The organism is Mesorhizobium sp. M1A.T.Ca.IN.004.03.1.1, from assembly GCF_003997555.1.
Classification (GTDB): Bacteria; Pseudomonadota; Alphaproteobacteria; order Rhizobiales; family Rhizobiaceae; genus Mesorhizobium.
In genome coordinates, this window is the sequence record NZ_RZTV01000004.1 from 205,746 (window position 1) to 261,413 (window position 55,668).

Here is a 55,668-nt window from a genome sequence, read left to right on the forward strand (position 1 = left end):
CCCGGCCCCTTTCGCTTGCCGCTTCGGGGCCCTTCGAGTGTCGCTCACGCGGCTCTCTTGAATTTCACAGAGGGCAGATTCAGAAGCGAACTTCTCGGCCGCCAGCGGCGCGCCGCCCTCGTTGGTGAGGCGTATATAGTCGGGGGTTACTCGAACCGTCAACACCGATTTCGAACTTTTTTGAATTTTTTGCGACAAATTTTTCGACGGCTATGTTTCGCCAGCCAACCGCCCCTGCGGCACGTCCGCAGCCGTCCGCACCAAGCCCTATTGCCGCCGCATTGCGGTCGGACACCGGACATACAAGCAAGGCGCCCGCGTACGCGTGAGAGCCTCGACCGCAGACGACAAGAGCCGCGTTTCTAAGAGACGTGTGATTGGGGATATCGGCCCCGGCTTGCCGCTTCGTTTGACTTCACTGGCTGCGACAGGCAAATGTCATGGCCGCAACGAACAACGACAAGCCGTTTCGCCCGGGGAAGAAGCAGCCTTTCTGGATGCCAGACACGGAAGATGTCATAGCCGAACTCGGCAACGAGCCGCCGCTGATCGCCGACGGCCGCAGCGGTCCGCCTGACCGCCGCGAGGTTTCGGCACGTTGGCTTTCGGGCACGTTCCTGACCGGGGTGACCTCGAGCGTGCTGATGGGCGTGGCCTTGTTCGCGGCCCTTGATGGTCGCCAGCAGTTGGCGACACCGCCTGAAATCGCCGAGCTCATCAACCTCGCCAGCGGCGGCGACGATTCCGGCGAGCAGGCCAAGACGACCAGGCTGGTCGCGCTGCGCCAGATCGCCAGGGCCAAGGACCGCCGGCGCATGGAAGTGTCGATGGTCACCAAGGTCGGTGACCGCGACGTCATCCACACCATGCCGTTCGTGCAGATCAAGATGGCGCTCGCGGCCGGCCACACCACCAGCCGTCCTTACCCGCCATTCGACCCGATGCAGGTCTTCGGCGACGACGGCGACGACAACGCTCAGCCGGCTTCCGCCACGGCGGTCGCCGGCCAGATCTATGGCGCCAAGGTCGAAAGCGAGATGAGCCTGAAGACGGTCGACTTCCCTATCGAGACGGCATCTTTTGACGAAAAGAGCGACCTCTCCGCCGACGAGGTGGAAAAGGTAGTGCGCGAAGCCGGCAACGGCCTGAGCGACGGCGCCGTCCAGGTTGCGGCGCTTCATTATGTCGACCCGCAGCGCTTCGGCGACGCCTTCGCCGAGAGCATGGCGGGTTCCTACGACGTCAAGATCACGCCGGAGAACGTCTCGGTGGCGCCACGCGCCACGCCGGACGACCAGACGCCGGCCTTCGCCGAGGAAATCATCCCTTTCACCGAGGACACCGATATCACCGAGGCCTTCGCTGATTCGGGCTACACCGGCGATGACGCCACCGGCATGTCGGAAGCGATCGGCAAGCTCTTGAACGCGACGGCGCTCAAGGCCGGAACGGTGCTGCGCGTCGGCCTGGAGGTGCGCGGCGACGTCGCCAAGGTAGTCCGCACCAGCGTTTACGACCGCACCACGCATATCGTGACCATCGCGCTCGACGATCGCGGACAGTTCGTGCCGGCGCAGGAGCCGGAGCCCAATCCCGAATTGCTGACGGCGTTCGATGATTCGCAGCCGGTGGTGGTGCGCGGCAACCTGCCCAACGTCTATGACGGCATCTATCGAGCCGCCTTTTCCTATGGCATGTCGAAATCGATGACCCAGAAGCTGATCAAGCTTCTTGCCTCGGACGTCGACTTCCAGTCGCGGCTTTCGCCGTCGGACCGTCTCGAGGTCCTGTTTTCGCAGCCCGACGGCGACGACCAGACCTCCGACAGTTCTGAGCTTCTCTACGTCTCAGCCACCTTCGGCGGCCAGACGCGCAATTTCTACCGCTTCCAGATGCAGGACGGCGGCACCGACTATTTCGACGAGAACGGGTCGAGCGCCGAGCAATTCCTGCTGCGCAATCCGCTGCCCGCCGGCAAGTTCCGCTCCGGTTTCGGCGCGCGCCGGCACCCGATTCTGGGATATGTGCGCATGCACACCGGCGTCGATTGGGCCGCGCCCATCGGCACGCCTATCATCGCCGCCGGCAACGGTGTTGTCGAAAAGGTCGGCTGGGCCGGCGGCTACGGCAAGCAGATCATCATCCGCCACGCCAATGGCTACGAAACTTCCTACAATCACCAGAGCGCTTTCGCCAAAGGGATCGAGCCGGGCGTGCGCGTGCGTCAGGGCCAGGTCATCGGCTATCTCGGCCAGACCGGCCTCGCCACCGGCCCGCACCTCCACTACGAGCTGATCGTCAACGGCACCAAGGTCGACCCGATGCGCGTCCGCCTGCCGGTCGGCAAGGTGCTGAAGGGCGACGATCTCGTTGCCTTCAAGCGCGAGCGCGAGCGTATCGACGACCTGCTCAAGCAGGAAGACGGAAATTCGCTGAAGGTCGCCAGCGCCAAGACCGATTCGCAGCTTCCCAACTAATCCGGCGAATCGCCCGTCTGCCGTGGCCAGGGCAGCGCCTGTCCGGGCACGGTGAGCCAGGCGAGGATCGACGATAGCAGGCAAAGCAGCGTCGTGACGGCGGCGACCGCGGCAAAGGCCGAATCGCTTGCCGCAATCCTCAACGCGTCGAGATTGGCCGCGAGCCCGGACGCCGGCGGTTCGCCGAAACCGGGCATGCCGGCAGGGCTGCCGGTCGATCGCGCATAGACGAAAGCCGCGAGCGAGCCCATCGCCGCCACCGCGATCAGGCCGCCGATGCGCGAGACGGCATTGTTGATGCCGGATGCCGCGCCCGTGTCCTTGTCCTCGACGGAGGTCATGATCGCCGTCGACAGCGGCGACACGACGAGCGCCATGCCGAGCCCCATCACCGCCATCAGCGGAAAGGTCCCGGTCCAGAAATTGTGGATCCCGGCATGGGCGAGCAGGGCCATGCCGGCAAAGGCGATGGCGACGACCAAGCTGCCGGCGGCGATCGGCAGGCGCGGGCCGATCTTGTCGGACCACTGGCCGACCGGCCCCGACAGCAGCGCGATCAATGCCGACAGCGGCAGGAAGATGAAGCCGACCTCGGCCGAACTCAGGCCCCAGCCCGCGATCAGAACCATGGGCAGGTAGAACAGGTTCGCCGACAGCGCGAAATAGAGGAAGAAGGTCGCGAGATTGGCGCCGGCGAAGGCCCCGATGCGAAACAGGCCGAGATCGATCATCGGCTCGCGCTGCCAGCGCTCGTAGAGAATGAAAATGAAAAGCAGGACGACGCCGGCGACGATCGCCGGCCCGGCCATTATCCCGCCGCCCTCGGCGTTCATCGCCGTCAGCCCATAGGCCAGCGCCCCGAAGGCGAGCGTGGCGAGCGCGGCGCCCCCGAGGTCGAGGCTGCGCTTTTCGGTCGGCTGGTCCGCCGGTATCTTGGCGAGCAGCAGATAGATCGAAACCAGTCCGAGCGGCAGGTTGACGGCAAAGATCGCGCGCCAGACGCCGTTGCCGAAAGTCGACAACGCGAACCCGCCGAGCACCGGCCCGAGCGCCGTCGTCAGCGCCGAGGCCGCGGCCCAGATGCCGATCGCCCGGCCACGCTCCTTTTTCGGATAGGCCTTGGCGATGATGGCGAGGCTGCCCGGCACCATGATGGCGGCGCCAATGCCCTGGATGGCGCGGAACGCGATCAGAATTGCCGGATTGGGCGCCAGCGCGCAGGCGAGCGATGCTGAGATGAAGAGCGCGATGCCGGTCACGAATGCGCGCCTGAGGCCGAATCGGTCGCCGGCGGCACCACCGGCCAGAATCAGCGCCGAAAGCGTCAGCGCATAGGCGTTGGAGATCCATTGCGCTTGCGCCAGGCTGGCGCCGAGATCGACGCGCAAGGCCGGCGTGGCGATCGCCAGGATCGAACCGTCGATGAAGCCGAGCGCCGAGGCGAGGATTGCCGCGACCAGCACGAACTTGCGCTGTGTCTGCGGGCAAAAGGTGCCGTTCGCGCGCGTCGCGGTCGAAAGCGAATCGGCTGTGGCTTCACTCGAGGAAGGCATGAAAACCTGCTTAGCTCTCCGGCGTATCGGTAACAACGAGCCAGAAGATTGCAGTTCTGAAACCAGTTTGGTCTGACGGCATGGCCAGGGAGGTAGCCATCGTAAATGCAAACGAGCCGTCGCGTGCTAGGTTCCGGCGGGTCATTCCAGAAGGGGGAGAGCCAGCCTATGCCTCATCACCCGCTGCTCAGCGCGGGTTCATCCTGGCGATGCAGCTGATCTATGCAACCGCCATGCGCGGCTCATTGCTGCGCAAAATCATCGACTGAAGACCCGCCGACGAACTCGACGGTCACGCCCGGCGACACCAGCTTGGCGAGCTCTCGCGCATCCCAGTTGGTCAGGCGCACGCAACCGTGGCTTTCGGTCTTGCCGATCTTGGAAGGATCGGGCGTGCCGTGGATGCCGTAGGTCGGCTTGTCCAGCGCGATCCAGACCGAGCCGACCGGACCGTTCGGCCCCGGCGGGATGGTCAGGATTTTGTCGTTCTGGCCCTGCTTGAAATTGATGCTGGGATTATAGGTGTAATTGGGATCGAGCGCGATGCGCGACACGGTGTGGATGCCGGTGGGCGACGGTGTGTCGGCCGAACCGATGGTGGCCGGATAGGCCGCGACCAGCTTGCCGCCCGCGTCATAAGCGAAAACTTCCTTCTTGTCCTTATCGGCAACGATGCGGGCAACCGGCGTCGACACCACCTGGCCGAAATTGGCGACCTTGATGATGGTCCCGGGACGGTTGAAGTCGAGGCCTTTGTTGATCGACTTCAGATAGCCTTCGTCCATGTGGAAGCGCTCGGCGAGCGCCTCGGTGACCGAGGTGTAACCCATGCGGTCGAGCTTGGCCTTCTGGCTGTAATCTTCCGGGATCGAGGCGACATAGGGTCCGGCCACGTCCTCGGGCGTGATCGTGTAGGAGGCGAAGGCGTCGCCCCCCGACTGGGCGAGCGCCGCCTTAATGGCGGCCGAGTCGGTCGATTTCAGATTGCTGCCGGTGATCTGGTTGTAGGCGGCCAGGGCCTTGTCGACATTCGAGCCGAAGCGGCCGTCGATGACTCCCGGCGAGGCGCCGGCGCGGTCGAGCAGCACTTGGAGTTCGGCCACGTCCTGGCGCACGCCGAGCGAAAGCGACGGATCGACGGTCGCCTTGCCGCCCGTGTCCGGCGGCAGCGCGGCCTGGGTCTCCGGATTGACTTGCAGCACGTCCCCCTGCCCAGGGTGCGGTTCGATCGATGCTTCGTTCAGCGGCTCGCGCTTGATGGTGTCCGACCGTGGTGCCTCCGGATAGGTTGTGGCATACCCTTCGTCGTTCGGCGCCGGCGGATAGGCCTCGACGGAATTGCCGCTGTTGGAATCGTAGTCGTCGACCGGCGGCGGGATATACCGGCCGTTCTCGTCCAGCTGCCTGCGGCGGAAGCGGGCCATGTCGTCGGGATCGTCGAGATAATAACGGTCGTCGTCCTCGACGGGCGCACGCCCGAGCTCCTGCATCCGCAGCTGACGGCGCAGCGCCCGGCGATCGAGCCGGGTCTGCGGCGGCTGGATGGCGATCACCTTTCCGGTATCGGCATCGACAAGCACCCGGTTGCCCCTGGCATCGTAGTATATGTCGATATTGCCGTCCTGGGCGAGCAGGAGCGCGCCGTGTTGAGCGGACCGAACCGTCTTCTGCGCGCCTTCCAGACTGGGCGCTGCGAGCGCGCCGGAAGCCGCCAGCCCGGCCGCGAGTGCCGAAAGGGAAAAGATCGTGCGCAGCATGGGGGTCAGGCTCTCCGGTCGGCTCGGTCTTGCTGGGCGAACCCTTCGCCAGCAAACCAGTTACCAAAACTAAGGTTCCAATATGAACCGGGCATGAAGATGGCGGATTTCCGGCGTCTCACCATGGTCCCCAACCGAATGTCAGTGCAGCCCCAATTCGCTGCGCGCCAGTTTCGTCAGCTTCAGCACGACCAGGCGGTGGCTTTCGCGCAGGTAGTCCTTCAGCGCGGCATCATCCACGCTTTGGCTTGTCTGGCGCTGGATCCATTTCATGCCGCGCGACGCGAGATAGGGCGCGGGCCGGCAGCCTGGCTGTTCCTTCAGCACGTCAAACGCCATGTCGGAGCATTTGAAGGTAACGAAGACCTCGCCCTCCCGGTCATGGCCGCCGATCGCGAACACCTGGCCGCCGACCTTCCAGACGTGAGCCCCGCCCCACTGCACGACGTGGGTCGTGGCGGGCAATGTGGCGCAGAAGCCGTTATAGTCCTCGAGCTTCATTGGAATCGGCCCTCCGGGACCCGCGATCAAGCTCGGTTTTGCCGCAGGGCCCTGTCGAAAAGCAAGAGCGCGCCGCCCTGCCGGATGCGACGCGCTCCTCGTATCCTTGTTTGCGCAATTCGGACGGAAAACCGCCAAGCGCTTTTCCTGGAATGGCTCGGGTCACATGCCCCGGCTCGACTCAGGCGGCGGCTTCAGCCGCCACCACCGTCGGCTTCGCACGGAAGTTCAGGCGATCGGAACCGGCGGTGACCTTGACGGTCGAGCCGTCGAGGATTTCGCCGAGCAGGATCTTCTCCGCCAGCGGATCCTGCAGTTCCTTCTGCATCACCCGCTTCAGCGGCCTGGCGCCATAGGCCGGATCGTAGCCCTTGCCGGCCAGCCACTCGATCGCATCGTGATCGAGCGACAGCGTGATCTTGCGATCGACAAGCAGGTTCTCCAGCCGCTTGAGCTGAATCTCGACGATGCGATCCATATCCTCGCGTCGCAGCCGGTGGAACAGGATCACCTCGTCGACGCGGTTGAGGAATTCCGGACGGAACGAGGCTCTCACCACGCCCATCACCTCGTCGCGCACGGCATCGACGTCCTGGTCGTCGCGGAGATTGACCAGATATTCGGCGCCGAGATTCGACGTCATGACGATCAGCGTGTTGCGGAAGTCGACCGTGCGGCCCTGACCATCGGTCAACCGGCCGTCGTCGAGCACCTGGAGCAGCACGTTGAACACGTCCGGATGCGCCTTCTCGATCTCGTCGAACAGCACGACCTGGTAGGGCCGGCGCCGCACTGCTTCGGTGAGCGCGCCGCCCTCCTCATAGCCGACATAGCCGGGAGGCGCGCCGATCAGCCGGGCGACCGAGTGCTTCTCCATGAACTCCGACATGTCGATGCGCACCATGGCGCTCTCGTCGTCGAACAGGAAGGCGGCGAGCGCCTTGGTGAGCTCCGTCTTGCCGACGCCGGTCGGACCCAGGAACATGAACGAGCCGATCGGCCGGTTCGGATCCTGCAGACCCGCACGGGCGCGCCGCACGGCCTTGGAGACCGCCTGCACCGCCTCGCCCTGGCCGACGACGCGCTTGCCGATCTCGTCCTCCATACGCAGCAGCTTCTCGCGCTGTCCCTCAAGCATCTTGTCGACCGGAATGCCGGTCCAGCGTGACACGACATGGGCGACGTGGTCAGGCGTGACCACCTCTTCCACCATGCCGGCCTTACCGTCCTGGGCTTCGGCTTCCTTGAGCTTCTTCTCCAGCTCCGGGATCTTGCCGTAGGCAAGCTCGCCGGCGCGCTGGAACTCGCCCTTGCGCTGGGCAATCGCCAGCTCGTTGCGCATCTCGTCGAGCTGCTTCTTCAGGTCGGCGGCAAGGCCGAGCTTGTGCTTTTCGGCCTGCCACTTGGCGGTCAGCTCGGTCGACTGCTCCTCGAGGTCGGCCAGATCCTTCTCCAGCTTGGTCAGCCGGTCCTTCGAGGCGTCATCCTTCTCGACCTTCAGCGCCTCGCGTTCGATCTTGAGCTGCATGATGCGGCGGTCGATCTCATCCAGCGCCTCGGGCTTGGAATCGACCTGCATCCTCAACCGCGATGCGGCTTCGTCCACCAGGTCGATCGCCTTGTCCGGCAGGAAACGGTCGGCGATGTAGCGGTTGGAAAGCGTCGCGGCCGAAACCAGCGCCGAATCGGAGATGCGCACCTTGTGGTGCTGCTCGTATTTCTCCTTCAGGCCGCGCAGGATCGAGACAGTGTCCTCGACCGTCGGCTCGTCGACGAAGACCGGCTGGAAGCGGCGGGCGAGCGCCGCGTCCTTCTCGACGTGCTTGCGATATTCGTCGAGCGTGGTCGCGCCGACGCAGTGCAGCTCGCCGCGCGCCAGCGCAGGCTTCAAAAGGTTCGAGGCGTCCATCGCGCCATCGGCCTTGCCGGCACCGACCAGTGTGTGCATCTCATCGATGAACAGAATGATGCCGCCTGCGGCGGAAGTGACTTCCGACAGCACGGCCTTCAGCCGCTCCTCGAACTCGCCGCGATACTTGGCGCCGGCAATCAGCGCGCCCATGTCGAGCGCCATCAGCCGCTTGTCCTTCAGCGATTCCGGCACGTCGCCATTGACGATGCGCAGCGCCAGGCCTTCGGCGATCGCCGTCTTGCCGACGCCGGGCTCGCCGATCAGCACGGGATTGTTCTTGGTGCGGCGCGACAGCACCTGGATGGTGCGGCGGATCTCGTCGTCGCGGCCGATGACCGGGTCGAGCTTGCCCGCCCGCGCATCCGCGGTCAGGTCGCGGGCGTATTTCTTCAGCGCGTCGTAGCCCTGCTCGGCACTGGCCGAATCGGCGGTGCGGCCCTTGCGGACATCGTTGATAACCTGGTTCAGCGCCTGCGCGGTGACACCGGCCTTGGCCAGGATGTCGGCGGTCTTCGCCGACTTCTCCATGGCGAGCGCCTGCAGCAGCCGCTCCACGGTAACGAAGCTGTCGCCGGCCTTCTTGGCCAGTTCCTCTGCGGTCGAAAACACCTTGGCAAGCGGCTGGGCGAGATAGAGCTGGCCGTTGCCGCCTTCGACCTTGGGCATAGCCTCCAACGCCGCCTCGACGCCGAGCTTCACGTCGCGAATGCTGCCGCCGGCGCGCTCGATCAGAGACGCGGCAAGGCCCTCGTCATCATCGACGAGCACCTTGAGCATATGTTCGGGAGTGAATTGCTGGTGGTTGCGCGAGAGCGCCATGGTCTGCGCGGACTGGATGAAACCGCGCACGCGCTCGGAATACTTCTCCGTATTCATGTATGTCTCCTTCCATCACCGGCCCGCTTTGCGGCACCGGATCAGATTGCGGTGACGGACCCCCTCATTCGAGCCGAGTCCTGCTCAGCCGAGATATGGTGTATTAGCTCAGGTCTCTCAAGACGCCCTGATGCCGGTCAGCGCAGAATATTCCAGGGCCTGGTCGCCCGAAGCGCGCAGCGGTTTTGGGCGAACATTAGGCATTAAAACAAGGGCTTAAGTGCTGCGGCTGCGTGACGCGCGACATCGACGGCTTCATGATCGTCCACCGCTCGCGCCCAGGGTGACGAGAAGCTCGTCCAGTTGCCCGAACGTCTCGCTCATCGCCTCCGCCGCACCGGTCCCGGCAGCGTCGAGAGCCTCCTTCGAGGGATAGAGCTCGTGCAGGACCAGCAGCGTCTTGCCACCGTTTTCCTCGAAGGTCACCGTCGTGACGGGTCCACCCTCACCGCCTTCCTCATTGGTCCAGACGAGGCGCGACTGCGGTGTCACTTCGATGTACCTGCCGAAGAACTCGTCAAGGTTTGAGCCATCGTGGCCGAACGCCAAACGGTACCTGCCCCCGACACGGACATCCATCTCGCAGGAACGCAGCACCATTCCCATCGACTTCGGCGCCCACCACTGCTTGAACAGCTCAGGCTTGGTCCACGCCTCGAACACGATGCGCGCCGGAGCGTTGAGGGTTCGCCTGACGACGAGCTCGCGGTCCGACGTCCGTTCCACCGTCGTGCGGTTCTGCATCGGTGTGGCCTCACTCCCTTTGCTTGCGTCCATCGACCTTCTCCTTTCGTTTCAGTTCCTCGACCACCTTGTCCAACCCGTCGAAGCGTGCGTCCCAAAGCTGGCGGTACCTCTCGATCCATGCCGCCTCTTGCTCCAGCCCGCGCGGGCCGAGCTTGCAGGTCCGCACACGCCCGACCTTTTCCGTGCTGACGAGCCCCGCTTGCTCCAAGACACCGACGTGCTTCTTCATGCCCGTGAGGGTCATGTGGAACTTCTCGGCCAGTTCCGTGATCGAAGCGTCCGCACGGCCGAGCTGCTCCAGCACGCCGCGTCGAGTCGCATCCGAGAGCGCGGCGAATGAAGCATCGAGGCGGGTCTTGATATACTGAACCATATGGTTCAGTATTAGCGCACAAATTACCGCCATGCAAGGAAACGAAAGCGCGTCGCGCTGAAACGGATTCAGGCGACGTGCTTTAGGCACGCAGAACGAAAAACGGCGGAGAAACCTCTCCGCCGTTCGAATTGCCTGGAAATAGACCTGCGGTCAGCTATCTGCGTCGGCGACTGCCGGCTCGCCGGCGCCGCCTGCCGGCTCACCGGCGCCGTTCTCGCTCGGCGCTGCATTTGCCTCTTTGGCGGCAGTCGCGGCAGTCGCGCTGCCGCTGTCCGCGACGTTGCCGCCATCGGCGGCGCTGTCCGCCCGGCCGGCATTGCTTTCATCGGCATTGCCCTGCTCGGCGCTATGGCCCTGCTCGGCATTGCCGCGACCGCGACGTGGACGTCTCTGCCGACGCCCACCGCCATTGTCCGTGCCGGCTTCGTTGCGCTCGGCCTGGGCGGCAAGGCTGTCGAACAGCGGAGCCTGCTCGGCCGCAACGCCGTCTTCGGCGGAGCCCTCCGGCTTGGCCTGCGCCTCATTGCGGCGGCTCTGATCGATCTGCTGGCCGCCATGTTCGCTGCGCTCTCGCTGACCATTGTCGCCGCGCTGACCATTCTGACCGTACTGGCCATAGCCGCCATTGCGGCGGTCGCGGTGCCTGTCACGACCATTATTGTCGCGCCGGTTGTTGTCGCGGCCGTTTTCCTGGTTGTAGGCGAGTTCCGCCGGCGTGCCTTCGATCACCGGCTGCGGCCCGGAACCGTTCGCGGCGGCCTGCGACTCGCCGGCATTTGCGTTGCCGACCGTGTCGAACTCGTCGCGATCCTCATCGACGTCGTCATCGAAGTCGTCGCGGTTCTGGTGGGCGTTCTGGATGGGCATCTGCGCCTGCGCGGCCGCGATGATGCGATTGTAGTGCTCGGCGTGCTGGAGATAGTTCTCCGCCATCACCCGGTCGCCGGAGCTTTGCGCGTCACGGGCGAGTGCAGCATATTTTTCGGCGATCTGCTGAGCCGATCCGCGGATCTTCACGTCCGGACCGTTGCTCTCATAGTTGCGCGTCAGGGGATTGGGCCCCTTGCGGTTGTTGTTGCCACCGCCGCCATTGTTGTTGCGACCGCGCATGCGCCTGTTCTGCTGTTGTGGCCTCATTCGACTCTCTTCATGTGAATTTTCTAAAACTCGTCGCGAACGGTGGCGCTCATGCAGCCGACCGTTTCGTTTTTTCACCGGCGTTCGCCCGCATCGATTGCGTTGGCGCCACGTGCCATCCTGTTCCGGTTACATCACTTGCCGGACGATTCCCGCACGAAGCATGGGCGTCGTTTGCGCAAGGAGGCAGCTATTTCCAAGGAAAACCGAATCGCTAAGAGCACTGCCTGCTTCGTCTCATCCGGTTAAGCCGGAACCTAGCTGCATTCCCTAATATTGCCAAGCGTTTTTTCGCACTGCATCAGGGCTTTCAACGCTCAAACACCAGAACCCTGTCGTTTCCGCCAAGATCGCGTCGCGCCTCCGACAGCCTGTAGCCGGCTGCCGCGAAGATTGCGGTCACCTCGCTTTGCTGCGTATGGCCGATCTCGACCGCTACCTTGCCCTGCGCTTCCAGAAATCCTTCCGCCTCTCCGGCGATGATCCTATAGGGGATCAGCCCGTCCACACCGCCATCGAGGGCCTGGCGTGGATCGAAATCGCGGACCTCGTCCTGCAGATTTCCAATGTCTCGACTGGGTATATAGGGTGGATTCGCGGCAATTAAATGGTATCGGCCCGAAACTTTTTCGAACCAGTTGGAATGCAAGGCCTTGAAGCGCCCGCCGAGCCCCAGATCCGCGGCGTTTCGCGTAGCGGTCGCCAGCGCGCCGGGTGAAATATCGACGCCGGTCGCGGTCGCCGCCGGAATCGCGCTGAGCAGCGCCAGCGCGATTGCGCCGGTTCCGGTGCCGAGATCGAGGATACGGCACTGGCCAAGCCTTTCGGCCGTCGACTTGGCGAAGGGCAGGATCGCGTCGACCAGCGTCTCGGTATCGGGGCGCGGCTCCAGCGTGTCCGGCGACAGCGACAGCCGCAGCCCATAGAACTCGCGATAGCCGAGAATGCGATGCACCGGCTCACCTGCGACGCGACGCCTCAGGGCCGCCTCGATTGCCGCAAGAGCCGCAGAATCCACCGTTCGGCCCGGCTCCGCGATAGCCTGGGTGCGCGTGGTTTCGGAAAAATGCTCGACGATCAGCCTGGAATCGAGCGCCGGATCGGCAATGCCGGCGGCAGCGAGCCGCTCCCTCGCCGCGTGCAGCAGCGGTCGAAGTGCCGAGGGCAAAGGATCAGCCATCAATACCCATGTCGGCGAGCAGCTTCGACTGATGGTCGGCGATCAGCGCGTCGATCACCTCGTCGAGCTCGCCCATCATCACCCGGTCGAGCTTGTAAAGGGTGAGGTTGATGCGGTGGTCGGTGACGCGTCCCTGCGGGAAATTATAGGTGCGGATGCGCTCCGAGCGATCGCCCGAGCCGACCTGCGATTTTCGCGACGACGAGCGCTCCTCGTCCGCGCGGCTGCGTTCCAGGTCATAGAGCCGCGCCCGTAAAATCTGCATGGCCCGCGCCCGGTTCTGGTGCTGCGACTTTTCCGCCTGCACCACCATGATGCCCGTCGGCAGATGCGTGATGCGCACCGCCGAATCGGTGGTGTTGACGTGCTGCCCGCCGGAGCCGGACGCGCGCATCGTGTCGATGCGGATGTCCTCTGCTCGGATATCGATATCGACCTCCTCGGCCTCGGGCAGTACGGCGACCGTCGCCGCCGAGGTATGGATCCGCCCGCCGGCCTCGGTTTCCGGCACGCGCTGCACGCGATGCACGCCGGATTCGAATTTCAGCTGCGCGAACACGCCCTTGCCCGACACCGAGGCGATGATTTCCTTGTAGCCGCCGACTTCGCCTTCGCTCGCCGAAACGACCTCGAAACGCCAGCCGCGCGAGGCGGCGTAGCGCTCATACATGCGAAACAGATCGCCGGCGAACAGGGCCGCCTCGTCGCCGCCGGTGCCGGCGCGGATTTCGAGGATGGCGTTCCTGTCGTCGGCGGCATCCTTGGGGAGGAGCAGAATCTGGATATCCTTCTGCAGCACCTCGATGCGCTCCTTAACCTCCGGCAGGTCGGCCTCGGCCAGCGCCCGCATCTCGGCGTCGATGTTCTTGTCGGCGAGCATCGCTTCGAGGTCGGCCTGTTCCTGCTCGGCGGCGCGCAGCGCCCGGATCTTGCCCACCATCTCCTGGATATCGGCATATTCGGAAGCCATTTTGACGTAGGCATCGGCCGTCGGCCCTGCCGACATCTGCGCTTCGAGCATGTCGAAACGCTTGACGACTTGGTCCATGCGGTCGCGGGGCAAGTTGATCATGGGCTCGGGACTTCGATGGAATTCACGTCAGGACGAGTCGAAACTGGCGAATTTCGAGAACCGGAGCGGAATGTACATTTAGGTCCATGAGCACCGGAAGCGCAGAAAATCGACATTTGCAGACCGCCCTCACGTGAATCTAGAGCGGAATGGAGCGGTCGTCGGCAAAGGCTTGCAGCAGCGCCCGCATTGGCGTCCCTTGGACGGGGGCCATCAGATTGTCGTTGAAGAAGGCTTCCAGCTCCTGCAGCGGCAATTCGGTCAGCATCGCCTTGACCGGGCCGATCGAGGCCGGCGACATCGAGATCGAGCGGAAGCCGACGCCGATCAGCGCCATCGCCGAGATCGGCTTGCCCGCCAACTCGCCGCACAGCGTCACCGGCGTATGGTTGCGCGCGCCGGCGTCGGCGATCTGCTTCAGCACGCGCAGGAACGGCGCCGACAGCGTGTCGAAACGGTCGGCAAGCTGCGTGTTGCCGCGGTCCACCGCCATGACGAACTGGAAGAGGTCGTTGGAGCCGACCGAGACGAAGTCGACCGCCTTCATCAACTCGTCGAGCTGGAACAGCAGCGACGGCACCTCCAGCATCGCGCCGAGCTTGAGGCTCGTCGGCAAATGATGCGCAAAACGCGACAGGTGCCGGACTTCGCGGTCGATGATCTCGCGCGCCTGCGCGATTTCCGACAGTTCCGTCACCATTGGCAGCATCAGCTTCAGCTCACGCCCGCCACAAGCCTTGAGCAGCGCGCGGATCTGTGTCCTGAGGAGGCCGGGGCGGTCGAGAGTGAGGCGGATCGCCCGCCAGCCGAGTGCCGGGTTTTCCTCTTGCACCGCGCCCTTGAAATAGGGCAGCACCTTGTCGCCGCCGATGTCGATGGTACGGAAGGTGACCGGCTTGCCGCGAGCCGCCTCGAGTACATCGCGATAGAGCCGCTCCTGCGCCTCGGCGCGCGGAAAGGTCGAGGCCACCATGAACTGCAATTCGGTGCGGAACAGGCCGATGCCGGCCGCTCCCGATTCTGAAAGCTGCGGCAGGTCGACGGCAAGGCCGGCATTCATCAGGAGATCGACGGGGACGCCGTCCTTGGTCAGCGACGGCTTCTTGCGCAGTTCGCGATAGATTTCCTGCCGCCGAGCTCGGAAGCGGACCTTTTCGGCATAGGCGGCCTCGAGGTCGGACTGCGGCCGCAGGTGAATGGTGCCTTCCTCGCCGTCGACGATGATGGCATCGCCGTTTTCCGCCATGGAGACGGCGCCCTTGACCTGGCCTGCGACCGGAATGCCCATGGCGCGCGCGACGATGACGACATGGCTGGTGGCGGCGCCGTCCTCCAGCACCAGGCCGCGCAGCTTGTCCCTCGGATAGTCGAGCAGTTCGGCCGCACCCATCGAGCGGGCGACGATGATGGCATCCTTTGGCAGCGAGGCCGCGACATCCTCCGGACCGCGCCCCATCAGCTGGCGCAAGAGCCGGTTGGCGAGATCGTCGAAGTCGCTCATGCGCTCGCGCAGATAGGGGTCCGTCATGTGCAGCATGCGTGCGCGCATGTCGCTCTGCACCTTCTCGACGGCCGCTTCCGCAGTCAGGCCGTTGCGGATCGCCTCTTCCAGCCGGCGCACCCAGCCGCGGTCGTTGGCGAACATGCGATACGCCTCGAGCACCTCTCGATGCTCACCCTCGAAAGCGACGTCCCGGCGCTCGAGCATGTCGTCGATCGACAGCCTCAGCGAGCCGAGCGAGCGGTCGAGGCGACGCACCTCCTCCTCGCTGTCCTCGTTGAACAGATTGGTGACGACGATGCGCGGCTCGTGCAGCACGACATGGCCAAGCCCGACGCCTTCGTTGAAGGCAAGACCGGTGAAGCTTGCCGGACGGCGCAGGTCAAGTTCGAGCCCCGGCCGGGTGAGGCGGGCAAGATCGCCGGTGGCGACCATCTCGGCGATCACCATCGCCGTCGTTTCCAGCGCCTCGACCTCGTCGTCGCGATAGTGGCGCATGGTCTTGTTCTGCACCACCAGGACGCCCAGCGTGCGCCCTGCCCGCAGCACCGGCACGCCGAGGAAGGAATTGTAGATCTCTTCGCCCGTCTCCGGCAGGTAGGCGAAGGCCGGATGCTCCTGCGCGTTGGAGAGATTGAGCGGCCGCGCGCTGGCGGCGATGGTGCCGACAAGGCCTTGCCCGAGCCTCAACTGCGCCAAATGGACGGCGGTGGGGTTCAGACCTTCGGTGGCGTAGAGCTCCAGCACCGAATCGGCGCGCAGCACATAGAGCGAGCATACCTCGGCGACCATGTTGGAGGCGATGTCGCGCACGATACGGTCGAGCCGCTCCTGCGGCTCCAGCGGCTCCTGCATGAGCTCGCGGAGCCGTCTCAGCAGAACGCGCGGGCCACCGGCCATGTCACGCATCGCGGCTTCTTCTCCAATGGGCACGTTGCCCGCCGTAGCTTCCGCCACGGCCGGCGCTCACGCAATAACGGACTCAGTTCTTGCTATTGCTTATCGAGCCCGTAGACGGAATGCAAAGTACGAACTGCAAGTTCCGTATAGGGACCGTCGATCAGTATCGAGATTTTGATCTCGGAGGTGGTGATCGCCCGGATATTGATCGCTTTATCGGCCAGCGCCTTGAAGGCGGTGGCCGCGACGCCGGCATGGCTTCGCATGCCGATACCGATGACCGAGACCTTCGACATGCCGGCTTCCGACTGCACGACGTCGTAGCCAACATCGGCCTTCAGCCGCTCGAGCACTGCCAGCGCCTTGTCGATGTCGCCCGACGGTACCGTGAAGGTCATGTCGGTGAATTTGCCGTCCTCGGAGATGTTCTGGACGATCATATCGACATTGATGTTGGCCTCGGCCAGCGGGCCAAAGATGCCGGCGGCGACGCCTGGGCGGTCGCCGACGCGGCGCAGCGAGATCTGCGCTTCGTCCTTGGCATAGGCAATTCCGGTGACGACCTGCTGTTCCACGATCTCTTCCTCGTCGCAAATAAGCGTTCCGGGCGGATTGAGCAAATCCCCCATTCCGGGCGCGTCGGGATCGTCGAAGGACGACCGCACAAAGGTACGCACCCTGTGCACCATGGCAAGCTCCACCGACCGCACCTGCAGCACCTTGGCGCCGAGCGAGGCCATTTCGAGCATTTCCTCGAACGAAATCTTGGCCAACCGCCGGGCTTTCGGCTCGATGCGCGGATCAGTCGTGTAGACGCCGTCGACATCGGTGTAGATGTCGCAACGGTCGGCCTTGACCGCTGCCGCGATCGCCACGGCGCTGGTGTCGGAGCCGCCGCGGCCGAGGGTCGAGATGCGGTTGTCCGGGCCGATGCCCTGGAAACCGGCGATGACCGCCACCTGGCTCTCGCCGAAGCGCTTGATCAGGAACGCGCCGTCGATGTCGAGGATGCGCGCCGCGCCATGGGCGTTGTCGGTCTTGATCGGGATCTGCCAGCCCTGCCAGGAACGGGCATGGACACCCATGTTCTGCAGGGTTATCGCCAACAGGCCGGCCGTGACCTGCTCACCGGAGGCGACAACGGCGTCATATTCGCGCGCGTCGTGCATGGGCGAGGCCTCGCGCGTCCAGCCGACCAGCTCGTTGGTCTTGCCGGCCATGGCCGAAACCACCACGGCGACCTCATGGCCGGCATCGACCTCGCGTTTGACATGGCGCGCCACATTGCGGATGCGGGCGATGTCGGCGACCGAAGTTCCGCCGAATTTCATCACAATGCGCGCCATGGAAGCGAGATGCCTTTGACTAAAGCCGGCTTGGGGCCGGAAAACGGAAAATGCGCCCGGACCAGCCGAGCCGCGGAAATGCGCGGCCTCCTTAGCTAAAACAGCAAGGCTTCGCAAGCGAGGGCGCAGGAGAAGCGGCCTTGGCGCGATTTTGAAGTCTCCTGGCGGATTCCTGCCGCGCAATGCGATAAACTTGGAAAATCGGATGGAGGAATTCATGACCGAGACGCTGGAGATCGTGACCTTCCGCCTCAAGCCGGATGCTGCGGCTGGTTTTGTTGCCCAAAATGGCGTCGTCACCGACTGGCTGGCGCACCAGCCCGGTTTTCTCAGCCGCCATCTCGGCGAGCGCGACGACGGAAGCTGGGTCGACGTCGTGCGCTGGCAGAGCCTCGAGCAGGCCCAGGCGGCGGCACAGCGCATCATGGCCGAGATCGGCGATTGCGAGGCCATGCGGGCGATCGAGCCGGCCAGCGTCGCCATGAGTCATGCCGCGGTCGCGCTGTCGGCCTAGGCTCGACTGTCCCTCGTCCCGCTGCGGCTGGTTAGCGGCAACGGAAAAACCTGCCTTGACTTTCGCTGCCGGGGACCCGACTTCCTAGCGTTCCCCGACTTGCTGGCGTTCGAGGAGACCCGCCCCATGCCTGAGCCCCGCCGATCGACCATAGATGCCGGAGAAGTCGAACGCTTCTCCGCCCTTGCCGCCGAATGGTGGAACCCGAACGGCAAGTTCCGGCCGCTGCACAAGTTCAACCCTGTGCGCCTTGCCTATATCCGCGACCAGGTGGCGGCGCGCTTCGGCCGCGATCCGCGCGCGGCCAGGCCATTCGAGGGTCTGCGCTTCCTCGACATCGGCTGCGGCGGCGGGCTTTTATGCGAACCGATGGCGCGGCTTGGCGCGGAAGTGGTCGGTGCCGACGCCTCGGCCACCAACATCGAGGTCGCTAAGCTGCACGCGGCCGAAGCCGGCGTAAATGTCGACTATCGCGCCACCACGGCCGAGGCGCTGGCCGACGCCGGCGAGACATTCGACGTTATCCTCAACATGGAGGTGGTCGAGCATGTCGCCGATGTCGATCTCTTCGTCGCCAAATGCAGTGAGATGGTCCGGCCCGGCGGCATCATGTTCGTCGCCACCATCAACCGCACGCTGAAGGCGCTTGGCCTTGCCATCATCGGCGCCGAGTATGTGCTGCGCTGGCTGCCGCGCGGCACGCATCAGTTCGGCAAGCTAGTGCGGCCGGAGGAGTTGGCAAAGGCGCTTGGCGCGGCGGGGCTGACCATCGTCGACCGGACCGGCGTGATCTATCATCCGTTGGCCGACCGCTGGCAGAAATCCAGGGACATGGACGTCAACTACATGGTGCTGGCCGAAAAAGCCTCGGTCTAAGCGGCCAACTGAAGCGTTTACGCCGCCTGGCTTTGCAGCTTCGGGCTTGGCTGGCTCTGCGCCTTGGTGGTGATGAGCACGCCGGCGGTGATGATGGCCGCGCCCAGCCAGGTCAGAAGCTGATAATGCTCGCCGAGGAAGATCGTGCCGGCAAAGAGCCCGACCGCCGCCGCCACATAGCCGATCTGGCTGAGATAGACCGGCCCGCCGACCGCCTGCAACCGGAAGAAGAAGGCAAACATCGCCGAAGCCGACGCCACCTGTGCGACGACCACCAGCGGCACGCCGCCGAGCGGAGCAAATGCCTGCCAGCCGAGCAGAGTCAGGATGCCGATGAGAAGCAAGGTTGCCGACGCCAGATGGCTGCCAACGGCGAGCTCGATCGGACCGGTGTCCTCGGGCCAGTCGATGGTGCGGTAGATGTTGCCGGCGGCGAGGCTGACGGGGATGAGAAGGCCGACCGCCACCCAGAAATATTCGGCCGGCTGGCCGGCCTCCCCACGCGTCAACGCGACCATCACCGCGCCGATAAAACCAACGATAATGCCGATGACGCCGAGCAGGTTCGGTCGCCGCACCCCAAGCAGGATCGAGAACACCAGCGTGATGACCGGCGACAGCGTGAACATGATGCCCGTGTAACCCGCGCCGAGATGCGGGATGGCCGAGAACATCAGCAAGTTGGGAAAGGCGTAGGAGATGGCTGCGGTGATGAAGAAATAGCGCAACTTGTGCGCCGTGAGCCGGATGCGCTGACCTAGCAGCAGAAGCGTTATCAGCAACACGCCGCCGGCACCGAACGAGATCACGAAAGCCCAGGCCATTGCCGGGACACCGGCCGCCGTTGCCAGCTTGCCGAAGGGGAGCGTCATGCCGAGCAATCCGCCGGTGACGATCAGAAGACCCAGTGCGGAGTCCCAGAGCAATTTCATCTGCGTGATCCTGTGGCTACGCGGCCAAGCTTGGCGGCCGCTCCAACTTGGGATAATATAGCGTAAAGATTCTCAATATCAAGATACTTTACGGTGAGGCACATGGACCGTGCGGCAAGAGCGATGGAGCAATGGCGCAAGGAACGGCCGGACCTCGACGTCTCGCCGATGGGAGTGATCGGGCGACTGAACGAAGCGTCCTCGCTGATCGCGCGCGACCGGCTCGCGCCGCTCTTTGCCCGTTTCGGCCTGCAGCAGGGCGAATTCGACGTGTTGGCCACGCTTCGCCGCTCCGGCGCGCCTCACGCGCTGACGCCGACCGAGCTCTACGAGGCGACGATGGTGACCTCCGGAGCAATGACCGCCCGGCTCGACCGGCTGGAAAAGGCGGGCCTGATCCAGCGCGCGCCGCATCCCAGCGATCGCCGCGGCGTTGTGGTGCAACTCACCTCGAAAGGCCTCGAACTCATCGATGAGGCCCTTACCGCCCACGTCGCGAATGAGCATGAAATCCTCGCCGGGTTGGCGCCAGAGGACCGGAAAATGCTCGCCACACTGCTGAAAAAGCTGATCGGAACTCTTAGTTCCGGTCCTCCGGAAAGCTCGGGATCGGCATGAATTCGACGCCGTCCTCGGCGAGGCTTTTCGCCTCGTCCGGCGTAGCCTCGCCATAAATGCCGCGCGGATCGGTCTCGCCGAAATGGATCTTGCGCGCTTCCTCGGCGAACTTGTCGCCGACATAGTCGGCATTCTCGCGCACCTTGTCGGCGAGCGCCTTGAGCTGTGCCAGCGCCTGTTTCTGCGCGTCGCCCATGGCCAGCGCCATCTTCTCCTGCTTGCGTGAGGTGGAGACCGCCGGCGCCATCAGCGCCTTCTCGACCTTGTGCGAGCCGCAGATCGGGCAATCGATGAAGCCGCGTTTCTTCTGCGTGCCGAAGTCGTCATTGCTGCGGAACCAGGCTTCGAATTCGTGCTCGTGTTCGCAGATGAGCGAAAAGCGGATCAAGAGGCTGCACCCCTGAGACGCGGCGCCTCGCCGGCATTGACGGTGAAATCCCGCGCGTTCTTGAGATTGGGAATCTTGCGACGCGCCGCAGCCGACTGCGCCGGGTCGATCTCGGCGACGATCACGCCGGGCTCGTCATGCGCGGCCTCGGCGATGATGCGTCCCCACGGATCGACGATCAGCGAATGGCCGTAAGTCTCGCGGCCGTCCTCGTGCAGGCCGCCCTGCGCGGCCGCGATGAGATAGGCGCCGTTCTCGATCGCGCGTGCCCTGAGCAGCACGTGCCAGTGCGCCTCGCCGGTCTGGCGGGTGAAGGCTGCAGGCACCGAAAGCACCTGAGCCCCCGCCAGCGCTTCGGCACGGAATAGCTGCGGGAAGCGCAGGTCGTAGCAGACGGCGAAGCCCAGCTTCACGCCGTTGACATCGGTGACGACGCCCTCCGTCCCCGGCTCGTAAGAGGCGGATTCGCGCCAGCTCTCGCCGTTGTCGAGGTCGACATCGAACATGTGAATCTTGTCGTAATTGGCGATCATGGCGCCGTCGGGCGCGAACAGGAACGCCCGGTTGGCGAGCTTGCCGTCGGCGCGCAGGATGGCCGTCGAGCCGACATGCAGGAAAATGCCGAGTTCCTGCCCAAGTTTCCGCGCCGTCGAAACGACGACGTCCTTGTCTTCGCTGGTGAAAGCGGCGGCACCAGCCTGTTTGTCGCGGATGAGCGCGCCGGTCATTTCCGGCGTCTGCACGTAGGTGGCGCCCTGCTGTGCGGCCTCGCGGACCAGCTTTTCCATGGCGGCCGCGTTGCGCTCCGGGCTGGTGCCCGAACGCATCTGCACCGCCGCCGCCTTGAAAACGCTCATGATCAAACCCTCGCCCCGTTGGCAAGCAACACGTCCAGCCGGCCCTCGGACTCCAATTCATGGAGGTCGTCGCAGCCGCCGACATGCGTGTCGCCGATGAAAATCTGCGGAAAAGTGGTGCGCCCATGCGCCCGCGAAATCATTTCCTGGCGCAATTCCGGCGAGAACGACGCGTCATGCTCGGTATAGGCTACACCCTTGCGCTCGAGCAACCGCTTGGCTGCGGTGCAATAGCCGCACATCATCCGGGTATAGATCGTCACATCAACCATCGATCAGCAATCCTGCCTGCGCCCATCGCCCAGCGGTTATGCGAAAGCGACATGCACCAAAACAACAACTTAAGCCCTATATAGTTGCAGACTCATCGGCCCGGAAGTCCCCCGGCAGGACGCGGGCAAAGGTCAGCACGTCGACCGCTCCGGCGCCGCCTTTCTTCAGCGCCTTGGCCACCGACCGCACGGTGGCGCCGGTGGTGAAGACGTCGTCGATGACGAGCACCCTTCGGCCGGCGATCTCGATTTCCGCCTCGGGCGGGACGCGGAAGGCGGCGCGCACATTCTCCTCGCGTTCGTGCCGCTCCAGCCCGACCTGCTGGCGGGTGAGTTTTACGCGCCTCACCGCAGCCGGCGCGAAAGGCAGGCCGCTCAGCTTCGAAACCGCCCGTGCCAGCTCCGCCGACTGGTTGAACTGCCGCCGGAAGAAGCGCCGCCAATGCAGCGGCACCGGCACCACAACATCGGCTTCAGCGATCAGTTCGGCGCCGGCGCGCATCATCCAGCGCGCCATCCAGGGCGCGAGATCGGTGCGATCCTGGTATTTCAGCCCTTGCACCATCTGGCGCGCGACCCCTGAATAGACGACCGCCGCCCGCGCCCGCTCGAAAGGCGGCGGATCGGCGATCGCTTCGGCGGAAAGAAAACCGTCGCCCATGTCATGCGTGAACGGCGTGCCCATAACCGGACACCAAGGCTTCTCCAGCAGCCGAAGCTTCGGCCAGCAGGCGCCGCACAGCACGCCAGGCTGCGAGACGTGGCGGCGGCAGCCGGCACAGACCGGCGGAAACAACAGGCGCGCCGGCCAGCCCAGAGCCTGCCGCGCCATGTCCTTCATCGCAATGGTCTTGATCTTGCGCACCGGATCGGCCACGTGAAGCGAAACCCCGCGCCACCATAGCATCGGTCCGGCACGCACCGACAACAGGAATAACCCATTGCAGCCTTTGATCGACACGGAGCTCTGGCTTGCGCACAAACGCCGGGCGCTGATGCACCCCGTCGACGGAGCCGATTTCCTGATGCGGCGGGCAGCGGAGGACCTTGCCGACCGGCTGGGCGCCGTCGAGCGCAAATTCGGCAAGGCGGCGGCGCTGTTTTGCCAGACATCGGCCGCGACCAGGCTGCTCGCCGGCAGCGGCAAGGTGGCCGACACAGTGCGCGTGGAAACAGACGGTGCCTTCCTTGCCGGAGAAGCCGGCATCGTCGCTCCGGCGGAGACCGTGCCGTTCGAAGCAGAGAGCCTCGATCTTGTCGTCTCGCTGCTGTCGCTGCAGGCGATGAACGACATCCCCGGCGTGCTGGCGCAGATCCGCCGCGCGCTGAAGCCCGACGGACTGTTCCTCGGCGCTTTGGCCGGTGCCGGCACGCTTTCCGAGTTGCGCGAGAGCCTGCTTGCCGCCGAGACCGAGCTTTACGGTGGCGCGAGCCCTCGCGTCCTGCCGTTCACCGATGTGCGCGACGCCGGCGCGCTGCTGCAGCGTGCCGGCCTGGCGCTGCCGGTCGCCGACGTGGAGACGGTCACGGTGCGCTACGATTCGCTGTTCGGGCTTGCCGCCGACCTGCGCGCCATGGGCGAGACCAGCCCGCTTTTGGACCGCAGCCGGCGTCCCGCCACCCGGCGGCTATTCGCCCGCGCCGCCGAAATTTATGCCGATCGGTTTTCCGACCCGGACGGCCGCATCCGGGCAAGCTTTTCGATTGTGTGGATGTCCGGCTGGGCGCCCGATGCCTCACAGCAGAAGCCGCTGAAGCCTGGCTCGGCCCAGGTCTCGCTGAAGACGATCCTCGAGAAGCCGAGGGGGCACTGACCGATGCGCGCCGCGGTCTGACCGATGCGGTCAGTGCTGGGCAAAGGCGTTGGCAAGTCTGCTGTTGTTGTCGGAGAACAGCCACTGGATCGCGTCGGCGGCCTTGCCGACGCCGCCGACGATTGCAAGCGACAGCACGGCAACGATCAGGCCATATTCGATGGCCGTGGCGCCCGATTCATCTTCTATGAAACGCTGCAGCAGGTTTTTCATGGTCATCGATCCCTCTTGCCGGGAACCATAGCGCCTACCCGTTAAGAAAGGTTAACGGCAAAAGCTTAACGGGCGGTGAAATAGCAGTTTCCTGCTGAATTTATTAACCAATTAGCACTCGCCGTAGCGGCTGCCATCGTTGCGGATTACGCAAACGGAACTTGGCAGCGGCTGCAGCACGCTTCGCCGCAGGGTGTAGGTATCGCGGCGACCGATCGACCCGGTGCTGCTCAGGTCGAGTCCGCCGGTCAAACTCTCGCGCGCGCCCTGCGGACGCAACTGGCTGTCCAGGAAAGGCGTCGCGATCAGAGCCAGCGCCACCGCGGCCGACCCGAAAAGCAGGGTGATCCGCAAGATACCCATGCCGGCATCGGCGGCGCGGAAAGCGCGGTCGGGCCGGATCGAGTCCCATTCTCTGTCGAGGCTCATGGATTGGCTCCAATCAAGATCGGCATGCCGCCGCGCGGACGATTTGCCTCAATTTTCCATGTCGAGATAAATCTTCCATTAACGCTGCCTAAAGCAGACGGAGCAAACGGCAGCTTGGAGCAATTCCGGCCGCAGGTCGCCAAATCAGCATTTTGGTGGAAACGCTGAAGCGGCTGTGACGATCACAAGAGATCGATGAGGAACTGGATCAGCGGCGCGTCCGCCGGCGGCATCGGGTAGTCGCGCATCTGGCGCGGCCTGACCCATTTCAGCCCCTGCCCTTCCCTCGGCTGCGCAATGCCGCGGAAGCGCCGGCAGATGTAGAGCGGCATCAGCAGGTGGAAATGGTCATAGCTGTGGCTGGCGAAGGTGAGCGGCGCCAGGCAGGGGATCTCGGTCTCGATACCGAGCTCCTCATGCAGCTCGCGCACCAGGCATTCCTCGGGCGTCTCGCCTGGCTCGACCTTGCCGCCCGGAAACTCCCAAAGGCCGGCGAGCTGCTTGCCCTCGGGACGCTGCGCCAGAAGCACGCGTCGGTCGGCGTCCACCAGCGCGCAGGCCGCGACAAGAAGCAGGCGCTTTCCAGCTGGCGTGATCTCACTCATGCGTCCGGCCGCCGGCGATAATGGTAGCGATAGACTTCCTCGAAGCCGAGCGACCGGTAGAGCGACAGCGCCGCAACATTGCCGGCTTCCACCTGCAGCCATGCTTCGCGCGCGCCGCGCAGCCTGGCCCATTTCAGCGCCGACAGGATGAGGTTGCGGCCGTGGCCCTTTTTGCGCGCCGATTTTTCGGTGGCGACCTCGAACACGCCGGCGAGATCGCCGTCGTGGACGCAGATCAGCGTTGCCAGCGGCTCATTGCCGTCCTCGAGCGCAAACAGCCCCGCCTCAGGCTGGATTGCGCCGATGACTTCCGAGAGGCCGGCTCGCTGCGAGGCGTCCGAGCCGTTCGTCCTGATCGCCGCGCCGATGAAGCGGCTGATGTCTTTCAGCGGAATCTGGTCCATCGCGGCGTCGAGTTGCGCCTCCTTGAGCGGCAGACGCATCACCACCGATTCGTCGAACCGGCTCCAGCCTGCATCGTCGAGATGCGTCGACAGCACCTGCCCCGAAAGCGGCGACATACGAAAGGTCAGCGGCCGGCCGTAAGCCTCGAAGCGACGGCTGGCGCGCACGATGCGTTCGGCAATGGCATGCGTGTCGCCGGGATCGAGCGGATTGACCGAATTCAGGCGCTTCGCCGGATGGCCCGCCGTCAGCCGCACCAACCATGTCCCGTCATAGTGAACGGCCGCCGCCGGCCAGGCGCGAAAGCCCGCCGCCTCGTAGCGGCGCACGATCGCGAGCACGCTTGCCGGATGCGTCGACACCGGTGCCATCAGCTCCGGTAGTCGCCATTGATGGCGACATATTCCTTGGTGAGGTCGCAGGTCCACACCGTCGCCTTGCCGCGGCCGATGCCGAGGTCGGCGCGGATGCGGATGTCGTCGCGCTTCATATAGGCCGAGGTCGCTTCTTCCGAGTAAGCCGGATCGCGCTCGCCCTCATGCGCCAGCCGGTTGTCGCCGAACCAGATCGACAGCCGGTCGCGGTCGGCCGGCTCGCCGGCCTTGCCGACGGCCATGACGACGCGGCCCCAATTGGCGTCCTCGCCGGCGACCGCCGTCTTGACCAGCGGCGAGTTGGCGATCGAAAGCGCGACGCGCTTGGCCGAACGCGCGGATTTGGCGCCGGTGACGGTGACCTCGACCTGCTTGCGCGCGCCTTCGCCGTCGCGCACCACCTGCAGCGCCAGCGACTTCAGCACCTTGCCGAGTGCGCGGCGGAAGGCGCCGAGCCGCGCATCTTTCGGGTCGCTGATCTTGGGCGCGCCACGCGAACCAGCCTTGCCGGTGGCGAAGAAGAGCAGCGTGTCGCTAGTCGAGGTGTCGCTGTCGACGGTGACCGCGTTGAAGGTCTTTGCCGTGCCGCGCGACAACAGATCCTGCAGCACCGGGGCTGCGATCGGCGCGTCGGTGGCGATGAAGGAGAGCATCGTGGCCATATCGGGCGCGATCATGCCGGCGCCCTTTGCGATGCCGTTTATGGTGACATCGGCGTCGCCGAGCTTCACCGTCTGGGACGCCACCTTCGGATAGGTGTCCGTGGTCATGATGGCCTTTGCCGCCTCGGTCCACAGGTCCGGTTTGCCGTTCTTCACCAGGCCGGCGAGCAGATGGCTGAATTTGTGGGTGTCGAGCGGCTCGCCGATAACGCCGGTCGAGGCCAGGAACACTTCGCTCTCGGAGCATCCGGCGGCCTTCGCCGCTGCCTCGCCGGTCAAAGCCGTCGAAGCGCGGCCCTTCTTGCCGGTGAAGGCGTTGGCATTGCCGGAGTTCACCACCAGCACACGCGCCTTGCCGGCGGACAGGTTCTGGCGGCAGTAGTCGACCGGCGCCGAGGGGCATTTCGACTTGGTGAAGACACCGGCGACCGCCGTGCCGGGATCGAAGACCATGGCAAGCAGATCGGTGCGATTGCGATATTTGATCCCGGCCTCGGCGGTAGCGATGCGCACGCCCTCGATGACCGGCATCTTGGGATATTTCTTCGGTGCGAGCGGCGAAATCGTTGCGGACATGGGACCCCGGAGCGGCAGAACGCAAATAGGAGGCCGGTTTGCCCGATAGCGCGCGCTGGCGCAAGAGCGTTCTGGCCGCGCTTCATGCGCTCTCTCGGGGTGCGCGGCATAGCGCGCGCCTGAAATGCGAAAGGGCGCCCGACGGCGCCCTTAGCAGCATCTTTCAGGCTGGCCGGCTTACTTGCCGCTCTCCAGCGTGTCGACCGCCGACTTCAGCTTCGCGTCCGGGATCTCGATCTTGGCGGCGCCGCGCAATTCCTTGACCATGGCGAAATACTTGTCGCGGATGACGGCCTGCTTGGCCTGGTCCTTGACGTCGTCGAAGGCCGGCGGCTGCTTGGCGCGCTTGTCCTCGACCTTGATGACATGCCAGCCGAACTGCGACTGCACCGGCTCCTTGCTGTACTTGCCGACATCAAGCGCAAATGCGGCCTTGTCGAACTCCGGCACCATCTGTCCGGGACCGAACCAGCCGAGGTCGCCGCCATTCGACTTGCCGCTCGGGTCGCTGGTGTGCTCGTTGGCGAGCTTCTGGAAATCGGCGCCGCCGTCGAGCTGCTTGATGATCGCCTCGGCTTCTTCCTTCGTCTTCACGAGGATGTGACGGGCGTGGATCTCATTGACCGGCGGCGTGTTGGCGATTTCCTGGTCGTAGCGGGCGCGGACATCTGCATCCGTCACCTTGCCGACGACTTCCTTCTCGACGACCTCGCCGTGCAGGGCGCGCTGCTGCAGGAAGGCCATCCGACGCAGGAAATCGGCATCCTTGTCGAGGCCGCTGTCGACCGCTTTCTTGGCCATGACGCGGATTTCAATGGCCGCCGAAAGAGCAGCGGCGCGGCGCTGTTCCGGCGGCAGCTGCGCGAACTGCTGCGACAGCTCGCCTTCGGCCAGCGCGAGGTCGGCCTCGGTCAGCTTCTCGCCGTTGATGGTGGCGACCACGGCGTTGGGATCCACGGGAGCGGCTGCGGGAGCCGCTGCGCCCGGCTGGGCGGGCTTGGTTTCCTGCGCCATCAGCGGCGACAGCGAAAGAGCCGAGAGCCCGAAGGCCAAGCCAAGGCTGGCGAGCGACGCGCGGCGGAACGACAGGGACATCAAGATAACTCCAATGGGGATTGCCGATAAGGATCGCTTGAACGGGAAGGTTCCAGATCAGTCCGATTGTGGCGGAATTTGGCGCTGCCCATAGGGCTAACGCGGCGTTGACATCAGTTGAGCCCCCTCTTATCTGTCCAACGACTTGGCGTCCAGAACCGTTTTCCGGGCGCTTTTTGCGTTTGTCCGCATTCACGCGGATTTGATGGGCCCGCCAGGCGCCTGTCGCAAACGGCTAAAATTGCTATCGAAAGGACCATTGGATGGTCAGTCTCGGCGCTCTCGCGCGTAAGGTTTTCGGCTCTTCCAACGACCGCCGAGTCAAGGCGACCAGGCCCCGGGTCGAGGCCATCAATGGGTTGGAAAACGAGATGCGGGCGCTCTCCGATGCCGAGCTTGCCGGCCGCACCGAGAAATTCCGCCAGGACTTCGCCAATGGCGCCTCGCTCGACGACCTGCTGATACCGGCCTTCGCAACAGTGCGAGAGGCGGCCCGCCGCGTTCTCGGCATGCGTCCCTTCGATGTCCAATTGATCGGCGGCATGGTGCTGCACAATGGCGGCATCGCCGAGATGCGCACCGGTGAGGGCAAGACGCTGGTCGCCACCTTGCCGGTCTATCTCAACGCCCTCGCCGGCAAGGGCGTGCATGTCGTCACGGTCAACGACTATCTTGCCAAGCGCGACGCCGAATGGATGGGCCGCGTCTACAAGTTCCTCGGCCTCACCGTCGGCATCATCGTTCATGGCCTCTCCGACGACGAGCGCCGCGAGGCCTACGCCGCCGACGTTACCTACGCCACCAACAACGAGCTCGGCTTCGACTATCTGCGCGACAACATGAAGTATGAGCGCTCGCAGATGGTCCAGCGCGGCCATGCCTACGCCATCGTCGACGAGGTCGACTCGATCCTGGTCGACGAGGCGCGCACGCCGCTGATCATTTCCGGTCCGCTCGAGGACCGCTCGGAAATGTACAACACCATCGACGCCTTCATGCTGAAGCTCGGCCCGGCCGACTACGAGGTCGATGAAAAGCAGAAAACCACGATCTTCACCGAGGACGGCACCGAGAAGCTGGAAAATTTGCTGCGCGATGCCGGCCTGTTGAAGGGCGAGTCGCTCTACGACGTCGAGAACGTCGCCATCGTCCACCACGTCAACAATGCGCTGAAGGCGCACCTTCTGTTCCAGAAGGACAGGGACTACATCGTGCGCAACGGCGAGATCGTCATCATCGACGAGTTCACCGGCCGCATGATGCCGGGCCGCCGCTATTCGGAAGGCCTGCACCAGGCCCTCGAGGCCAAGGAGCATGTGCAGATTCAGCCGGAGAACCAGACGCTGGCCTCCGTCACCTTCCAGAACTATTTCCGCCTTTACAAGAAGCTCGCCGGCATGACCGGCACGGCGCTGACCGAGGCGGAGGAATTCGCCAACATCTACAATCTCGAAGTCACCGAGATCCCGACCAACCTGCCGGTCGCCCGCAGGGACGAGGACGACGAGGTCTACCGGACGGTGGAAGAGAAGTACAAGGCCATCGTCAAGGAGATCCGCGACGCCCGAGAGCGCGGCCAACCGATCCTGGTCGGCACCACCTCGATCGAGAAATCCGAGCAGCTGGCCGAGCGCCTGCGCAAGGAAGGCGTCAAGAATTTCGAGGTGCTCAACGCCCGCCACCACGAGCGCGAGGCGGCTATCGTCGCCCAGGCCGGCAAGCCCGGCGCCATCACCATCGCCACGAACATGGCTGGACGCGGTACCGACATCCAGCTCGGCGGCAATGCCGAGATGCGCATTGCCGAAGAACTGGCGGATATGCCCGCCGGCCCGGAGCGCGAGGCGCGCGAACAGCAGATCCGCGATGACGTCGCGCAGCTGAAGGAAAAGGCGCTGGCCGCTGGCGGACTCTACGTCTTGGCGACCGAGCGCCATGAATCGCGCCGCATCGACAACCAGCTGCGCGGACGTTCCGGCCGCCAGGGCGATCCTGGCCGTTCGAAATTCTTCCTGTCGCTGCAGGACGATCTGATGCGCATCTTCGGCTCCGAGCGCATGGACGGCATGCTGCAGAAGCTCGGCCTCAAGGAAGACGAGGCCATCATCCACCCGTGGATCAACAAGGCGCTGGAGAAGGCGCAGAAGAAGGTCGAGGCGCGCAACTTCGACATCCGCAAGAACCTGCTGAAATACGATGACGTCTCCAACGACCAGCGCAAGGTGGTTTTCGAGCAGCGCATCGAGCTGATGGATGGCGAAGGCCTGTCGGAGACGGTGGCCGAGATGCGCGAGGGCGTCATCGAGGAAATCGTCGCCAAGAACATCCCGGAAAACGCCTATGCCGAGCAGTGGAACGTCGCCGGCCTGAAGGAGGAAGTGGCGCAGTACCTCAATCTCGACCTGCCGATTGACGACTGGGTCAAGGAGGAGGGCATCGCCGAGGACGACATCCGCGAGCGCATCTCCGCCGCCGCCGAGGCAGCCGCCAAGGAACGCGCCGAGCGCTTCGGCCCCGACGTCATGAGCTATGTCGAGCGTTCGGTCGTGCTGCAGACGCTCGACCATCTGTGGCGCGAGCACATCGTCAACCTCGACCATCTGCGTTCGGTCGTGGGCTTCCGCGGCTATGCCCAGCGCGATCCGCTGCAGGAATACAAGGGCGAGGCCTTCGAGCTATTCCAGGGCATGCTCGGCAATCTGCGCCAGGCCGTGACCGCGCAGTTGATGCGCGTCGAGCTGGTCCGCCAGGCGGCTGAAGCGCCGCCACCGTCGGCGCCGGATATGTTCGGCAGCCATATCGACGGCACCACCGGCGAGGACGACTTCCAGGGCGGCGAGACGGCGTTGTTGGTCCGCCAGGAATCCCATGCCATGGTGGCACCCGAAAATCGCGATCCGAAGAATCCCGCGACTTGGGGCAAGGTCGGCCGCAACGAGGCCTGCCCGTGCGGCTCCGGCAAGAAATACAAGCACTGCCACGGCGCCTTCGCCTGATCCCCTTCACTTCTTCTTCCCGGATATGACGGGGAGAAGGAAGCCCTCCACCCAACCGTTTCTTAATGTGTTTCGCATACACCGAAACCTTGGAAACAGGCGGAAAACGGAGAGTATTCGGGGTGCGCTTTTCCGCGGCGACGACTGCCGGGCGGTTCTTGCCGCAGCGCTGGGCGCTGCGCATGCGGCCGCTGCTTGGCCGCATCGACGCCGTGCTGTTCAGCGCCGACGAACGCGGCGAAGCCGGCCGCATGTCGCTGATCGCATTCACCATCCGCATCGTCAGCGCGGTCATCGCCTTCGTCAGCCAGGTGCTGATGGCACGCTGGATGGGCTCGTTCGAATACGGCATCTTCGTGCTGGTCTGGGTGACGATGGTCATCGTCGGCAATCTCGCCTGCCTCGGCTTCCACACCTCGGTCATCCGTTTCATTCCCGAATATCGCGAGCGCGGCATGCTCGCCGAGCTGCGCGGCATCGTGCTGGCGAGCCGGCTGTTCGTGCTTGTCGCCTCGACGGTGATCGCGGGGCTGGGCGCGCTCGGCGTGTGGCTCGCCTCGCCCTGGATCGAGAACTACTACGTCATTCCCTTCATCCTCGGCGTCATCTGCCTGCCGATGATCGCGATGGGCGACCTCCTGCAGGGACTGGCGCGGGCGAACTCATGGGCGCTGTTCGCCCTGTCGCCGACCTATCTGGTGCGGCCGGTGCTGATCCTGGTGTTCATGGCGCTTATGCTCGCTATGCACTACGTGCCGGATGCCAAGACCGCGATCTTCGCCTCGATCGCCGCCACCTATACCACGACGCTCGGCCAACTGATGGGCGTGACCTCGCGCATGGACAAGCAGATCCCGGCCGGGTCGATGACCGTGCATTTCGGCCAGTGGTTCCTGGTCTCGCTCCCGATCTTCCTGGTCGAGAGTTTTTTCTTCCTGCTCACCAATGCCGACGTGCTGATGGTCGGCGCCTATCTCGAGCCCAATGACGTCGCCGTCTATTTCGCCACCGTGAAAACGCTGGCTCTGGTGCATTTCGTCTATTTCGCCGTCAAGGCGGGCGTTGCCCAGCGCTATGCGCAATTCACCCATGGCGAGCCGGAAAGGCTCGCCGCCTTCGCCCGCGAGACCGTCTCCTGGACCTTCTGGCCCTCGCTCGCGATGGCGCTGCTGGTGCTGGCGCTCGGCGAGCCGATGCTGGTGCTGTTCGGCCCTGAATTCACCGCCGGCTATCCGCTGCTTTTCCTGCTGGTCTTCGGCGTCGTCGCGCGCGGCGCCGTCGGCCCCTGCGAAAGCCTGCTCACCATGAGCGGCAACCAGAACATCTGCGCCGCCGTCTATGCCATGACGCTCGCGCTGAATATCGCTCTCAATGTGGTTCTGATCCCGCTCTTCGGCCTCTGGGGCGCGGCGATCGCCACCAGCCTCGCGATGGTCTTCGAGGCCGGCGCGCTGTCCTTCACCGTCTGGCGCAAGCTCGGCATCGTCATGGCGATCTTCGTGCCCGCAAATAAGGAAGTCGCCTGATGGCCGCCATTCCGCTGCTTGAAGAGACCAGCGGCGGGCCCGCCGGCGCCATGGTGTCGGGCCTTGCCGGCCTCGTCAGGGAGGCCGATCCCGCCCATATCGAGCTGTTCGCCAACAACCGGCCGGAGCGCAAGCTCGCGATCTATCCCGCCTCGGCCGGCTTCGACCTGGTCGAGGAGCTCGACTATCTTAGCGCCCGCGCGATCGAGCCCAACGTCTTCTTCAACCCGCGCTTCCTGGCGCCGGCCATGCCGAGGCTCGAGGACCGCGAAGTGCGGCTGGCGGTGATCCGCGACGGCGACGAGTTCCGCAACCGGCTGCGGCTCCTTGTGCCGTTCTCGGTCGAGCGCCCCGCAATTCCGCTCGGCGTCCCGGTCATGCGCACATGGTCGAGCCCGTTCGGCCCGCTCGGCACGCCGCTGGTCGATCGTGACGATCCGGTCGGCGTCATCGAGGATTTCTTCTCGATGCTGTCCAGGCCGCATCTCAAATTGCCGAAGGTCTTCGTGCTGCCCGACATCAAGCTGGACGGCCCGGTGGCGAGCCTGCTCACCTCCTTTGCCGACAGCCGCGGCCTGACCCTGGTCGTCACCGGCAAGGCCGAGCGCCCGGTGCTGGAAAGCGATGCCGACGGCGACGACTACCTCAAGGCCTCGCTGCGCGCGCATCACTATCGCGAATTCCGCCGGCTCAAGCGGCGCCTCGCCGGCCTTGGCAAGCTGGACCATGTGGTGGCGCGCGGACCGGACGAGATCCGCCACGCCATTGAAAGCTTCCTGACACTGGAGGCGGCCGGCTGGAAGGGCCGCGAGCGCACGGCCATGGCGATCGACCGCTACCGCGCCGCCTTCGCCCGCGAGGCGGTGCACAGGCTCGCCGAGCACGACATGTGCCGCATCCACACACTGACGCTCGACGGCCGCACGATCGCTTCTCTCGTCGTCTTCGTCGAAGCGGGCGTCGCTTACACCTGGAAGACGGCGTATGACGAGACGCTCTCGGCCTATTCGCCGGGCACACTGCTGATGATCGAGGTGACCAAGCAGCATCTCGATGATCCTAATGTCGCCATGACCGATTCCTGCGCGGTGCCCGACCATCCGGTGATGAGTCGCCTGTGGACGGAGCGCAAGCCGATGGGCACGCTGGTGGTCGGCCTGACGCCCGACGCCGACCGGCCGGCCCGCCAGGCGGCCTCGCAGCTCCATCTCTACCGCGAGACCCGCAACATGGCGCGGCTCCTGCGCAATCGCATGCGGAGCCTCTTGAAAAGGCGCTAGATGAAAGGCCGCACACCGGCTATGGCATCCGGCGGCCGGATCCGGCCTGCCTCTTCACACAGCATCCAGATGTTCGAAACCTTCCTGCGCTTCGCCCGCCTCTGTGCGCCGCTTGTCCTGCTCGCCATGCTCCCGGCGCGAGCCTTCGCCGAGTCCTGCCCCGAGGATTGCTCCGAGCCTGCGCCCGTCGACATCTACAGCCACACCACCGCCGGCCATATGGCTCCAGCCGCGGCAGCTGCGTTGCCGCGCGTCTATGTGCCCAACCGTTCCTCGAACAGCGTTTCCGTCATCGACCCGGCGACGCTGAAGGAGGTCGACAGGTTTGCGGTCGGCAGCAAGCCGCAGCACGTCGTTCCTTCCTGGGACCTGAAGACGCTTTGGGTGGCCAATAACGGCACCGGCAAGAACGGCAGCCTGACGCCGATCGACCCGGCGACCGGAAAGCCCGGCAAGCAGGTGCCGGTCGACGATCCTTACAACATGTATTTCATGCCGGACGGCAGCGCCGCCATCATCGTTGACGAGGCCTTGAGGCGGCTCGATCTGCGCGATCCGCGGACCATGGCGCTGCAAGCCGTCATCCCGACGCCGGCCTGCCCCGGCATCAACCATGCCGATTTCGCGGCCGACAATTCCTATGCGATCTTCACTTGCGAGTATGGCGACGGCGGACTGGCCAAGATCGACCTGAAGAACCGCAAGGTGCTCGGCCATCTCGACCTGTCGAAGATGGGCATGCCGCAGGACATAAGGCTCTCGCCCGACGGCAAGGTCTTCTACGTCGCCGACATGATGAATGACGGCGTCTTCCTGATCGACGGCGACAGCTTCAAGGAGATTGGCTTCATTCCAACGGGCATTGGCGCGCACGGCTTCGTCGTCAGCCGCGACGGCAAGCGGCTCTATGTCTCGAACCGCGGCTCGCACAAAATGGAACAGGGCCGTGCCGACGGGCCTGGCAGCGTGACGGTGATCGACTTCGCGACCCGCTCGGTCGTCGCCCAATGGCCGATCCCCGGCGGCGGCAGCCCCGACATGGGCAATGTCGGCGCCGACGGCAAGCAGCTCTGGCTCTCCGGCCGGTTCGACAGCGAGGTCTATATGATCGACACGACGTCGGGCGCCGTGACGAAGATCCGCGTCGGCGTCGAGCCGCACGGCCTGACGGTGTGGCCGCAGCCGGGGCGCTACTCGCAGGGGCATACGGGGAATATGCGGTAGGGTGTCGGTGACCTGCAAATGCTGACGACCTCAATCCCATGGAGCCTTGGCACCATGTCCGCTGCCCTTCCGCGACGACTCCCTGCCGATGCACTTGGAATTCGTCTGACCTTATTTCGATCATTGTCGAAATAGAGTTGACCGGCAGCGGCGGAGGGTGCAGTCTATTTCCATGAAACTCGAACAAGCCGCAAAACAGCTCGAAGCCATCGGCAACCCGACACGGCTCAAGCTCTATCGCACACTGGTCAGAGCCGGCGAAGCTGGCCGGCCGGTGGGGTACTTGCAGGACACCCTTGGCATCGCGGCCTCGACGCTGTCCCATCACCTGCATCGCCTCATTCTGACCGGCCTCGTGACGCAGGAGCGTCAGGCGACGACCCTCATCTGCCGGGCCAACTATCCTATCATGCGCGACTTGATCGGCTTCCTGGCTGACGAGTGCTGTGCTGACGCAGCTTGCGGCGCGACGGAGAGCGACGCGGCGGCATAGCCTCTTTTTTTGCATCGTATTTCGATGATCCCGGAAGGATGGAAAAAATGTCAATGAATGACCCTGACGCCCTCCCTGTCGCCGTCATCGGAGCCGGCCCGGTCGGCTTGGCGGCTGCCGTCCAGCTCATCCAAAGGGGGCTCCCGGTGAAGGTCTATGAGGCCGGCGCTGGCATCGCCACAAATCTCAAGGACTGGGGCCATGTCCGGGTGTTCACGCCTTGGCGCTACTGTGTTGATCAGGCGGCCCGAAAGCGTCTTGAGGAGAGCGGCTGGACGATGCCCAAGCCCGAGGCGTTCCCCACCGCTGATGAACTGATTGCCCGCTACCTTGAGCCGCTAGCAAGGCTCCCTGAACTCTCCTCGTCCATCGAAACCAGTGCGCGCGTGACTGCTGTTTCCCGCTGGGGCGCAGACAAGGTCTTGAGCAAAGATCGAAAGGCGCGACCGTTCATGCTGGTGGTCGAAACCGGGGAAGGCATCAGGCGCGACAGTGCACGGGCCGTCATTGACGCCTCAGGCACGTGGCAGACGCCAAATCCACTTGGGGCCGGTGGTGTCCCGGCGGAGGGCGAAGCGGAGTTCGCAGACAAGATCGCCTATGGCATTCCCGACATTCTCGGCCGCGACCGCACCCTTTATGCCGGCCGCGCCACGCTTGTTGTCGGTTCGGGCCATTCGGCCGCCAATGCCCTGCTCGATCTCGATAGGCTGGCTGCGGTTGAGCCGGGAACCACTTTTGTCTGGGCGACACGCGGAACCGATCTGGTTCGCATTTACAGCGGCGGAGACTTGGATCAACTGCCTGCCCGTGGCGAGCTTGGTTCTGACGTTCGCGAACTTGCGGAGAGCGGGCGCACAAAGCTCGTCACTGGGTTCGCAACGCTGGCCATCCGCAGCTCAAACGGCCGCCTGACAGTCGAAGGTCAGACGAAGGATGGCCTACAAACTCTCGGGCCTTTCGACCGCATCATCGCGGCGACCGGCCAGCGGCCCGATCTGTCCCTTACGCGCGAGCTTAGGCTTGATCTCGACCCATGGCTTGAGGGCGTAAAGGCGCTGGGGCCTCTCATCGACCCCAACGAGCACTCCTGCGGCGACGTCCCCCCGCACGGTCATCGCGAACTGAGCCACCCCGAGCCCGACTTCTACACTGTCGGCATCAAGAGCTACGGCCGCGCCCCGACCTTCTTGCTGCTGACCGGGTATGAACAGGTGCGGTCGGTCGCGGCAGCCCTCGCTGGCGACATGGCGGCCGCGGATGCGGTGCAACTGGTGCTACCCGAAACCGGCGTCTGCACGGTTCCCCAGTCGACCATACTCGCGACCGCTGGCGGATGCTGTGGTGGTCCCGCTTCTTCCGAGGCTGACGCCTGTTGTGTCGCCGATGCTGAAGCGAAGGCCGCTGGCAAGGGTGGCTGCGGGTGCGGGGTGGCAGCCTAATCGCATCACGCCCGATGGAACGCAGTCGCCGAACGATCATCACCGTCCTCGGCCTGACCCAAATCATGGCCTGGGGGTCCACCTATTACCTGCCGGCGGTGATTGCACCAAAGGTCGCCGCCGACACCGGCTGGCCGCTGCCTTGGGTCGTGGGTGGATTGTCGCTTGGCCTGCTCGTCGCCGGACTGATCTCACCTCGCGTCGGCTCGTCCATTGAGCGCCACGGCGGCCGGAACGTTCTTGCGTTCAGCGCCGGCTGCATCGGCATCGGCCAGATCGGACTCGCTGCCTCGCCGAACCTTGCCGCCTACATCGCAGCGTGGCTCGTTGTTGGGCTTGGAATGGGGGCGGGCTTGTACGATGCCGCTTTCGCGACCCTCGGCCGGCTCTACGGACATAGCGCGCGCTCGGCCATCACAACCCTTTCGCTGTTCGGCGGCTTCGCCAGCACGTTCTGTTGGCCGATCTCGGCCTTCCTGATGGGCGAGACGGGCTGGCGCGGCACATGCCTCGTCTATGCTTCGGTGCAGTTGTTCTTCGCCCTGCCCCTCTATCTCGGAATGTTGCCGCGTCGGGTGCCGCTGCCGAGCGTCACAGATCGGCCGGGAAAGGAGCAGGTGGGCACCCCAGTTCAGCCGGCCGCAGTGCCGATCATGGTCGTCCTGGCTGCCACGCTGACCTTGGCGGCGGTCATTTCGTCGACGGTGTCAGTTCATCTCCTCACCATCTTGCAGGCCAGCGGCATGGCGCTCGCCGCTGCCGTTGGGCTCGGGGCACTGGTCGGCCCCGCTCAGGTGTCGGCGCGTGCCGTCGAGATGATCATCGCCCGCTACCATCATCCCATCTGGACCAAGTTCGCGTCGGTGAGCTTCGTCGCCATTGGCATTGGTGCGCTCTGCGTCGGGGTTCCGGTGGTACCTGTGGCGCTGGCGTTCTACGGTGCAGGCATCGGCCTCGAAACGATAGCGCGAGGCACGCTGCCGCTCGCTCTGTTCGGTCCGTCGGGATACGCGAGACTGATGGGGCGACTTGCCATGCCCAGCTTGATCGCCCAGGCAGCAGCGCCGTCTGTCGGAGCGCTATTGTTGGAGCATGTGGGCGCTCACGGCACTCTAGCAGCTCTCGCTGGCTTGGCGCTGCTGAACGTCGGACTGGCGTGTAGCCTCGGCTGGCTGATCTTCCGTCGTCGAACCTTAGAGGTACAGGCGCAGTGATGCTTTGTCACCGGCCGGTAGCCCTGTGAAGTGGTTGGCCACCCCATGAACCTCCGTCACTTCGGCAACTGCCTGGTTGATGTCAAAGAGACCAATTGGTGCCCCTAGCCGGGATCGAACCAGCACTCCTTGCGGAACTCGATTTTGAGTCGAGCGCGTCTACCAATTCCGCCATAGGGGCTCAGGCCGGGCGGCCTGGATGGGCGCGGACTATACGGGCGGACGGGCTTTCGTCAACTGGCCTGTTGCCGATTTGCAAGCGCTTACTGCACCCGGCCATGCCTTTCAGTCTGGTGAACGTCCCGCCATTGTGTGGCGCGGAAAATCTTTCTAGACAGGGAATGCGTTGAGGCGCCTCGGATCCCAAAGGGTGGATGCGGCGCTTTGAAACCTTGTCTTCCTGCCACCCGGTGTCCAAAACCACTGCGCGCTTTTCAGGAGAGCCGATGCTTCGCGGACTTTACGACTGGACCATGTCCCTGGCGGCAAGGAAATCGGCCGAATGGTGGCTGGCCTTCATCGCCTTCGTCGAAAGCTCCGTCTTTCTGGTGCCGGCCGACGTGCTCTATCTGCCCATGGCGCTGTCCAAGCCGGAGCGCGCCTATCGCTACGCGCTGGTGGCAACGGTGGCCTCGGTGCTCGGCGGCGTCGCCGGCTGGTTCATCGGCCACTACGCCTACGAGGCAGTCGCCAAGCCGATTCTGGAATTCTACGGCAAGTATGACGAGTTCGAGCAGCTGCGCACCTCATCCGGCGTCGGCTTCATCGTCCTGATGCTGATCACCTCGGGCGCGGCGCATTTGCCGCCGATCAAGGTCGTGACGATCCTGTCGGGCGTCATCGGCGTCAACCTCCTGCTGTTCATCGTGCTGGCGATCGTTGCGCGCGGCGCCCGTTTTCTGCTGCTTGCCTGGCTGCTGCGCCGCTACGGCGAGTCGATCAGAGAGTTCATCGAGAAACGGCTGGGCATGATCGTCAGCGCCGGCGCCGCTGCCCTTATTTTGCTCTATATCGCGGTCAGATACGCTCACGGATAATGCATGTCGCCCAAAAGTGCGCAGCGGTTTTGGGAGAACGACATGCATCGAAACAAGACTCAAGCGCGGCGCCTGAATTCATTTCTGCGCGGCGCTTTAGGCGCCAAGCGAACGGATCACGACCGATGACAGCGACCATGACCGCCGACACTGGACGCCAGCGGACGCGTGCCGCGCTGTTCCTGGCCGTCGCCATGGCAGCGACCGTCGGCTCGGCACTCGCCTTCCAGTATATCGGCGGCTACATCCCCTGCCATCTCTGCCTGGAGCAGCGCACGCCCTACTACATCGGCGCGCCGCTGATGCTGGTGGCGGCCGCTGCCTCAATGCTGCGCGCGCCGGCCTGGTTGACGCGCAGCCTGCTGGCGATCGGTGGCCTGTTGATGCTCTATGGCCTCTATCTCGGCGTCTACCACGCGGGCGTCGAGTGGGCGTGGTGGCCTGGCCCCGCCGACTGCACGGCCAGCGCCGGTCCGGTCGACACCGGCGGCAAGGGCGTGCTCGATGCGCTGGACAAGTTCGTGCCGCCCTCCTGCGACAAGGCCGCGCTTCGCATTCTCGGCCTGTCGCTCGCCGGCTGGAACGCCATCGCTAGCCTCATCCTGGCCGCCGTCGCCTTACGCTGCGCGCTCGCGCGCGACTGAGCTACACAGCCGTAGTGACGGGGAGAAAAGAGGCCGTCATCAATGGCTTCGCCAATGATCGACGTGCAGAATGGGTGACGTCGCGGCGGACAGTTCCTTCTCCCCGTAACTAAACGGAGAAGGTGGCACCAGCCGGATGAGGGCAACGCCGAAGATCGGCAATTTGTCGTTGCATGGCCGGTCGATTGTGCCGAACTCTACGGCTCCAATTCGACATCCCAGTAGAGATAATCCATCCAGCTTTCATGCAGATGGTTGGGCGGGAACAGGCGGCCGTTATTGTGCAGATCGTGCACGGTCGGCTGATAGGGTTTTTGCAGCGGCCACATCTTGGCCTGCGCCGGCATCATGCCGCCTTTCCTGAGATTGCAGGGCGAGCAGGCGGCCACGACGTTCTCCCAGGTCGTCGCCCCGCCGCGATGGCGCGGGATGACATGGTCGAAGGTGAGATCGTCGGTCGTGCCGCAATACTGGCACTGGAAGCGGTCGCGCAGAAAGACGTTGAAGCGGGTGAAGGCGGGATGCCGCGACGGCCTCACATAGGCCTTCAGACTCACCACGCTCGGCAGCTTCATCGAGAAGGTCGGCGAGGAGACGGCGTGTTCGTATTCGGCGACGATATTGACCCGGTCGAGGAAGACAGCCTTGATGGCGTCCTGCCACGACCAGAGCGACAGGGGGTAATAGCTGAGCGGACGGTAATCCGCATTCAGCACCAGCGCGGGAAGCCCATCCGGAGATACGGCAACCGACACGTAGTTGGCCTCCTTCGTTCCAAACCGAACGCCACGGATACTGTAAGCCCGACATGACTGGGATGTGAAGCGGATTGTCGTTCGGCGAAACGTTCAAAAACGCATGATTTTCATGCTTTTTCGGCCATCTCGACAGGTGGCGCCGCGTCCCTGCCCTTCAATTCCCGATAGTAGGCCCAGAAAAGCCGCGACGCGACCCCTCGCCACGGGTTCCATGATTCGGCCAGTCGAATCAGAGTTTTCTCCGGCGGACGAGGGTCGATGCCCAGGGCATGGCCGACCGCCGTCTGCAGCGCGACGTCGCGCGCGGGAAACACATCGGGGTGGCCGGCGGCGAACAGCAGGTAGCACTCCGCCGTCCACGGTCCGATGCCCGGCACCGCCGTCATCGCCGCGATCGCCTCGTCGGCGTCAAGCGAGCAGAGATGGTGGAGGTCAAGCCCGCCGGCCACGGCTTGCGCGATGGCGATCAGCCCGCGCTGCTTCGGCCGCGACAGGCCGGCCTCGCGGAAAATATGCTCGCCAGCGCAAAGGATGCCTTCCGGCGTCAGCGGATCGACCAGCCTGATCAGCCGGCCGAAGATGGCATCGGCGCTAGCGCGGGACACCTGCTGCGAGACGATGATCGACGCGAGGCTGCCGAATCCGGGCTCGGAGAGCCTCAGCGGCACCTCGCCGGCCATGCCGCGTACCTTCTCCAGCCGTGGATCGAGCAGGCAGAGCGCGTCGAGTCCTGCCGCAATGTCGTCGAGCGAGGCGATGCGTTGCACGTTTGCTTGTTCCCAGGGCGCTCATGAAGTGGCAATTGATGCTAACTATCAACCGGCGGAAGCGCCTTTCAACCCGAATGCCGTCCGAGACATGACGCTCCTGACATTCCGCTTCGCGCCGAGCCCCAATGGCGAGCTGCATCTCGGCCACGCCTATTCGGCCCTGCTGAACCGGCAAATGGCGGCGCGGGCGGGAGGACGGCTGTTGCTGCGCATCGAGGACATCGATGTCATCCGCTGCACGCCGGAATTCGAGGCCGGCATATTGCGCGACCTGGAATGGCTGGCGTTCGAATGGGAAGAGCCCGTGCGGCGCCAGTCCGAACATTTTTCCGAATACAGGGCCGTGCTCGACCGGCTGATCGCCGAGGAACTCGTCTATCCCGCCTTCATGAGCCGCGGCGAGATCCGCGCCTTCATTGCCGAGACCGAGAAACGCGGCCGCGATTGGCCGCGCGACCCCGACGGCGTGCCGCTTTATCCGCCGCTCGACAAGGCACTTCCGTCTAAGGAGCGCAGGCGGCGCATTGCCGAGAACACGCCTTTTGCCTGGCGGCTCGACATCGAGGCAGCCATGGCGCGCATGCCGGGCGCCTTGTCATGGGTCGAGTTCACCGACGAGGCCATGGCCGCGACGCAAACGGTCGACGCATCGCCGCAGGCCTGGGGCGACGTCGTCGTGGCGCGCCGCGATATCCCGACCAGCTACCATCTCGCGGTCGTCGTCGACGACGCGCTGCAGGGCGTCAGCCATGTCGTGCGTGGTCAGGACCTTTACGCGGCGACCAGCGTGCAGCGCTTGTTGCAGGACCTGCTTGGCCTCCCCGCGCCGCGCTACTTCCACCATCGGCTGATCCTCGGCTCGGACGGGCGGAAGCTGTCCAAGAGTTTCAAGGACACCGGTCTTGCCGCACTCAGGCAGGCAGGCGTGTCGCCGCAGGATGTCATGCAGCTCGTTGGGCTTTGACTACAAGCGAGCCAGTCCGGCCTTGATCAGCGCCATCACGCTGATGAAGACGAAGGCGCCGCTCAATCCCCATGCCACAGCTAGCTTGATATCCCGGAAGGTGATGCCGTGCTCATTGGCGATCATCACCGCGACGAAGAAGCCCAGCGTGAAGAGCAGCGTGTTGCCGGTCGAGCCGAAGCCGTCGTCCTTCATGATGGCATCGAGCGCGGTGCCGAAGAAGAATCCGAAGACCGCGACGGTGGCGACCGCGAACAGCAGCCATGTCGTCCCGAGATGCAAAAGCATGCCTGCTCATGGCGTGCCTTAACGCCATGCCCCTCTTGGCACCGTTTGTTGAATTCGGATGAGCTTATGGATCAACCGTTTCGTTTTGCTTGCCGAATTGATCGGCATTAGAGCAATTGCCGACATCAACTTTTCACGCGCAGCCAGAGCCCTCCTTCCAATGCACAGCATCAAGCGGTTCATCCCCGCCTCTTTCGTCGTTCTGTGGGCGACCGGCTTCATCGGCGCGCGCTATGCAATGCCATGGGCGGAGCCGTTCACCTTCCTTGCCATCCGCTTCGTGCTGGCGGCGATCCTGTTTGCGGGACTGACCGTCCTTATCGGCTCGCGACGGGCCACCCGCGAGGAGGCGCTTCATGCGACGGTGGCCGGCGTCCTAATGCACGGCGTCTATCGGGGCGGCGTCTTCTGGGCGATCCACAGAGGCATGCCGGCCGGGCTTTCGGCGCTGATCGTCGGCCTGCAGCCGCTGATCACGGCGGTGCTCGCCGGCAAATTTCTCGGCGAGGCGATCCTGCCGCGCCATTGGGCGGGCCTTGCCGTCGGGCTTCTGGGCGTCGTCATCGTGCTCTGGCCAAAGCTCGGCATGATTGGCGGCGGTGTTACCGCGGCAACGCTGACGGCCTCGCTGGTCTCGGTGCTCGGCATGGCCGCTGGTACGATCTGGCAAAAGCGCTTCGCCTCCGGCGGCGACCTCGTCTCGGCGACCATGTGGCAGTATGTCGGAGGCTCGGTCGTCACGATCCTGGGGTCGCTCGCCTTCGAGACGCGCACCATCACCGTCAACGGCGAGCTCATCTTTGCCATGGCATGGCTGGTCCTGGTGCTGTCTCTCGGCGCCATCTTCCTGTTGATGGTGATGATCAGGGACGGCGAGATGTCGAAGGTCGCATCGCTGTTCTATCTTGTGCCCGCCGTAACCGCCGTCATCGCGTGGGCTCTGTTCGGCGAAGCGCTCACTCTGCTGCAGATCGCCGGCATGGCGATCGCCACTTTGGGCGTCGGGCTCGCGACCGCCCGTCAGGACAGAGCTCAACCCACGCGGGCGCGGGCCTCGAGATAGCGGCTGATCGCGGCATTGAGCTCGCCGCCAAGGATGAAAATGGCCGAGATGATGTAGAGGAACACCACCGCGATCATGATCGAGGCCAACCCCGCATAGGTCGTCACATAGGACGAGAAATGGTCGAGATAGGTGGCGAAGATGGTCGAGCCGGCCAGCCACGCGACCAGCGTGAAGACGATGCCCGGAACGATGGAAACGAAGCGGCGCTTGCCGGCCGGCAGCCAGATATGCACCGCGAACAGGCCGATGACGATGACCGTCGAGGCGATTACGTAACGCCATATGGTGATCGTGCCCATATAGGGCTTGATCCATTCCAGATGCGCCTCGGCCAGCCGCGCGAGCAGGGGCGCGAGCACCAGAAGCACGCTGACGGCGAGAAAGCAGGCCGTCGCGATCAGCACGAAGACGATGCTCTGCACCCGGCGGTGGATGATGCCGCGCGTCTCGGTAACGCGATAGGCGCGGTTGAGCGAGGTCCTTAGCGCCTCGATGCCGTTCGAGGCGAAGTAGGCGGCTAAGAGCACGCCGTAGGTCAGGAGGTCGCTGCGCCGCACGGTAAGCACATTTTGCACCTCGCGCGCGATCGGCTTGGCAATCTGCTCCGGCCAGGTGTCGAAGACCAGATGCACGGCCGTGTCGGCGAAGGCGCGCGCGCCGAGAAAGCTGGCCAGCGTCGTTGCGAAGATCAGGAACGGAAACAGCGCCATCAGAGAGGTGATCGCCAGATGGCTGGCCATTGCCCATCCGTCGTCGGTGGTGAAATGGCCGATCGCATCGTAGAGCACGCGCTTGACCGCGACGATATTCCTGAGCAAGGACCCGCGCTCCGCTCGATTGTGTCGACGCCGCGAATATGGGAAGGGATTGCGGCAAATGGCAACCCCAGGTCCCACAACGTTGCCCACCGCTGAACAGTTGCGCAGCATCATCGTCACCGGCACCTCCTCCGGCATAGGCGCCTATTGCGCGCGGGCATTGAAGGCGGAAGGCTGGCGCGTGTTCGCCACGGCTCGCGCACCGGCCGACATCGCCGCGCTCGAGGCGGAAGGCATCGAAGCCTTCTATCTCGACTATCGTGAGCCTGAGTCCATCGCCGCCCTGGCCGATGCCGTGCTGGAGCGCACGGGCGGCACGCTCGACGCGCTGTTCAACAATGGCGCCTACGCGCAGCCCGGTGCCGTCGAGGACCTGCCGGTCGAAGCGCTGCGCGAGCAGTTCGAAGCCAATTTCTTCGGCTGGCACGACCTGACCCGCCGCGTCGTGCGCGTCATGCGCCGCCAGGGCCACGGCCGCCTCGTCCACTGCTCCTCGATCCTGGGGCTCGCCCCGGTCCGTTTTCGCGGCGCCTATTCGGCGTCGAAACATGCCGTCGAAGGCCTGATGCTTTGCCTGCGCCAGGAGCTCGAAGGCAGCGGCATTCATGTCTCGTTGATCGAGCCGGGGCCGGTGACCTCGAAGATCGCCAGCAACGGCCTGGCATGGTTCTTGAAGAACATCGACGTCGAGAACTCCGTTCACCGCGCCGACTACCAGGCGCAGCTGGCGCGGCTCAAGGCCGGCGGCAGCGTGTCGCGTCTGAAGCCCGGACCTGAGGTGGTCCATGCCGCCTTGCGCCACGCGCTTCTGTCACAGCGCCCGCACCCGCATTATGTGGTAACGGTGCCGGCCAGAATCGGCGTCGCGCTCAAGCGCATCCTGCCGGCCTCTATGCTCTACCGCGTGCTCGCCAGGCGGGCCTGACCGAAACCCAACTGGAGCCAGCCACATGGCAACCGTCTTCAACTTCCTCGCCATTGTCGTCATGGCCGCCGTCGTGTTCGTGCTGATCCGCGGCCTCGTCAACATGATGCGCGGCGGCTCCGGCTTCACCTCCAACAAGCTGATGCAGGCCCGCGTGCTGCTGCAGTTCATAGCTCTGGTGCTGATCATGCTGACCGTCTACTTCACCCGCAAGTAACGGGCCGGGGAGGAGAACGTGGTCAAGCTCAACAAGATCTATACCCGCACCGGAGACGACGGCACCACCGGTCTGGGCGGCGGCGAGCGGCGCCTGAAGTCAGATCTGCGCGTCGAAGCCTACGGGACGGTGGACGAAGCAAATGCCTGCGTCGGCATGGCGCGCGTCCACACCGCAACCGATCATCCGGTGCTCGACGCCATGCTCTCCCGCATCCAGAACGATCTTTTCGACCTCGGCGCCGATCTTGCGGTGCCGGACGACGGCAAACCGCTCGACTACGAGCCGCTGCGCATCGTCGCCGCGCAGACCGGGCGCGTCGAAAAGGACATCGATGCTCTCAACAAGGACCTGCAGCCGCTGAAATCCTTCGTGCTGAACGGCGGCACGCCTGCCGCGGCAGCCCTGCATCTTGCGCGCACCGTAACACGGCGCGCCGAACGCCTCATGGTGGCGCTGGCGCAGGACTCGGCCGAGCACGTCAACCGCGAAGCGCTGAAATACATCAACCGCGTCTCCGACTTCCTGTTCGTCGCCGCCCGGGCGGTCAATGACAACGGAAATGCCGACGTGCTATGGGTTCCCGGCAAGAACCGCTGACAACCGGGTATGGCGGGAGGGTCCGATGTTCATCCCGCTCTACGATACCAACAGGCTCCGCCACATCCGCCTACAATATGTGACGATCGGCCTGATCGCCGCGAATGCCTTGGTCTATCTCGCGACCACGCTTGGCGGCGAGAGCTTCACCAATGCCGCAGTGCTTGGCCTCGGCTTCATCCCCTCTGTCGTCCATGACAAGGTGGAGCTGTCGCCCGAATTCGTCGTCATTCCCGAAAGCCTCAGCTATCTCACCTATTCCTTCCTGCATGCCGACATCTTTCATCTCGGCGGCAACATGCTGTTCCTGTGGGTGTTCGGCGACAATGTCGAGGACGCGCTCGGCCATATCCGCTACCTGATCTTCTACCTCGCCTGCGCGGCGGCGGGCGCTTTCTTTCAAGGTTTGGTCGGCTGGGATTCCCAGGTGCCGCTGATCGGCGCCTCCGGCGCCATCGCCGGCGTGGTTGCGGCCTATCTGATCCTCTATCCGAGAGTTAAGGTGTGGGTATTGGCCTTTGCGCGCATTCCCCTGCGCATCCCCGCCTTCATCCCGCTCGTCCTTTGGATCCTGTTCCAGCTCGTGATGTTTGCCGCCGGCGGAGAGGATCAGATTTCCTGGGCCTGCCACATCGGCGGCATCATTGGCGGCGCCGTTCTCGTCCTGGTGCTGCGCAGCCGCGGCGTGCCGCTGCTTGCCGGCGCAGACGGCGAGCCGGACCCGACGCCGAAGGTCCAGAACGTCCCTCTCCCGATCGAGCCCGGACCAGCGCCCGAGGCGCCGGCACAGCCGGCGCCTCGATGGGGCCGCGGCGCGGCGTCGCCGCCAGACTGAACCGATTTGAGTGCGACGTGCATATTGACGCGCCGGATTGCCGCCACTACGGAACGCCACCACAGAGCATGATCCCGAAAAGTGGGAACCGCTTTTCGGAACGATCATGCTCAACCGAAACATCGGGGTGGAACTGCTTCTTGGCCGTTGGAGACCAGAATTCCGCCCGGAATGTCGGCTTTCGACAACTCTGACAAGGCGCACACTGCTATAGCGCGCCCGACTATCTCAGGAGAGGTGACAGGAAAATGAAGATCCTTGTGCCCGTGAAGCGGGTTGTGGACGCGAACGTCAAGGTCCGGGTCAAGGCCGACGGACTGGGCGTGGAGCTTGCCAACGTCAAGATGGCGATGAACCCGTTCGACGAGATCGCGGTCGAGGAAGCGATCCGGATCAAGGAAGCCGGCAAGGCCGAGGAGATCATCGTCGTCTCGATCGGCCCGCAGCAGGCGCAGGAAACGCTGCGCACCGCGCTCGCCATGGGCGCTGATCGCGCTATCCTGGTCAAGACCGACGAGCAGACCGAGCCGCTGGGTGTCGCCAAGGTGTTGAAGGGCGTCGTCGAGGCCGAGAAGCCCGGCCTCGTCATCCTCGGCAAGCAGGCGATCGACGACGACAGCAATCAGACCGGCCAGATGCTGGCGGCGCTGCTCGGCTGGGCGCAAGGCACCTTCGCCTCCAGGATCGAGCTCGCCGGCGATCATGCCAAGGTGACGCGCGAAGTTGACGGCGGCCTGCAGACGGTTGAGCTGAAAATGCCGGCGATCGTGACCGCCGACCTTCGCTTGAACCAGCCGCGCTATGCATCGCTGCCCAACATCATGAAGGCCAAGAAGAAGCCGCTCGACGAGAAGAGCCCGGCCGACTACGGCGCCGACGTCAAGCCGCGCCTGAAGGTGATCAAGACCGAGGAGCCCGGCGGCCGCAAGGCGGGCGTCAAGGTCAACAGCGTCGCCGAGCTGGTCGAGAAGCTCAAGAACGAAGCCGGCGTGCTCTAAAGCGGTCAGGAAAGGAACAGGAAAATGGCAATTCTCCTCATCGCCGAACACGACAACGCAAGCCTTTCCGACCAGACCGCCAAGGCGCTCGCGGCGGCCCTGCAGATCGGCTCGGATGTCGATGTGCTGGTCGCCGGCAAAGGCGCCAAGGCGGCAAGCGACGCGGCCGCCAAGCTGAAGGGTGTTCGCAAAGTCCTGCTGGCCGAGGCCGACGAGCTCTCCGAACGCCTGGCGGAGCCGCTGGCCGCACTCGTCGTCTCGCTCGCCGGCTCCTATGACGCGATCGTCGCCCCCGCGACCTCAGCGGGCAAGAACGTCGCGCCGCGCGTGGCGGCCCTGCTCGACGTCGCGCAGGTCTCCGAGATCATCGAGGTGGTCACGCCCGACACCTTCAAGCGGCCGATCTATGCCGGCAACGCCATCCAGACCGTGCAGTCGACCGACGCCAAGAAGGTGATCACGGTGCGCACCGCCTCCTTCCAAGGGGCGCCCGAGGGCGGCTCGGCCCCGGTCGAGACGGTGAACGCCGCCGCCAATCCCGGCCTCTCCTCCTTCGTCGAGAACAAGCTCTCCGAAAACGACCGTCCCGAGTTGACCTCGGCCAAGATCATCATTTCGGGTGGCCGTGCTCTCGGCTCGTCGGAGAAGTTCCAGGAAGTCATCCTGCCGGTCGCCGACAAGCTCGGCGCCGCTGTCGGTGCCTCTCGCGCAGCGGTCGATGCGGGCTATGCCCCCAATGACTGGCAGGTCGGCCAGACCGGCAAGGTGGTCGCCCCCGATCTCTACATTGCCGTCGGCATCTCGGGCGCCATCCAGCATCTTGCCGGCATGAAGGATTCCAAGGTCATCGTCGCCATCAACAAGGACGAGGAAGCGCCGATCTTCCAGGTTGCCGACTACGGTCTCGTCGGCGATCTCTTCGTCATCCTGCCGGAGCTGCAAAAGGCGCTTTGACGCTTTCTGCTCTGGCATATTAAAATCGGAAGGGTGGGGTAGACGAAGTCGCCCCGCCCTTTTAGTTTGCACTGCACAAAAAGCAGGCCGGTAAAGGCTTGCGCAATTCCAGGAAAAGTCCGTACGGTTTTCCCTCCGGAATTGCGATAAACAAAAAAGGCAATTCCAGGAAAGTGCCGAGCCACTTTGCGTCCGGAATTGCGGGAAACAAAGAGAAGGGAGCGCTTCCGTGCCTCGCAGAAGCGGAAATGCTCCAGACGGGATTGGGGTAATGAGCAAGATCGAGACGATCGGCATTGTCGGCGCAGGTCAAATGGGGGGCGGTATCGCCCACGTCTCGGCGCTGGCCGGCTACAAGGTCCTGATCCACGACATCTCGCCCGACCGGGTCGAGAAGGGCATCGCCACGATCAGCGGCAACATGGCCCGTCAGGTCGGTTCGGGAAAGCTCGAGGAGAAGGCGCGCAACGAGGCGATGGCCCGCATCTCATCGGCGTCCGCCATGGCCGATCTTGCCGCCGCCGACCTCGTCATCGAGGCGGCGACCGAGGATGAGACGGTCAAGCGCAAGATCTACGCCCAACTCTGCCCGCAGCTCAATCCGGAGGCGATTCTCGCGACCAACACCTCCTCGATCTCGATCACCCGGCTCGCCGCGCAGACCGACCGGCCTGAGCGCTTCATCGGCATACATTTCATGAACCCGGTGCCGGTGATGAAGCTGGTCGAGCTGGTGCGCGGCATCGCCACCGAGGACCAGACGTTCGAGGCCGCCAAGACCTTCGTGAACCGGCTCGACAAGACGATAACCGTTTCGGAGGATTTCCCGGCCTTCATCGTCAACCGCATCCTGTTGCCCATGATCAACGAGGCGATCTACACGCTCTATGAGGGCGTCGGCACGGTGGACGCCATCGACACCGCCATGCGGCTCGGCGCCAACCATCCGATGGGGCCGCTGCAGCTGGCCGACTTCATCGGTCTCGACACCTGCCTGTCGATCATGCAGGTGCTGCATGAGGGCCTATCGGATTCCAAGTATCGCCCCTGCCCGCTGCTGGTTAAATATGTCGAGGCCGGCTGGCTCGGCCGCAAGACCGGCCGCGGCTTCTACGACTATCGCGGCGACCATCCGGTGCCGACGCGCTGAGCCCCACGACTGAACGCTCACTGCGCGGCGTTCAGGATGCCGCGGCAAGCGGCAGGGGCTCTGCCTCGTCCTTCGAAACTTCATCGGGTGCTGCCGAAACGCAGCCGCGGCCGGCCGCCTTGGCGGCATAGCAGGCGGCATCGGCGCGGGCGATGATCTCGTCCACCTCGCCGCAGCTGGCGCGGATCGGCGCAAGCCCGATGCTGGCGGCGATCGAATGCGGACGACCGTCCCAGCTGAAGCCCAGGTTGCGGATGGCTTCGATGATGCAACGCGCCGCGACCGTCGCTCGCGCCGGCGCGCCCGATTTCAGTATGACCGCGAACTCGTCGCCGCCGAGACGGGCGACGATATCTTCCGGACCGAGCACGTTGCGGATGGCGTCGGCGACGCGCTTCAGCAGCGCATCGCCCGCCGCGTGGCCGCCAGTGTCGTTGACCGCCTTGAAGTGGTCGAGGTCGACGAACATGAACTGATGCTCGCCGCCATTCAACCGGCACCGATCGACCAGCTCCTCCATCGTGCGGATGAAGCTTGGGCGGTTGGCGAGCCCGGTCAGCGCGTCATGGGCCGCGGCATAAGCGAGCTGGCGCTGCAGGGCGCGCGCGTCGGTGAAATCCTGGAAGACGATGACCAACCCGCAGAACTCGTCGTGGTCGTTCATAATCGGCGACACCATTTGGCGGATGCTGCAGCGCGTGTCGTCGCGCCTGATGAGCACGGCGCGGGCGTTCTGATCGCAATGATGGCGGTCGGCGGCCGAAGGTCGTGTCAGGCCGATCCTCTGCCCGGTTTCCTCGTCGACCGCCCAGTAGACATCGCCGAGCACCTTGCCAAGCGCCTCGCCGCTGGCAATGCCGGTGAGCTTTTCGGCGACCGGATTCATGAAGCTGACGCGGTTCGCGGCATCGGTGCAGATCACCGCGTCGCCGATCGACTGCAGCGTCACCCTGAGCCGCTCCTTTTCGTCGGCGAGCATCGCCGCCGAGACCTTGCGCCGTTCTTCGGCCTCCTTGCGCTCCGTGATATCGGTCAAGCTGCCGATCGCCCGGATCAGCCGGCCCTCGCCGTCGCGTTCGATCGCCTTGCCGCGGTCGAGGATCCAGACCCAATGGCCGTCCTTGTGGCGCATCCGGAACTCGGCCTCGAAGAAGGCCGTCTCGCCGTCAAGATGCGCCCGGTCCGCCTCGGCGACGATTTGGCGGTCGTCTGGGTGGATCATCGTCAGCCAGCGGTCGGGGTCGCCGTCCAGCTCGCCATCGTCATAGCCCAGCATTCTGACCCAGGTTTCGGAGTAAGTCGTGCCGCCCTTGCGCATGTCGAGGCTCCAGACGCCTTGTCCGGCGCTGGTCAGCGCGAAATTCCAACGCGTCTCGGCTTCGGCGATGCGCGCTTCGGCCTGCTTGCGCGCATCGATGTCCTCGATCTGCGACACAAGATAGAGCGGCTTGCCGGTCTCGTCTTCGCGAATGACCGAGCCCGCAAGCTGCGCCCAGACCGGAGTGCCGTCCTTCTTGAGGTAGCGCTTCTCGAAATGAAAGGAATCGATCTTTCCTTCTTTCAGCGCGATCATCGTCTCACGGCCGATCTGCAGGTCGTCGGGATGCGTGATCTGCAAGAAGGTCAGCGCCTCGATTTCCGCCCGGCTGTAGCCGAGCATGGCCGCGAAGGCGGGATTGGTCTGAAGGATGCGGCCGTCGAGGCCGACGATGGCGACGCCGATCGCCGAATCTTCCATCGCGCGGCGAAAGCGCTGCTCGCTTTCGGCAATCTGCCGGCGGTCGTCGATGATCCTGCGGATGAACAGCGCCGAGACAAAGAGCGTCACGGCGGTGACGGCGACCGATATCTGCAGGCAGAACTTCAGCCCGTCCGCGCCGAGCTCCAATGCCGGCAACAGGACCGATGCCATCAGGGTGACAAGCCCTGCCGCCATCAAGGCGAGCACAGCTTGCTTGCCGGCCCGCGGACCTCTCCAACTCAACCACGCCACAATGCGATCCCACCCCATGCGCAACTGCACGCCGCCACAAACCTGGCGGATCGATTTTAAGGAATGGTTGTAAGCTGCGGCGACCACACCGCTAACCGGCAAAGCAATTGCCGGCATGATTAAGGATCGGTGTGTAATCCTACCAGCGGACGAAAAACCGTCCGCCAAGCGCGCCGAGTGCGGTGAGGAAAGCGATCGCGATCGTGTACCAGGTGGCGACGAACAGCGGCGAATCGTCGAAGCAATGTGCGGCATAGAAGGTCGCCGCCACGCCGCCCGCGAGCAGGCCCGCGACCGCGCCGGCCAGCACCGGCCGCGTCGGCGCGCCATAGCGCAGCATGCCGAGGAAGATCGCCAGGGGACCGATGCCGATCAACGGGATGAAGCTCATGCAGATCATCATGTTGGTACCCACGAGCCGCCTGCCCCAGTCCGCCTCGGGCACGACGAAAAGCTCCAGGATGACCGCGATCACGACGAGCGCGGGCGCGACGAGCATCCATAGTTTCGCTCGCCTGCTCGCCGCACCGGGCGCCGACAGCGCTCGGATCAGAGCGAATGCGCTGGTCGTGAGCGCCAAGGTGAAGACGAACTTCGATATGAAGCGCATCGTATGCATGGCCGGCATGATGTCCGGGCGCGGACCGATAGTCATGAAAAAGACCATCGCCGCGACCGCAACCGCCACGCCGACGGCCAGCCACCAGGCGAGGCTAAGCGGCATCGCCTTGTTGCGGGCATCGGCGTCGAGCGCCTTTATGAGGTCCTCGGTTCTCATGTCACTGTCGTCCGAACCTTTTGGCGATCGCGGCAAGGCCGCGATGCAGCGACACGCGCACCGCCGTCTCGCTGATGCCGAGCTTGACCGCCGTTTCGCCGATCGAATGGCCGTCGACCGAGATCGAGGAAACCACGGAACGCTGCGAGGGCGGCAAGCCATCCAGGGCCCGGTTTATGTCGCGCTCGCTCACCGTCTCCGCTTCCGGCTCGGCGAACGTCTCTGCGATCTCGTCGATCTCGACCTCGATGCGACGGCCGCGCCTGCGGAATGCATCGATCAGCTTGAAGCGGGCGATCGCATAGACCCATGGCAGCACCGGCGCGTCTTCTCGCCACGTGTGCCTTTTGACGTGAATGGCCAGCAAGGTTTCCTGCACGACATCCTCGGGGTCGACCCCGCCCTGGACGATCTTGCGCCGGACGAAGCCACGAACGAGAGCGGCTATCCGGTGAAGAAAGTCGGCGTAAGCCCTTTCGTCTCCCGCGATCGCGGCCCTGAGCAGCCGGGAAAGCTCGGCCTCGTCCTTGCCGGTCACAAGAGTTTACCCCCGATGTTCGCGTCTCGGCCCTGGTTTGTTACGTGTCCGGCGAAATAATGTCCAAGCCAAAGTACCGGAAAATCACGAAAGTTTGCGGCACGGCGACCGATTGAAGCAGGGTCGGAATGTTGACTATCCTAATCAGGTATTGATAGGTGCGTCTGAGCCCGAACCCCTGTCTCCAGATTTGAGGACGATGCCCATGAAAACTGCCTTTTCCACTCTTGCCGGCGCCGCCGCGCTGGCGCTCGGCCTGATCGCCGGACCGGCCATGGCGGAGGATGCGGGCATCGTCGTCTACAATGCCCAGCATGAGAGCCTGGCCAAGGAATGGGCGAAAGGCTTCACCAAGGAAACCGGCATCAAGGTCACGCTGCGCAACGGCGGCGACAGCGATTTCTCCAACCAGATCGTCGCCGAGGGTGCTGCCTCGCCGGCCGACGTGTTCCTGACAGAAAATTCGCCTGCAATGGCGCTGGTCGAGGCGGCCGGCCTGTTCGCGCCGGTGGATGCCGACACCCTCGCTCAGGTTCCGCAGGAATACCAGCCTTCGAGCGGCAAATGGGTGGGCGTCGCCGCGCGCAGCACCGTTTTTGCCTACAACAAGGACAAGCTCAAGGAAGACCAGCTGCCCAAGTCGCTGCTCGACCTTGCCGATCCGAGCTGGAAGGGCCGGTGGGCCGCCTCGCCGTCCGGCGCCGATTTCCAGGCCATAGTCAGCGCGATGCTCGAGCTCAAAGGTGAAGCCGCGACTTCCGACTGGCTGAAGGCGATGAAGCAGAACTTCACCGCCTACAAGGGCAACAATACGGTGATGAAGGCGGTCAATGCCGGCGAGATCGATGGGGGTGTGATCTACCACTACTACTATTTCGGCGACCAGGCGAAGACCGGCGAGAACAGCAAGAATGTCGGCCTGCATTATTTCAAGAACCAGGACCCGGGCGCGTTCGTGTCGATCTCTGGCGGCGGCGTGCTGGCCTCGAGCAAGCATCCGAAGGAAGCCCAGGCTTTCTTGAAGTGGGTCACCGGCAAGGCCGGCCAGGAGGTCTTGAAAACCGGGACCTCTTATGAATACGCGGTCGGCAAGGATGCCATGTCGAACCCGAAGCTCGTGCCGCTGGCCGATCTGCAGGCGCCCAAGATCGATGCGACGCACCTGAACTCGAAGAAGGTCATCGACCTGATGACGCAAGCCGGCTTGCTTTAGTCCGCGTTCGTCCTAAAAGGACAACCGACCGTGCTCCCGCCGGAATTCGCTTTCCGCGGGAGCGCTTTTGTTTTGGAGATGGCCTCGTCGATGACGATCATCTGCGTTTCCGACCGCGTTCGCGGTTCATCAGATCGTCTCCAGGCGGTGCATTCCGGCTGATGTCCGCGATCGACCTCACGCATTCGGGGCCGCCGGCTGCCGCAAGGCAGAGCCGGCGGTCCACGTCGTGGATTACGCTTGCGGCCGCCATCGTCTCGCTGATCGCTCTCCTGCCGCTTGCCTTCATCGTCTGGGTGGGCATCCAGACGGGATGGGACACGGTGGTGGCGCTGATCTTTCGGCCTCGCGTCGGCGCGCTCCTGGTCAACACCATCCTGCTTGTCGTCCTGGCCGTCCCGATCGCCATCGTGCTGTCGGTGGCGCTTGCCTGGCTGACCGAGCGCAGCGACCTTCCCGGCAACCGTTGGTGGTCGTGGCTGTCGGTAGCGCCGCTGGCTATCCCGGCCTTCGTCCACAGTTACGCCTGGATCAGCCTGATCCCCGGCCTGCACGGGCTCTGGGCCGGCGTGCTCGTCTCCGTCATCGCCTATTTCCCGTTTCTCTATCTGCCGATCGCAGCGGCGCTGCGCCGGCTTGACCCGGCGCTGGAAGATGCCGCCGCAGCGCTGGGCCTCGGACCCTGGCGCGTCTTCGCGCGTGTCGTGCTGCCGCAGTTGAGGCTGGCCATCTGCGGCGGTTCGCTGCTGGTTGGCCTGCACCTGCTTGCCGAATACGGGCTTTATGTCTTCATCCGCTTCGATACCTTCACCACCGCGATCGTCGACCAGTTCCAGTCGACCTTCAACGGCGCGGCGGCGAACATGCTCGCCGCCGTGCTGGTCGCCTGCTGCTTCGTGCTGCTTGGCGTGGAGGTGATCGTGCGTGGTGAGGAGCGTTATGCCCGCGTCGGCTCCGGGGCGGCGCGCCAGCAGCAGCGTGT

The 55,668-nt window shown here is 64.4% G+C and carries 54 protein-coding genes, 1 tRNA gene and 1 pseudogene (1 of these 56 cut by a window edge); 25 read left to right on the top strand and 31 right to left on the bottom strand.

The features are described 5' to 3' along the window. A pseudogene (locus EOD29_RS36515) lies at positions 1-198 on the bottom strand (hypothetical protein); the annotation flags it as partial. A gap of 299 nt (positions 199-497) precedes the next feature. On the opposite strand from EOD29_RS36515, the gene EOD29_RS14915 reads away from it, so the two are divergent. After that, positions 498-2,477 carry a M23 family metallopeptidase gene (locus EOD29_RS14915; protein ID WP_127247252.1) on the top strand — a complete coding sequence of 660 codons (1,980 nt, stop codon included), beginning with the start codon at positions 498-500 and terminating at the stop codon, positions 2,475-2,477. Here the strand turns inward: EOD29_RS14915 and EOD29_RS14920 are convergent. The 11 genes from EOD29_RS14920 to EOD29_RS14970 all read right to left on the bottom strand — a co-directional run bounded on the left by EOD29_RS14920 (position 2,474) and on the right by EOD29_RS14970 (position 17,335). Beyond that, complete coding sequence (locus tag EOD29_RS14920) at positions 2,474-4,030, bottom strand: MFS transporter (RefSeq protein ID WP_127247086.1); 1,557 nt, start codon at positions 4,028-4,030, stop codon at positions 2,474-2,476. The two genes, EOD29_RS14915 and EOD29_RS14920, sit on opposite strands and share 4 nt — an antisense overlap. A 242-nt stretch (positions 4,031-4,272) precedes the next feature. Then, positions 4,273-5,787, bottom strand: coding sequence for a L,D-transpeptidase family protein (locus tag EOD29_RS14925; RefSeq protein ID WP_127247087.1), 1,515 nt, complete (start codon positions 5,785-5,787; stop codon positions 4,273-4,275). A gap of 141 nt (positions 5,788-5,928) precedes the next feature. Continuing rightward, positions 5,929-6,288: an MmcQ/YjbR family DNA-binding protein gene (locus EOD29_RS14930; RefSeq protein WP_127247088.1), complete on the bottom strand. Its 360-nt coding sequence runs from the start codon at positions 6,286-6,288 to the stop codon at positions 5,929-5,931. 181 nt (positions 6,289-6,469) lie between these two features. Then, a complete protein-coding gene (gene clpB / locus EOD29_RS14935) occupies positions 6,470-9,076 on the bottom strand; it encodes an ATP-dependent chaperone ClpB (protein ID WP_127247089.1) in 2,607 nt (868 codons plus the stop codon). A gap of 255 nt (positions 9,077-9,331) precedes the next feature. Then, a complete protein-coding gene (locus EOD29_RS14940) occupies positions 9,332-9,853 on the bottom strand; it encodes an SRPBCC family protein (protein WP_245475349.1) in 522 nt (173 codons plus the stop codon). Beyond that, positions 9,831-10,196 carry a metalloregulator ArsR/SmtB family transcription factor gene (locus tag EOD29_RS14945; RefSeq protein WP_127247253.1) on the bottom strand — a complete coding sequence of 122 codons (366 nt, stop codon included), beginning with the start codon at positions 10,194-10,196 and terminating at the stop codon, positions 9,831-9,833. Before EOD29_RS14945 ends, EOD29_RS14940 begins: the two co-directional genes overlap by 23 nt. 153 nt (positions 10,197-10,349) lie before the next feature. Beyond that, positions 10,350-11,309: a DUF4167 domain-containing protein gene (locus EOD29_RS14950; protein ID WP_245475350.1), complete on the bottom strand. Its 960-nt coding sequence runs from the start codon at positions 11,307-11,309 to the stop codon at positions 10,350-10,352. 337 nt (positions 11,310-11,646) lie between these two features. Next, the gene (gene prmC, locus EOD29_RS14955; protein ID WP_067319053.1) at positions 11,647-12,516 is read right to left on the bottom strand and encodes a peptide chain release factor N(5)-glutamine methyltransferase; all 870 of its coding nucleotides are present in this window, start codon (positions 12,514-12,516) and stop codon (positions 11,647-11,649) included. Further along, on the bottom strand, positions 12,509-13,588 hold the full coding sequence (gene prfA, locus EOD29_RS14960; RefSeq protein WP_127216785.1) for a peptide chain release factor 1: 1,080 nt from the start codon (positions 13,586-13,588) through the stop codon (positions 12,509-12,511). Before prfA ends, prmC begins: the two co-directional genes overlap by 8 nt. Positions 13,589-13,727: 139 nt before the next feature. Further along, positions 13,728-15,998 (bottom strand): phosphoenolpyruvate--protein phosphotransferase, encoded by a 2,271-nt coding sequence (gene ptsP, locus EOD29_RS14965; protein WP_066990090.1) that lies wholly within the window; start codon positions 15,996-15,998, stop codon positions 13,728-13,730. 83 nt (positions 15,999-16,081) lie between these two features. Beyond that, positions 16,082-17,335, bottom strand: a complete 1,254-nt coding sequence (locus EOD29_RS14970; protein WP_066990093.1) for an aspartate kinase — start codon at positions 17,333-17,335, stop codon at positions 16,082-16,084. Positions 17,336-17,552: 217 nt separating this feature from the next. Between EOD29_RS14970 and EOD29_RS14975 the strand changes: the two genes are divergently transcribed. After that, positions 17,553-17,849, top strand: a complete 297-nt coding sequence (locus EOD29_RS14975) for an antibiotic biosynthesis monooxygenase (protein ID WP_164757328.1) — start codon at positions 17,553-17,555, stop codon at positions 17,847-17,849. A 126-nt stretch (positions 17,850-17,975) separates the two neighbouring features. Then, positions 17,976-18,725: a bifunctional 2-polyprenyl-6-hydroxyphenol methylase/3-demethylubiquinol 3-O-methyltransferase UbiG gene (gene ubiG / locus EOD29_RS14980; RefSeq protein WP_095824176.1), complete on the top strand. Its 750-nt coding sequence runs from the start codon at positions 17,976-17,978 to the stop codon at positions 18,723-18,725. A gap of 17 nt (positions 18,726-18,742) precedes the next feature. Here the strand turns inward: ubiG and EOD29_RS14985 are convergent, their stop codons facing one another. Next, positions 18,743-19,657, bottom strand: coding sequence for a DMT family transporter (locus tag EOD29_RS14985; protein WP_127247091.1), 915 nt, complete (start codon positions 19,655-19,657; stop codon positions 18,743-18,745). A 102-nt stretch (positions 19,658-19,759) separates the two neighbouring features. Here EOD29_RS14985 and EOD29_RS14990 point away from each other — a divergent pair, with 102 nt between their 5' ends. Continuing rightward, positions 19,760-20,275 (top strand): MarR family transcriptional regulator, encoded by a 516-nt coding sequence (locus EOD29_RS14990; protein ID WP_095828469.1) that lies wholly within the window; start codon positions 19,760-19,762, stop codon positions 20,273-20,275. Here the strand turns inward: EOD29_RS14990 and EOD29_RS14995 are convergent. The 4 genes from EOD29_RS14995 to EOD29_RS15010 all read right to left on the bottom strand — a co-directional run bounded on the left by EOD29_RS14995 (position 20,238) and on the right by EOD29_RS15010 (position 22,669). Next, complete coding sequence (locus EOD29_RS14995) at positions 20,238-20,663, bottom strand: DUF1178 family protein (protein WP_067319064.1); 426 nt, start codon at positions 20,661-20,663, stop codon at positions 20,238-20,240. The two genes, EOD29_RS14990 and EOD29_RS14995, sit on opposite strands and share 38 nt — an antisense overlap. Further along, a complete protein-coding gene (locus EOD29_RS15000; RefSeq protein WP_127247092.1) occupies positions 20,660-21,520 on the bottom strand; it encodes a carbon-nitrogen hydrolase family protein in 861 nt (286 codons plus the stop codon). Before EOD29_RS15000 ends, EOD29_RS14995 begins: the two co-directional genes overlap by 4 nt. A gap of 2 nt (positions 21,521-21,522) precedes the next feature. Further along, on the bottom strand, positions 21,523-21,792 hold the full coding sequence (grxC, locus tag EOD29_RS15005) for a glutaredoxin 3 (RefSeq protein WP_066990112.1): 270 nt from the start codon (positions 21,790-21,792) through the stop codon (positions 21,523-21,525). Positions 21,793-21,868: 76 nt separating this feature from the next. Continuing rightward, complete coding sequence (locus EOD29_RS15010; RefSeq protein WP_067319068.1) at positions 21,869-22,669, bottom strand: ComF family protein; 801 nt, start codon at positions 22,667-22,669, stop codon at positions 21,869-21,871. A gap of 64 nt (positions 22,670-22,733) precedes the next feature. Here EOD29_RS15010 and EOD29_RS15015 point away from each other — a divergent pair, with 64 nt between their 5' ends. After that, positions 22,734-23,606, top strand: a complete 873-nt coding sequence (locus EOD29_RS15015; RefSeq protein WP_127247093.1) for a methyltransferase domain-containing protein — start codon at positions 22,734-22,736, stop codon at positions 23,604-23,606. 30 nt (positions 23,607-23,636) lie between these two features. Here EOD29_RS15015 and EOD29_RS15020 read toward each other — a convergent pair whose 3' ends face one another. The 6 genes from EOD29_RS15020 to EOD29_RS15045 all read right to left on the bottom strand — a co-directional run bounded on the left by EOD29_RS15020 (position 23,637) and on the right by EOD29_RS15045 (position 27,965). After that, a complete protein-coding gene (locus tag EOD29_RS15020; RefSeq protein WP_095828468.1) occupies positions 23,637-23,825 on the bottom strand; it encodes a Flp family type IVb pilin in 189 nt (62 codons plus the stop codon). Between the two features lie 105 nt (positions 23,826-23,930). Continuing rightward, on the bottom strand, positions 23,931-24,248 hold the full coding sequence (locus EOD29_RS15025) for a hypothetical protein (RefSeq protein WP_067319072.1): 318 nt from the start codon (positions 24,246-24,248) through the stop codon (positions 23,931-23,933). 182 nt (positions 24,249-24,430) lie between these two features. Next, a complete protein-coding gene (locus tag EOD29_RS15030; protein WP_066990121.1) occupies positions 24,431-24,853 on the bottom strand; it encodes a (deoxy)nucleoside triphosphate pyrophosphohydrolase in 423 nt (140 codons plus the stop codon). Then, positions 24,850-25,629: a GNAT family N-acetyltransferase gene (locus EOD29_RS15035; RefSeq protein ID WP_206520470.1), complete on the bottom strand. Its 780-nt coding sequence runs from the start codon at positions 25,627-25,629 to the stop codon at positions 24,850-24,852. Before EOD29_RS15035 ends, EOD29_RS15030 begins: the two co-directional genes overlap by 4 nt. Continuing rightward, a complete protein-coding gene (gene argJ / locus EOD29_RS15040; RefSeq protein WP_127247094.1) occupies positions 25,629-26,870 on the bottom strand; it encodes a bifunctional glutamate N-acetyltransferase/amino-acid acetyltransferase ArgJ in 1,242 nt (413 codons plus the stop codon). The genes EOD29_RS15035 and argJ overlap by 1 nt, the downstream gene beginning before the upstream one ends. A gap of 177 nt (positions 26,871-27,047) precedes the next feature. Continuing rightward, on the bottom strand, positions 27,048-27,965 hold the full coding sequence (locus EOD29_RS15045) for a peptidylprolyl isomerase (protein WP_127247095.1): 918 nt from the start codon (positions 27,963-27,965) through the stop codon (positions 27,048-27,050). 263 nt (positions 27,966-28,228) lie between these two features. On the opposite strand from EOD29_RS15045, the gene secA reads away from it, so the two are divergent. The 7 genes from secA (at position 28,229) to EOD29_RS15080 (ending at position 38,140) form a co-directional block, all read left to right on the top strand. After that, a complete protein-coding gene (gene secA / locus EOD29_RS15050; protein WP_127247096.1) occupies positions 28,229-30,961 on the top strand; it encodes a preprotein translocase subunit SecA in 2,733 nt (910 codons plus the stop codon). A 122-nt stretch (positions 30,962-31,083) separates the two neighbouring features. Beyond that, positions 31,084-32,487, top strand: a complete 1,404-nt coding sequence (locus EOD29_RS15055; RefSeq protein ID WP_127247097.1) for a lipopolysaccharide biosynthesis protein — start codon at positions 31,084-31,086, stop codon at positions 32,485-32,487. Then, positions 32,487-33,767, top strand: a complete 1,281-nt coding sequence (locus EOD29_RS15060) for a GNAT family N-acetyltransferase (RefSeq protein ID WP_095799922.1) — start codon at positions 32,487-32,489, stop codon at positions 33,765-33,767. Before EOD29_RS15055 ends, EOD29_RS15060 begins: the two co-directional genes overlap by 1 nt. 69 nt (positions 33,768-33,836) lie before the next feature. Next, on the top strand, positions 33,837-34,991 hold the full coding sequence (locus EOD29_RS15065) for a YncE family protein (protein WP_095799985.1): 1,155 nt from the start codon (positions 33,837-33,839) through the stop codon (positions 34,989-34,991). A gap of 172 nt (positions 34,992-35,163) precedes the next feature. Further along, a complete protein-coding gene (locus EOD29_RS15070; protein WP_066990141.1) occupies positions 35,164-35,484 on the top strand; it encodes a metalloregulator ArsR/SmtB family transcription factor in 321 nt (106 codons plus the stop codon). 53 nt (positions 35,485-35,537) lie between these two features. Next, positions 35,538-36,926: an NAD(P)-binding protein gene (locus tag EOD29_RS15075; RefSeq protein WP_127247256.1), complete on the top strand. Its 1,389-nt coding sequence runs from the start codon at positions 35,538-35,540 to the stop codon at positions 36,924-36,926. Positions 36,927-36,940: 14 nt separating this feature from the next. Next, a complete protein-coding gene (locus tag EOD29_RS15080) occupies positions 36,941-38,140 on the top strand; it encodes an MFS transporter (RefSeq protein ID WP_127247257.1) in 1,200 nt (399 codons plus the stop codon). Between the two features lie 96 nt (positions 38,141-38,236). Here EOD29_RS15080 and EOD29_RS15085 read toward each other — a convergent pair. Beyond that, positions 38,237-38,321: transfer RNA gene (locus EOD29_RS15085), tRNA-Leu, on the bottom strand. Positions 38,322-38,586: 265 nt separating this feature from the next. On the opposite strand from EOD29_RS15085, the gene EOD29_RS15090 reads away from it, so the two are divergent. After that, entirely contained in the window at positions 38,587-39,177 is a 591-nt protein-coding gene (locus EOD29_RS15090) for a YqaA family protein (protein ID WP_095831101.1), read from the top strand. A 125-nt stretch (positions 39,178-39,302) separates the two neighbouring features. Next, positions 39,303-39,821, top strand: coding sequence for a disulfide bond formation protein B (locus tag EOD29_RS15095; RefSeq protein WP_127247098.1), 519 nt, complete (start codon positions 39,303-39,305; stop codon positions 39,819-39,821). Positions 39,822-40,018: 197 nt separating this feature from the next. Here the strand turns inward: EOD29_RS15095 and EOD29_RS15100 are convergent, their stop codons facing one another. Both EOD29_RS15100 and EOD29_RS15105 read right to left on the bottom strand, forming a co-directional pair. After that, complete coding sequence (locus tag EOD29_RS15100; RefSeq protein WP_127247099.1) at positions 40,019-40,576, bottom strand: HNH endonuclease; 558 nt, start codon at positions 40,574-40,576, stop codon at positions 40,019-40,021. Positions 40,577-40,686: 110 nt separating this feature from the next. After that, entirely contained in the window at positions 40,687-41,346 is a 660-nt protein-coding gene (locus EOD29_RS15105; protein WP_127247100.1) for a DNA-3-methyladenine glycosylase, read from the bottom strand. A 91-nt stretch (positions 41,347-41,437) separates the two neighbouring features. Between EOD29_RS15105 and gluQRS the strand changes: the two genes are divergently transcribed. Beyond that, the gene (gene gluQRS / locus EOD29_RS15110) at positions 41,438-42,313 is read left to right on the top strand and encodes a tRNA glutamyl-Q(34) synthetase GluQRS (RefSeq protein ID WP_127247101.1); all 876 of its coding nucleotides are present in this window, start codon (positions 41,438-41,440) and stop codon (positions 42,311-42,313) included. On the opposite strand, the gene EOD29_RS15115 is transcribed toward gluQRS, so the two are convergent. Further along, a complete protein-coding gene (locus EOD29_RS15115; protein WP_066990158.1) occupies positions 42,314-42,601 on the bottom strand; it encodes a hypothetical protein in 288 nt (95 codons plus the stop codon). Positions 42,602-42,761: 160 nt separating this feature from the next. Here EOD29_RS15115 and EOD29_RS15120 point away from each other — a divergent pair, with 160 nt between their 5' ends. Continuing rightward, positions 42,762-43,664 carry a DMT family transporter gene (locus tag EOD29_RS15120; RefSeq protein WP_127247102.1) on the top strand — a complete coding sequence of 301 codons (903 nt, stop codon included), beginning with the start codon at positions 42,762-42,764 and terminating at the stop codon, positions 43,662-43,664. Here the strand turns inward: EOD29_RS15120 and EOD29_RS15125 are convergent. Then, positions 43,634-44,485: a YihY/virulence factor BrkB family protein gene (locus EOD29_RS15125; protein ID WP_066990164.1), complete on the bottom strand. Its 852-nt coding sequence runs from the start codon at positions 44,483-44,485 to the stop codon at positions 43,634-43,636. The genes EOD29_RS15120 and EOD29_RS15125 overlap by 31 nt on opposite strands. Positions 44,486-44,543: 58 nt before the next feature. Here EOD29_RS15125 and EOD29_RS15130 point away from each other — a divergent pair, with 58 nt between their 5' ends. The 7 genes from EOD29_RS15130 (at position 44,544) to EOD29_RS15160 (ending at position 50,164) form a co-directional block, all read left to right on the top strand. Then, entirely contained in the window at positions 44,544-45,410 is an 867-nt protein-coding gene (locus EOD29_RS15130) for an SDR family oxidoreductase (protein WP_127247103.1), read from the top strand. 25 nt (positions 45,411-45,435) lie between these two features. Next, positions 45,436-45,627 carry a twin transmembrane helix small protein gene (locus EOD29_RS15135; RefSeq protein WP_127240566.1) on the top strand — a complete coding sequence of 64 codons (192 nt, stop codon included), beginning with the start codon at positions 45,436-45,438 and terminating at the stop codon, positions 45,625-45,627. Positions 45,628-45,645: 18 nt separating this feature from the next. Then, positions 45,646-46,227, top strand: a complete 582-nt coding sequence (locus EOD29_RS15140) for a cob(I)yrinic acid a,c-diamide adenosyltransferase (RefSeq protein WP_127247104.1) — start codon at positions 45,646-45,648, stop codon at positions 46,225-46,227. A gap of 25 nt (positions 46,228-46,252) precedes the next feature. Then, positions 46,253-47,062 (top strand): rhomboid family intramembrane serine protease, encoded by an 810-nt coding sequence (locus EOD29_RS15145; protein WP_127247105.1) that lies wholly within the window; start codon positions 46,253-46,255, stop codon positions 47,060-47,062. Positions 47,063-47,310: 248 nt separating this feature from the next. Next, the gene (locus EOD29_RS15150) at positions 47,311-48,060 is read left to right on the top strand and encodes an electron transfer flavoprotein subunit beta/FixA family protein (protein WP_127216820.1); all 750 of its coding nucleotides are present in this window, start codon (positions 47,311-47,313) and stop codon (positions 48,058-48,060) included. A 24-nt stretch (positions 48,061-48,084) separates the two neighbouring features. Then, the gene (locus tag EOD29_RS15155) at positions 48,085-49,014 is read left to right on the top strand and encodes an electron transfer flavoprotein subunit alpha/FixB family protein (RefSeq protein WP_095799913.1); all 930 of its coding nucleotides are present in this window, start codon (positions 48,085-48,087) and stop codon (positions 49,012-49,014) included. 271 nt (positions 49,015-49,285) lie between these two features. Beyond that, positions 49,286-50,164 carry a 3-hydroxybutyryl-CoA dehydrogenase gene (locus EOD29_RS15160; protein WP_066990182.1) on the top strand — a complete coding sequence of 293 codons (879 nt, stop codon included), beginning with the start codon at positions 49,286-49,288 and terminating at the stop codon, positions 50,162-50,164. A gap of 31 nt (positions 50,165-50,195) precedes the next feature. Here the strand turns inward: EOD29_RS15160 and EOD29_RS15165 are convergent, their stop codons facing one another. The 3 genes from EOD29_RS15165 to EOD29_RS15175 form a co-directional block, all read right to left on the bottom strand. Next, positions 50,196-52,076, bottom strand: coding sequence for a PAS domain S-box protein (locus tag EOD29_RS15165; RefSeq protein ID WP_245475351.1), 1,881 nt, complete (start codon positions 52,074-52,076; stop codon positions 50,196-50,198). Between the two features lie 220 nt (positions 52,077-52,296). After that, entirely contained in the window at positions 52,297-52,935 is a 639-nt protein-coding gene (locus EOD29_RS15170; RefSeq protein ID WP_127247106.1) for an NrsF family protein, read from the bottom strand. 1 nt (position 52,936) lies between these two features. Further along, on the bottom strand, positions 52,937-53,473 hold the full coding sequence (locus EOD29_RS15175; protein ID WP_067319094.1) for a sigma-70 family RNA polymerase sigma factor: 537 nt from the start codon (positions 53,471-53,473) through the stop codon (positions 52,937-52,939). 205 nt (positions 53,474-53,678) lie between these two features. On the opposite strand from EOD29_RS15175, the gene EOD29_RS15180 reads away from it, so the two are divergent. Both EOD29_RS15180 and EOD29_RS15185 read left to right on the top strand, forming a co-directional pair. Continuing rightward, complete coding sequence (locus EOD29_RS15180) at positions 53,679-54,686, top strand: iron ABC transporter substrate-binding protein (protein WP_127247107.1); 1,008 nt, start codon at positions 53,679-53,681, stop codon at positions 54,684-54,686. Positions 54,687-54,847: 161 nt separating this feature from the next. Beyond that, positions 54,848-55,668, top strand: the 5' portion of a protein-coding gene (locus EOD29_RS15185) for an iron ABC transporter permease (RefSeq protein WP_127247108.1). 751 nt of this gene lie beyond the right edge of the window; only the first 821 of its 1,572 coding nucleotides appear in the window; its start codon is at positions 54,848-54,850; the stop codon falls past the right edge of the window.

What these genes read in the sequence shown, in the direction of transcription:
- EOD29_RS14915 (WP_127247252.1), top strand. Translation starts at nt 498, where the DNA reads ATGCCAGACACGGAAGATGTCATAGCCGAACTCGGCAACGAGCCGCCG.
- gluQRS (WP_127247101.1), top strand. Translation starts at nt 41,438, where the DNA reads ATGACGCTCCTGACATTCCGCTTCGCGCCGAGCCCCAATGGCGAGCTG.
- EOD29_RS15135 (WP_127240566.1), top strand. Translation starts at nt 45,436, where the DNA reads ATGGCAACCGTCTTCAACTTCCTCGCCATTGTCGTCATGGCCGCCGTC.
- EOD29_RS15065 (WP_095799985.1), top strand. Translation starts at nt 33,837, where the DNA reads ATGTTCGAAACCTTCCTGCGCTTCGCCCGCCTCTGTGCGCCGCTTGTC.
- EOD29_RS15120 (WP_127247102.1), top strand. Translation starts at nt 42,762, where the DNA reads ATGCACAGCATCAAGCGGTTCATCCCCGCCTCTTTCGTCGTTCTGTGG.
- EOD29_RS15165 (WP_245475351.1), bottom strand. Translation starts at nt 52,076, where the DNA reads ATGGCATCGGTCCTGTTGCCGGCATTGGAGCTCGGCGCGGACGGGCTG.
- EOD29_RS14940 (WP_245475349.1), bottom strand. Translation starts at nt 9,853, where the DNA reads ATGGACGCAAGCAAAGGGAGTGAGGCCACACCGATGCAGAACCGCACG.
- EOD29_RS15080 (WP_127247257.1), top strand. Translation starts at nt 36,941, where the DNA reads ATGGAACGCAGTCGCCGAACGATCATCACCGTCCTCGGCCTGACCCAA.
- EOD29_RS15075 (WP_127247256.1), top strand. Translation starts at nt 35,538, where the DNA reads ATGAATGACCCTGACGCCCTCCCTGTCGCCGTCATCGGAGCCGGCCCG.
- ubiG (WP_095824176.1), top strand. Translation starts at nt 17,976, where the DNA reads ATGCCTGAGCCCCGCCGATCGACCATAGATGCCGGAGAAGTCGAACGC.
- secA (WP_127247096.1), top strand. Translation starts at nt 28,229, where the DNA reads ATGGTCAGTCTCGGCGCTCTCGCGCGTAAGGTTTTCGGCTCTTCCAAC.
- EOD29_RS15090 (WP_095831101.1), top strand. Translation starts at nt 38,587, where the DNA reads ATGCTTCGCGGACTTTACGACTGGACCATGTCCCTGGCGGCAAGGAAA.
- EOD29_RS15035 (WP_206520470.1), bottom strand. Translation starts at nt 25,629, where the DNA reads ATGGCACCGGTGTCGACGCATCCGGCAAGCGTGCTCGCGATCGTGCGC.
- EOD29_RS15150 (WP_127216820.1), top strand. Translation starts at nt 47,311, where the DNA reads ATGAAGATCCTTGTGCCCGTGAAGCGGGTTGTGGACGCGAACGTCAAG.
- EOD29_RS14945 (WP_127247253.1), bottom strand. Translation starts at nt 10,196, where the DNA reads ATGGTTCAGTATATCAAGACCCGCCTCGATGCTTCATTCGCCGCGCTC.
- EOD29_RS15020 (WP_095828468.1), bottom strand. Translation starts at nt 23,825, where the DNA reads ATGACCATGAAAAACCTGCTGCAGCGTTTCATAGAAGATGAATCGGGC.
- EOD29_RS14975 (WP_164757328.1), top strand. Translation starts at nt 17,553, where the DNA reads ATGACCGAGACGCTGGAGATCGTGACCTTCCGCCTCAAGCCGGATGCT.
- EOD29_RS15095 (WP_127247098.1), top strand. Translation starts at nt 39,303, where the DNA reads ATGACAGCGACCATGACCGCCGACACTGGACGCCAGCGGACGCGTGCC.
- EOD29_RS14970 (WP_066990093.1), bottom strand. Translation starts at nt 17,335, where the DNA reads ATGGCGCGCATTGTGATGAAATTCGGCGGAACTTCGGTCGCCGACATC.
- EOD29_RS14990 (WP_095828469.1), top strand. Translation starts at nt 19,760, where the DNA reads ATGGACCGTGCGGCAAGAGCGATGGAGCAATGGCGCAAGGAACGGCCG.
- EOD29_RS15030 (WP_066990121.1), bottom strand. Translation starts at nt 24,853, where the DNA reads ATGAGTGAGATCACGCCAGCTGGAAAGCGCCTGCTTCTTGTCGCGGCC.
- EOD29_RS14985 (WP_127247091.1), bottom strand. Translation starts at nt 19,657, where the DNA reads ATGAAATTGCTCTGGGACTCCGCACTGGGTCTTCTGATCGTCACCGGC.
- argJ (WP_127247094.1), bottom strand. Translation starts at nt 26,870, where the DNA reads ATGTCCGCAACGATTTCGCCGCTCGCACCGAAGAAATATCCCAAGATG.
- grxC (WP_066990112.1), bottom strand. Translation starts at nt 21,792, where the DNA reads ATGGTTGATGTGACGATCTATACCCGGATGATGTGCGGCTATTGCACC.
- EOD29_RS14930 (WP_127247088.1), bottom strand. Translation starts at nt 6,288, where the DNA reads ATGAAGCTCGAGGACTATAACGGCTTCTGCGCCACATTGCCCGCCACG.
- EOD29_RS15115 (WP_066990158.1), bottom strand. Translation starts at nt 42,601, where the DNA reads ATGCTTTTGCATCTCGGGACGACATGGCTGCTGTTCGCGGTCGCCACC.
- prfA (WP_127216785.1), bottom strand. Translation starts at nt 13,588, where the DNA reads ATGATCAACTTGCCCCGCGACCGCATGGACCAAGTCGTCAAGCGTTTC.
- EOD29_RS15025 (WP_067319072.1), bottom strand. Translation starts at nt 24,248, where the DNA reads ATGAGCCTCGACAGAGAATGGGACTCGATCCGGCCCGACCGCGCTTTC.
- ptsP (WP_066990090.1), bottom strand. Translation starts at nt 15,998, where the DNA reads ATGCGTGACATGGCCGGTGGCCCGCGCGTTCTGCTGAGACGGCTCCGC.
- EOD29_RS15000 (WP_127247092.1), bottom strand. Translation starts at nt 21,520, where the DNA reads ATGAGCGTTTTCAAGGCGGCGGCGGTGCAGATGCGTTCGGGCACCAGC.
- EOD29_RS14920 (WP_127247086.1), bottom strand. Translation starts at nt 4,030, where the DNA reads ATGCCTTCCTCGAGTGAAGCCACAGCCGATTCGCTTTCGACCGCGACG.
- EOD29_RS15160 (WP_066990182.1), top strand. Translation starts at nt 49,286, where the DNA reads ATGAGCAAGATCGAGACGATCGGCATTGTCGGCGCAGGTCAAATGGGG.
- EOD29_RS15045 (WP_127247095.1), bottom strand. Translation starts at nt 27,965, where the DNA reads ATGTCCCTGTCGTTCCGCCGCGCGTCGCTCGCCAGCCTTGGCTTGGCC.
- EOD29_RS15060 (WP_095799922.1), top strand. Translation starts at nt 32,487, where the DNA reads ATGGCCGCCATTCCGCTGCTTGAAGAGACCAGCGGCGGGCCCGCCGGC.
- EOD29_RS15170 (WP_127247106.1), bottom strand. Translation starts at nt 52,935, where the DNA reads ATGAGAACCGAGGACCTCATAAAGGCGCTCGACGCCGATGCCCGCAAC.
- EOD29_RS14950 (WP_245475350.1), bottom strand. Translation starts at nt 11,309, where the DNA reads ATGCGCGGTCGCAACAACAATGGCGGCGGTGGCAACAACAACCGCAAG.
- prmC (WP_067319053.1), bottom strand. Translation starts at nt 12,516, where the DNA reads ATGGCTGATCCTTTGCCCTCGGCACTTCGACCGCTGCTGCACGCGGCG.
- EOD29_RS15155 (WP_095799913.1), top strand. Translation starts at nt 48,085, where the DNA reads ATGGCAATTCTCCTCATCGCCGAACACGACAACGCAAGCCTTTCCGAC.
- clpB (WP_127247089.1), bottom strand. Translation starts at nt 9,076, where the DNA reads ATGAATACGGAGAAGTATTCCGAGCGCGTGCGCGGTTTCATCCAGTCC.
- EOD29_RS15130 (WP_127247103.1), top strand. Translation starts at nt 44,544, where the DNA reads ATGGCAACCCCAGGTCCCACAACGTTGCCCACCGCTGAACAGTTGCGC.
- EOD29_RS15145 (WP_127247105.1), top strand. Translation starts at nt 46,253, where the DNA reads ATGTTCATCCCGCTCTACGATACCAACAGGCTCCGCCACATCCGCCTA.
- EOD29_RS15070 (WP_066990141.1), top strand. Translation starts at nt 35,164, where the DNA reads ATGAAACTCGAACAAGCCGCAAAACAGCTCGAAGCCATCGGCAACCCG.
- EOD29_RS14925 (WP_127247087.1), bottom strand. Translation starts at nt 5,787, where the DNA reads ATGCTGCGCACGATCTTTTCCCTTTCGGCACTCGCGGCCGGGCTGGCG.
- EOD29_RS15180 (WP_127247107.1), top strand. Translation starts at nt 53,679, where the DNA reads ATGAAAACTGCCTTTTCCACTCTTGCCGGCGCCGCCGCGCTGGCGCTC.